Genomic DNA, 57,157 nt, shown 5'->3' with positions numbered 1-57,157 from the left:
TTCACATAATAGATATTTAGAAAAAATGGAAGATAGATTAACGAAATTCAATGAATTAATGAATACATTCAAGTCTGAAAACCAATTAGGGAAAAATCTATCCAATTTAATTGTAAATATTTAATAGACTTTATATAATACCGAAAAAGCTTTTTGTACCAAAGAAAAAGGAGAATGGATTGAAACATCTTCAAAAGAATACATTCATAAAGCTAACGCAATTAGTAGATCACTATTACGATTAGGAATAAAACCAAACGATAAAATTGCAGTAATTTCTAGTACAAATCGCACCGAATGGAATATTATTGATATTGGAATTCAGCAAATTGGAGCCCAAAATGTACCCATGTATCCTACTATTAGCAATCGCGAATCTGAATATATTTTTAACCACGCCGAAGTGAAATTGTGTTTTCTTTCAGATGAAAATTTGTTTCAAAAAGTAAATGAAATATGCAAAAATGTTCCTACATTACTCGACATTTATTCTTTTGATAAGGTAAATGGATGCAAAAATTGGCAAGAACTATTAGAGTTAGGTAAAGATGTATCCAATCAATCTGAAGTTGAACTTCTTAAAAATAATATAAAGCCTTCTGCATTGGCAACCATCATATATACATCTGGAACTACTGGAATTCCTAAAGGAGTGATGCTATCTCATCATAATTTAGTTACAAATATTCTTGCTGCTGTTCAATTTTTACCCGATTTCAAACCAAATTCAAAAACACTTAGTTTTTTGCCTGTTTGCCATATTTTGGAACGATGTGCAATTTATGTCTATCAGTATTTAGGACTTTCTGTTTATTATGGAGAAGGAATCGATAAAATTGGTGAGAACATTCAAGAGGTTAAACCAGAATTTATGACAGTTGTACCAAGACTAATTGAAAAAATGTATGATAAAATTTATACAAAAGGGTCTGGCATAGGTGGAATTAAACAATTGCTATTTTATTGGTCTATAAAACTAGGGGAATCTTATGAAATAAATACCCAAAAGTCATTATGGTATAGATGGCAACTCGGCATCGCAAGAAAACTAATTTTCAATAAATGGAAAGCGGCTTTGGGTGGCAACTTAAAATATATGATATGTGGTAGCGCTCCTTTGCAGCCAAAATTAATTAACATGTTTGGTGCTGCCGGAATAAAAATTATTGAAGGATACGGTTTGTCAGAATCTCCAATTGTTTCTGCAAACAATTATAAAATTAACAAAGTAAAAGTAGGAACTGTTGGAATTGCAGTTACTGGTATTTCAATTTCTATTGCTGACGATGGTGAAATTCTCGTACAGGGAAACAATGTTATGATGGGTTATTATAAAGATGTTGAAAAAACAAATGAAGTGATTAAAAACGGTTTTTTTCATACTGGCGATAAAGGAGAAATTGATGCTCAAGGATTTGTAAAAATTACAGGACGAAAAAAAGAAATTTTTAAAACTTCTGGGGGAAAATACATTGCACCTACTTTAATTGAAAGTAAACTAAAAGAATCTCGATTTATAGAGCAAGCCATGATCATTGGCGAAGGCGAAAAAATGCCAGCAGCACTAATTCAACCAAATTTTGATTTTTTAAAATCTTGGATTTTGAAAAAAAATCACAAAATTGAAGATAGCTTTGAAGCTATTTGTAATCATAAAAAAGTGATAAAACGAATCCAAAAAGAAATCGTTTTCGTAAATTCTAATTTCGGTAATTGGGAAAAAATAAAGCAATTCGAATTAACACCCGATGTTTGGTCGGTTGAGAATGGTTTATTAACCCCCACCATGAAAATGAAAAGAAGTGTTATTAAATTGAAATACAGTTATTTATATGATAAAATTTATCAATAAAAATTAAATTCTACACCTATAATAAGAGTTGTAAATTCATTTTAAATTTTATATTTTGCAAGCACCAACAAAACAAAATAAACATGTCAATAAAAATTAATAGATTATTTGATTTTGCTCATTTTCAATTAGAAAAATTTAATTTAGAAAAAGCATTTATTACTAAATATAACGGTACTTGGGTTTCAATGTCGTCCAAAGAATACATTGAAAAAGCAAATGCCATAAGCAGAGGTCTTTTAAAATTAGGCATCAAACCAGGAGATAAAATTGCGATAATTTCAACAACAAATAGAACGGAATGGAACGTTCTGGATATTGGGGTTATGCAAATTGGAGCCATAAATATTCCTATGTACCCTACCATTTCTAAAGATGAATATGAGTACATTTTCAATCATTCAGAAGTTAAACTATGTTTCTTGTCTGATGAAGTTCTTTTGGAAAAAGCTAGACACGCTCAAAAAAATGTTCCAACATTAAAAGAAATTTATTCTTTTGATAGCATTGAAGGGTGCAAAAATTGGGAAGAAGTAATTGATTTAGGAAAAGATACAAGTACACAAGGTGACGTTGAAAAATTGATGGATGCAGTACAACCATCTGATTTAGCAACTATTATTTACACTTCAGGTACTACGGGAACACCAAAAGGCGTAATGCTTTCTCATAACAATATAGTAACTAATGTTTTAGATAGTTACTCTCGTTTACCATTAAAAGATGGAGCAATGAGTGTATTAAGTTTTTTACCTGTTTGTCATATTTTTGAAAGAATGCTTCATTATTTATATCAATATGCTGGTATTTCAATCTATTTTGCTGAATCCATGGATAAAATTGGAGACAATTTAAAAGAAGTAAAACCATCTTTAATGTCTGTTGTACCTAGGTTATTAGAAAAAGTATATGAAGGAATTATTACAAAAGGTACTGCTTTAACTGGAATTAAAAAGATGTTGTTCTTTTGGGCAGTGGATTTGGGACTTAAATATGAACCCTATGGTCAAAATGGTTGGTGGTATGAACAAAAATTAAAAATAGCAAACAAACTTATATTTAGTAAATGGCGAGAAGCCTTAGGTGGAAAATTAGTAACAATGGTCTGTGGCTCTGCCCCTTTACAACCTCGTTTAGCTCGTATTTTTACTGCAGCTAAAATGGATATCATGGAAGGTTATGGGTTAACAGAAACGTCCCCTGTTGTGAGTGTAAATATGTACAAAGACAAAATGTTGAGATTTACTACTGTTGGTAGAGTAATTGCTAATGTTGAAGTTAAAATAGCTGAAGACGGAGAAATTTTAATTAAAGGCCCAAATGTAATGCAGGGTTATTATAAAGATCCTGAAAAAACAGCTGAAGTTATGTCTGGTGATTATTTTCATACAGGTGATAAAGGTGAAATTGATGCCGATGGTTTCTTAAAAATAACTGGTCGTAAAAAAGAAATTTTCAAAACATCAGGGGGTAAATATATTGTTCCCGCATTGTTAGAAAATGAAATGAAACAATCTCGATTTATAGAACAAATAGTGGTAATTGGTGAAGGTCAAAAAATGCCTGCTGCAATTATTCAACCAAATTTTGAATTTTTACGAGAATGGGCAAAACGCAAAGGAGAACCCGTTTTAAGTAATAATGCCGATTTAATTGAGAACCCTCGCATTATTAAACGTATTCAAAAGGAAATTAATAAGGGCAATAAGAATTTTTCACAATGGGAAACAATCAAGCGTTTTGAATTATCACCAGATGTTTGGGGTATCGATAATGGCTTATTAACACCTACTATGAAACCTAAACGAAATGAAATTATAAAAAAATATCAATACTTGTACGATAAAATTTATAAAATAACGACTTAATCTATTGAATATTAGGCCGAACTCAGAATATAATACTGATTGAATTTTTCAATTCATTCAGTATTTTTTATAAATTGGTTTTTATACTTTTGTAATCAAATAACAACAAATGGAACATTTTATAGTATCTGCCCGTAAGTATCGCCCTCAAACCTTTGAGGATGTGGTTGGGCAACAAGCTATTACAAATACACTTGAAAATGCTATAAAAAATAATCATTTAGCACAAGCTTTACTATTTACAGGACCAAGAGGTGTTGGTAAAACTACGTGCGCAAGAATTTTGGCAAAAAAAATCAACCAGAGCGCTACTACAAGTTTTGATGAAGATTTTGCTTTCAATATTTTTGAACTTGATGCTGCTTCTAACAACTCTGTGGATGATATTCGTAACCTGAACGATCAAGTTAGAATTCCGCCTCAAACAGGTAAATATAAAGTTTATATTATAGATGAGGTACACATGTTATCATCTTCTGCTTTTAATGCGTTTTTGAAAACATTAGAAGAACCACCGGCACATGCTATATTTATATTAGCAACTACCGAAAAACACAAAATTATACCAACCATTCTATCTCGTTGCCAAATTTTTGATTTTAAAAGAATTGGAGTTTTAGATACCAAAAATTATTTAGAAAAAATTGCAGTGCAAGAAAATGTAATTGCAGATGATGATGCATTGCATATTATTGCACAAAAAGCTGATGGAGCTTTAAGAGATGCTTTATCTATTTTTGACAGAGTTGTTAGTTTTTCTGGAGCAAATTTAACCAGACAAGCTGTTACCGAAAATTTAAACGTGTTGGATTATGATGAGTATTTTCAAACCACAGATTTTATACTTCAAAACAAAATTCCTGAGGTTTTAATTCATTTCAATTCAATTTTATCGAAAGGATTTGATGCACACCACTTTATTATTGGCTTAGCGGCTCATTTTAGAGATTTGTTAGTTGCAAAAGATAAAATAACTATTGAATTGTTAGAAGTTGGTGACAACGCTAAAAAGAAATATTTAGAACAGTCGAAAATAAGTGATTTACGTTTTCTTATTCAAGGTATAGAACTTGCCAATCAGTGTGATTTGAATTATAAATCAAGTAAAAATCAGCGATTACTGGTAGAATTAACCTTAATGCAATTAGCCTCTATCACTTTTGATGGAGAAAAAAAAAATAACAAACCATATATAATTGCCGCGCTTCATTTTAACGCTGGTACTATTTCTAAACCTTTTTTAGGTGCTCAAATTATTCCAAAAAAGATAGTTAAAATTGAAGAAAAGCCCATTTTTATAATTCCTGAAGTAGAAGAAGAACCTATTTCAAAAAGAGAAATTCCAACTATTACATTAGATACAGCAACTAGGAAACGATCAACACTTTCAATAAAAAGTCTTGAAATTAAAAATGAAATAGCAAATGCAGAAGTAGTATTTGAAGAAGTTGAGGGTTTACCTTCTGATGAATTTAGTGTAGTAGATGTTCAATTTTTTTGGAAAAAATACATCGAACTTTTAGAATCTAAAGGAAAAAAAAGTGTCGCTTCAATTATGAACGCCAACATTCCTACGGCAGACCAAAATAATATTATATTTGAATTACCAAATAATTTAATGAAAGCGCAATTAGATCGAGCTAAAACTCCTTTAATCAATTATTTACGCGAAAATTTAAATAATTTTAAAATAGACTTAAAGATTGAAGTTAATGAAGAAGAAACTAAAAAATATGCCTATACTCCCGAAGAAAAATATCAAAAGTTACTTGAAAAGAATAAACATATTGCATTGCTGCGTAGATCATTTGATTTAGAGATATAATAAAAAAAATATTTTATGTTAGGACTAAAATTACCTACAGATCCTCGATGGGTAAATATTGCAGAAAAAAATATTGATCAAATATTAATTGATCATGCACATTGTGAGCTAAAGGCGGCTGCCACTGCAAATTCATTAATTATGAGTTTCCCAGAATATCCTGATTTGGTAGATGAAATGATTTCGTTGGTAAAAGAAGAAATGAGTCATTTTAAAATGGTGCACGATAAATTACAAGCTCGAAATATTATATTGGGTAGAGATCGAAAAGACCTATATGTTCACGATTTGATCAAATTTTTTCCAAAAGGAGGCAGTAGAACTACACAATTAGTACATCGTTTATTATATGCTGCATTAATTGAAGCACGCAGTTGTGAACGGTTTAGATTGCTGTCAGAAAATATTGAAGATAAAGAATTATCAAAATTCTATAGAGACTTAATGGCTTCAGAAGCAAACCATTATGTATTATTTTTAAATTTTGCTCGTTCTTTTGGAGAGCGCATAGAAGTAGATAAAAAATGGAATGATTTATTAGAATTTGAAGCTGAATTAATGCAAAATTTAGGAACTAAAGGAACTGTACACGGATAATGTTTCAAATTTATTAAAAAATAGATACTGGCAGATTAAGAGTTTAAAGTATAATTAAATTAAATGTTTAGTAAAGAAGAATCGACAAAATTAAGACAGGAATTTTGGACAAGTTTTGGAAAATCTTTTCCAAGAAAATGGGTTTTGCACAATACTAAAATTAAAGATTTCAGTTTTAAATTTGTTGCAGAAAATAAAACAGCACTTGTTTGTTTAGACATAGAATCAAATGATAGCAACAAAAACAAATTGCTGTTTGATCAAATTTTAGAGGTAAAAGATATACTTATTGAAGATTATTTGCCCGATATTATTTTTGATGAAATTTACATGCTTGGTAATGGCAAAATTATTCATAGAATTTATGTAAAATTTAATGGAGACTTTAACATTCACAATAAAAATACCTGGCAAAATACTTTTATTTTTTTCAAAGAAGCAATGCATCAATTTGAAGATTTTTATGAATTTTATGAAGATTTTATTAAGCAAGCTATTTATAATTAGTTGTTAGTTTTTTGCTTTTAGTCTAAACTTTTCAACTTTCAACTCTTAAAAATAGTTTACTTTTGCACAATGAAAAGCATTCAAAATGATACAATTATTGCCCTAGCAACTTCTTCTGGAGTTGGAGCAATTGCTGTCATACGCTTGTCTGGAGAAAATTCCATTAAAATTGTGAATCAATTTTTTAAATCAAAATTAAGGAATAAAGATTTACAAAATGTTGCTTCGCACACCATTCATTTAGGACATATTATTGATAATAAACGAGTTATTGATGAGGTTTTGGTATCAATTTTTAAAAATCCTCGTTCTTATACCGGTGAAAATGTAGTTGAAATAAACTGTCATGGTTCTGTATATATTCAGCAAGAAATATTGCAATTATTCATTAAAAATGGAGTTAGAAATGCCAATCCTGGTGAATTTACGTTGCGTGCATTTTTAAATGGAAAAATGGATTTAACACAGGCTGAAGCTGTAGCGGATTTAATTTCATCAAATTCAGCAGCCTCACACCAAGTTGCATTGCAACAAATGCGAGGTGGTTTTAGTACAGAAATTCAACTATTAAGAACCCAATTATTAAATTTTGCCAGTTTAATTGAATTAGAACTCGATTTTGCTGAAGAAGATGTTGAATTTGCTGACCGAAATGAATTTAAAAATTTAGTTCAAAAAATTAGTGCAGTTTTAAAAAGATTAATTGATTCGTTTGCGGTTGGAAATGTATTAAAAAATGGAATTCCAGTTGCTATTGTTGGTGAACCAAATGTTGGTAAATCAACGCTGTTAAATGCCCTTTTAAACGAAGATAAAGCAATTGTTAGTCATATTGAAGGAACAACCAGAGATGCTATTGAAGACGAAATTTCGATAGATGGTGTAGCATACCGTTTTATTGATACTGCAGGAATAAGGGTTACAGAAGATTTTGTAGAAAGTATAGGAATAAAAAAGACATTTGAAAAAATTGAACAGGCGCAATTGGTAATTTACCTATTTGATTTGGAAAAAGTTAAAAACAAACAAATTTCATTGGAAAATATTTTAGCTGAAATAGAAAAAATTAGAGAAAAACATCCAACTAAACATATTTTAATAATAGCTAACAAAGTCGATTTAGTTTCAGAAGAAATTAAGTTGAACGTTGATAAAAAATTTAAAAAATTCAATCATTTATTTTTGTCTGCGAAACACAAAACAGGAGTTTCAGAATTAACCACTGCCCTCACCCATTTAGCCAATAAAGGCGCTCTAAGCAATAATGAAACTATTGTGAGTAATTCAAGACATTTTGAAGCTTTAAACAATGCTTATATTGCTTTAAAAGATGTTGAAAAAGGAATTGCAACTAATATTTCAACCGACTTATTTGCCGTAGATATTCGTCAGGCTCTTTTTCATTTAGGTGAAATAACTGGTGAAGTTACCACAGAAGATTTATTGGGAAATATTTTTGCTAATTTCTGCATCGGAAAGTAAATTACCTATCCACCTACTCTAATTATCTGTCATTCATATATTTATATACTCTTGTTTAGTGGTTATATGCCTTTTATTTTGTATATTTGTTGTCTATATGTTGCCTAACAGTGAAATTTGTTGCCCAATTCTGACAAAAAATATATTGGCGAAATAATGCACCATAGTGACCCATAGCACACCATACTTAAATAAATAGCACCATTATGAGTAGTAATATGCAAATTCCTAAAACCTGCCAATACTGCGGCAAGGCTTTTATAGCAAAAACAACAGTAACAAAATGTTGTTCTAGCGTCTGCGCTGGAAAAGCCTACAAAGCCAATAAACGCAGAGAGAAAGTTCAATCAACAATTGAACAAGATCTTAAAAGCGATAAAGTCCAGCAGCCTACTAATTCTATCAATCCAAATTCCTTGGCACTTAAAGACTATTTAAGCGTAAATGAAGCCTCTAAATTAATTGGAGTAAGTAGATGGACCATTCAACGAATGATTAAAAAAGGTCAATTAAATGCTGTCCCTTTTGGCAACAAGCACATTGTTAAACGCTCACAAATTGAAAGCTTATTTATTTAAAAAAATTATCGAATAAAATACTATAAATTGCTAATCCTTAAAAATTGCTAAATATGAAAGTAACACTCAGACAAAGATTAAAAAATAATAAAATTAATCTGTACCTCGACTATTATAACAATGGGAACCGTAAAATTGAATATTTAAAATTATCAATGCATCCCGACCCTAAAACAAAAGAAGAAAGAGATTTTAATAAAAAAACAAAAACCCTTGCGGAAACCATTTGCTCTCAACGACAAATAGAAATTCAAAACGGAAACTTTGGTTTTCCTGATTTAGAAAAATTAAAAGGAAATTTTCTAACCTACATTACAGCCTTAGCTGAAAAGAAAAACTCAAGTATGGGTAACTATGGTAACTGGAGTAGTATGCTTAAACATCTTAAAATATTTTGTCCTAAGGATACGAATTTTCAGGATATAGACAGACAATTTGTTGAAAATTTCAAAAACTATCTAGACAAAGAGGCAAAAACCAAAGGTGAAAGTTCATTATCTCAAAATTCCAAATATTCCTATTTTGGTAAATTTAAAGCGACACTTAAACAAGCGGTAAAAGATGGTATTTTAAAAGTGAACCCTTCTGAAGCTATCTCACATTTTAAACAGGGTGAACCTCAACGAGAATTTTTAACATTAGACGAATTACAATCAGTGGTAAATGTTGAATGTGAAATCCCTTTATTAAAAAAAGCATTTATCTTTTCTGCGCTTACTGGATTACGCTGGTCTGACATAGAAAAATTAGTCTGGTCAGAAGTACAGCATTCCAAAGAAATGGGTTACTACATTCGTTTCCGACAAAAGAAAACAAAAGGTGTAGAAACCTTGCCTATTTCCGAGCAAGCTTTCAAACTGTTGGGAGAACAAGGAGAACAAGCAAATAAAATATTCAAAGGGTTACATTACAGTGCCTGGTCTAATTTAAAATTGCAGCAATGGATTATGAGAGCAGGTATTTCAAAATCAATTTCTTTTCATTGTGCCCGTCACACCTACGCAACATTACAACTTACATTGGGTACAGATATTTACACGGTATCAAAATTATTGGGACATAAAGAATTAAAAACAACTCAAATTTATGCCAAAGTAATTGATGATAAAAAAAGAATTGCAGCAAACCGTATTAAATTAGATTTCTAATGAAACAACATATTTTTTCATCATTAATTTCTATTACTAAAGGCTTACATAGAGATTTAAAAACAGAACAAGAATACAGATCATTAAACCTAAATAACAAACAAAATCTACAATTTAAGGCTGCTCCAAATTTTGAGATAGTATTTAAAAGAGCCTTAAGTGAGAAAAAGAAATATTACAAAAGTATTATTGATATTGAAGCCAATTGTAAATTCAACGATTTAATAAATGGGTTTCCAAAAAATGCAGTTATTGAAGAAAATTTATTTAATTATAATTTATTTCATACTGAATATCATCAAAATTTAATCAATACTAATAACTACATAAATAAGCATTCATTAACAAGGAACAGTATAGATGAAGATAACGTCTTTATAATTCACTATTTAAAGGCTAATATGATTTGGATATATATTGAGTTACAAGATCGTTATTCCCAATACAGTAATGAAGAAATACTTTCAACAGAAGAAATTTACAAACATTACTTTAATGAAAATTTAACCGAATTAGAAATAATACCAGCTGAAAGAATTGTAGCGTCCATTAAACCAAAAAAAGAAATAATTAATTTTATTGCAATTCAAGATGATTTGTTGAAACATAGAACTCAAAAGGATAATATTTTACCCTATAATACTATTGTTCAAAATCCTAAAAGTATGGCAAGAGCTGAAGAGATGATGTTTGAAGCAGGGATAATTGACAAAGATTACAATTTTATGGACAACATAAAAGCAAAAAATAAATCTGTTTTAGGTGTTTTATATTTTCTATTTATAAATAAAGATTATTTTAACAAAGCTACATATAAACCTTTCAAAAAGATAAAAAACCCTGATATTGTTCGATTTCTTAATCATAGATACAATACCGATGCTCGAAAGCAATTTAAAACATTTGAAAAAAATGACAATGATAGAAATGAGCTAATTTCTAACGAATATATCTTAAAAAACTTACCAAATCAAATTCGGTAATGATATAAGTCAGTTCCAAAAATCATTTCCACTTCCATATGTAAAATGTTGTTACACAACTTTTTACAACACTCTCCATTTCCACTTTTCAACTTAGTTACTATTTGCTTTATCTATGCTAAGTCAATGATAATCATTGATACGTTTGGCCAAACGTTCATTTTCAATTTAATAATTAAATAAGATGGACGTAAACATCATCGAAAGATTAGACCGTATCGAAAAAATGCTGAAAATACAGCAAACGATACAAAAGCAAGTATTGAATTTCAATGAAACTTGCACGTATTTAGAATTATCACATTCGCACTTGTACAAATTAACAAGTACAGGAGCCATTCCTTATTACAAACCGAATGGCAAAAAACTCTATTTCCAAAGAGAGGAATTAGACCAATGGCTGCTGCGCAACCGTAATGACTCTCATTATGAAGTAGAACAACAGGCTGCAAATTATTTAATTTCTAAAGGAAGGATAAAGTTATGATAGAATTAGCAGACTTAATCCTGGCACTCTCTCTGGAAATTAAAGAATTAAAAGTTCGTCTGGAAATATTCAGACAATCGAGAGCTGAAAAATTGAAAGATACTTGGTTAGACAATCAGGACGTAATGCAAACATTGCACATCAGCACAAGAACATTACAAAGCTTTCGTGACAACGGAACATTGCCTTTCAGCAAGGTTGGCGGTACATTTTATTACAAAGTTTCTGACATAGAAGAAATCTTGCAAAACAATTATTACAATCATAATTTTAAGTGCAATGCTACTAAGTAAAGAAGCAATTCTTGATAAAACACATAGTGGACTTACAATTTACGCCTATGTGTTACATCAGTATTATCCTAATGAAACAGTCCTTACCCTTTCGGGTAGGGATTGCAGGATAACGAAAAATCCTTTTAATAAGGATAAGGAAACCTTATCAGTACGTATTGTAAATGAGATAGCAATTCATACGGATATTGAATTAGACACTTTTAAAGGGGATGTATTTGTTTTTGCGCAGCTTTATTTTAAAGCTGAAAATGAAACAGCATTATTGCATAAAATAAATAGTGCGCTAAACCTTAATTTGGAAGTGACTGAAGTCACTAAAAAAGATGATTTAAACTGGTTAAGTGAACCTGATAATGCTTGGGTTGCCTTATGCAGTTTTTACAAAGCGCCAATTCGCAATGTATATCCTTTTAAAACACTCAAATTAAGCGAAATACATTCTCTAATTAAAAGTGATGCCTATAAAGACATTACCATCAAATTGCGGGAATTTGCTGACCCAAAAGAAAAACGCATATACAAAGCAAACAACTTTGACTATGTTACTTTTTCCGGTGAATTTGAACGAAGAAATGAGGACAATTTAATCAGGCACTCTTCTTTAATAACCATTGATTTTGACCATTTAGAAAATATAAATGAAGTTAAAAATCAATTACTTCAAGATGAATACTTTGAAACTGAAATGTTATTTACCTCGCCTTCCGGTGATGGATTAAAATGGATAATCAAAATTGACCTTTCGCAAGCCACGCATCAAGTATTTTTTAAAGCAGTGGCAAATTATTTAAAAGAATCCTACAACCTTGAAGTGGACCAATCAGGAAAAGATATATCAAGAGCTTGCTTTTTGGCGTATGATCCTTTGGCCTTTCTTAACAAAAAACATAGCATCCAATGAAAAAGAAAATATTTAACCCAGGGGAATGGTTGGAAAATCCTAAAATAGAAGTTCCTAAAAAATCCATTCAAAAAACAGAAACTACCGTAAAAACGGTAGTTTCCAATGACATTGAATCCTTCATTTCAGCAATTGAACTAAATGCAATTGACATAACCTGCGGTTATGCAAATTGGCGTGATCTTGGCTTCGCCTTTGCCGATGAATACGGAGAAACAGGTCGTAATTATTTTCACAGTGTCAGCAAATACAATAGCAATTATGATGCAAAAGAATGTGATGAACAATATGACAAATGTTTAAAAGCAACCGGCTCGGGAATTACAATGGCAACTTTCTACTATTTGGCAAAACAGGCAGGCATCACAATTGCCAAAGAAGCGTACCAACAACAAGAGCTGCAAAGTGATCCGGAAACAAAAGAGCTTAAAAAACTCCCAACATTTCCAAAATCAATCATATCTCAATTGCCGCAATTTCTACAACAAGTTGTAGAACCAACAACAAGCAACGAAGAAAGCGATATAATGTTATTAGGCGCATTAACTACGTTAAGCGCCTGTTTTCCTAAATTATTTGGTATTTACGATGGCAAAAAAGTATTTGCCAATTTGTATTTATTTGTGACTGCCCCTGCTTCCGCAGGTAAAGGGCGATTAACACAATGTAAAAATTTGGTAACGCCTATTCATAAGGCTATGAGAGAACAAGCATCCGTATTAAAAAAACAATTCGATGCTGAAAATGCAGTCTACAATATGAATAAAGGTAAAAATGAAAATTTAGAAAAACCTAGCAAACCGCCTGAAAGAATGCTTTTCATTCCTGCCAACAACAGTACCACTGGAGTTTTTCAATTGCTTGCTGACAATGAGGGAAAAGGATTAATTTTTGAAACCGAAGGCGATACATTGTCTCAGGCATTCAAAAGTGATTACGGCAATTATAGTGATGGTTTTAGAAAAGCATTTCACCACGAAACAATAAGCTATTATCGAAGAACCGACAGAGAATATGTAGATATTGAAAATCCTTGTTTATCAACAGTACTTTCAGGAACGCCAAAACAAGTTTCGTCTTTAATCCCAAATGCTGAAAACGGCTTGTTTAGCCGCTTTATATTTTACTATATGAACATTACGCCGCTATGGAAAAATGTGTTTGAAATTCAAACTGAAAGCGGTTTGGATGAATATTACAATGCCTTAGGCCAAGTGTTTTTTGGTTTCTACAAAACCTTAAAAAACAACCCTCCTATTCAGGTTACATTTTCTGAAGGACAGCAAATTCAATTCAACGATTATTTTTCTAAAATTCAAACAAAATACCTCAACATTCAATCGGAAGATTATATCGCGACTGTGAGAAGAATGGGTTTAATAGCCTATCGCATCGCAATGTTATTCACAGCCTTGCGCATTATGGAAGATGGTGATGTAAACAAAATTAGACAATGTGAAGATGTAGATTTTAACAATGCAATAGCAATGGTTTCTGTATTAATTCAACACAGCAGTCAAGTTTTTAACGCATTGCCTGCCGATACCAAACTACCACAGCGCAGCAATAGAAAAGAACGCTTTTTAGATAGTTTGCCAAGTCAATTTTCAAATCAGGATTATTTAGACAGTGCAACAAAATTGAATATTCCTCACAAAACCGCAGAAGGATACATCACAAAATTTGTAAAAGCAGGTTTAATTCATAGAGACACAAAAGGCAAATACATAAATAATGCTATTGAGGGAATTAAGGAAACTACGGAAAGCAAGGCTTAAAAATTCCTTTAAAAAAAAGAAACCCACCTCAAAAATTGCTATAAAAGAGGTGGGAAATTGCTATGAAAAAGATAGTTTGCCGAGAGGCAAACTTAGACATCAAAGGTAACTCATTTATTAAATGCAAAGCAACGCTAAAAATAATTTTAACATAATTATAATAAAATCAACCCTCATTTCCTTAAATCCCTCAATGTTCTTAACTTGTTAATAACGCACTCCTTTCTTTTCTTTAGTTCTACTATTCTTTTTACTACTTTAGTAAAAAATTGAAAAAGAACCTGTGGAATCTCTATACACAGTATAATTTAAAATAAAAAATATCATCTCGAGAGGAGTCGAGAGAATATAAGCTATGGAATTACAACTCATTCAAAACAAAATTTACGAGATAAGAGGTCAAAGAATTATGCTCGATTTCGACCTTGCTGAAATGTACGAAACTGAAACTAAGAGATTAAAAGAAGCTGTCAGAAGAAATGTTGACAGATTCCCTGAAGATTTTATGTTTCAACTTTCTAAAGATGAATACGAAAATTTGAGGACGCAATCTGCGACCTCAAGTCACGGAGGTACTAGATATATGCCTTTCGCCTTTACCGAACAAGGCGTAGCAATGCTTTCAAGTGTACTAAATAGTAAAAAAGCCATACAAGTGAATATTGCAGTAATTAGAGCTTTTGTTGTTTTAAGACAACATTTAGCCGATTATAAAGACTTAAAAGAAAACATTGCAATACTTGAAAAGCAGATGAATATAAATTTTAAAGACATTAACCAAGCTTTAAATTATTTATTAGGCAAAGATCAAAATCTAATACAAAACCAACAATTAATTGACCAACAACTACTGGAACAACAAAATAGAAAATCTGTTGGTTTTAAAAAATAATTGAAAAGTAACAATGAACAAACAAGACTTAATCTCAAAAATAAAACAATTAGACGCTATTTCACAAGACGAACGTGCCTATTTAATTAACTTGGTAAACACCAAGAAAAAATACGGCTTGGTTTGGGAAAACAAACCTGAAGATGTGGAGGAACAATTAAGAGAAAATCTTCCTGTATTAAAAGAAATAAAAGAAAAAGCAATCCTTGCACCAGTTCCCCCTTTGGGTGCGGCGGAGGCTCCTAACCATATTTTAATTGAAGGCGACAACCTGCACGCATTAACAGCTCTAACTTTTACACACGAAGGTTTAATTGATGTGATTTACATTGATCCTCCATACAATACGGGTAACAAAGATTTTAAATATAACGATAGTTTTGTAGATAAAGAAGATAGTTACCGCCACAGCAAATGGCTTTCGTTTATGGATAAACGTTTGCGTATTGCAAAACGATTATTAAATGAAACTGGCGTTATTTTTATAAGTATTGATGAGAATGAAATTCATAATTTAAGACTTTTATTAGACGAAATATTTTTAGAAAAGAATTTCATAGAGCAGCTAATTTGGAATAAAAGAATTCCTAAAAATGATAAGGGAATTGGGAATGTTCACGAATATGTTTTATTATATGCTAAAAATTACACTACTCAACACCAATTTGTACAAAAAAAAGATGGTATAGAAGATGTAAATAATTTTGCAAAAACTTTAGCTAAAAAAAAGATTTCTATTGCAGAAGCAGAAAAAGAAATTAAAAAATTTTATAAAAAAAACAACTATGATCGCGGAATCACATTATATAATTCCTTTGATAAAGATTATCACTTATGGGGTAAAATAAATGTAAGTTGGCCAAATGCAAAAACTATTGGTCCACGATATGATGTTTTACATCCTAAGACAGGAAAACCAGCGAAAGTTCCAGAAAAAGGATGGCGATTTACAAAAGACACATTTGATAGAATGCTTGATTATAACAATGTTATTGAGCTACATGATGGCAGTTTTATATGTGGTAAAATTTGGTTTGCAAAAGATGAAAATACACAGCCAAGTACAATTAAATACCTAAATGAGGTTAATGAGTTTTTATTAAGGTCAATTATAAGTACTAAAAGTGATGGTGGTAATGAACTAATAGAAGTTCTAGGGAATGGCAAATTTGATTACCCAAAGCCTACTGATTTAATTGAAAGGTTAATTAACTCAATATCAAATCAAAGCTCTATTATTCTCGATTTCTTCGCAGGGTCAGGTACTACACTTCACGCAACAATGGCACTTAATGCAGAAGATGGAGGTAAACGCCAATGTATTTTAGTAACAAACAACGAGAATAATATATGTGAGGAAGTAACTTATGAACGCAATAAAAGAGTAATTGAGGGTTATACAAATGCGAAAGAGGTTGCGGTAGATGGCTTGAGAAATAATAATTTACGTTATTTTAAAAGTAAGTATGTTAGCAGAAATCAAACACTTAAAAATAAAAAAGAACTCACAAAGTTCGCAACGGAATTATTGTGCATAAAAGAAGATTGTTACCAAGAAATTCCTTCAAAAGAAAAATGGCATAAAATTTTTGCAAATAATAATTCACAATTTATAATAATTTATGATGATGTAATGATTGAAGAAAGCATAGCAATCATTAAGCAATTAAATGAAAATAAGCAAAATATAAATCCTATTAAAGTATATGTATTTAGTAATGGGCAATATCCTTACACAGAAGATTTTGAAGAAGTTTTAGATTTTGTTATCCTTTGTGCCTTACCTGATGCTATCTACAAAGCCTACCAAAATGTGTTGCCTAAAAAGAAACGAGAAATTATTCCGGTATTAGAGGAAGATATTATGGATGAAGAAAATATAAAATAGTTATTATATAAAATGAACAAACAAGACCTAATCTCAAAAATAAAACAACTTGACGGCATCTCTCAAGATGAGCGTGCATATCTAATAAATTTGATAAATACCAAAAAGGAATATGGTTTAGTTTGGGAAGACAAAATTGAAAAAGTAGAAGAAGAACTTCGCATAAAATTACCTGTATTAAAAGAAGATAAAAGTAAAACAATTTTTAAAGGTCGTGAATTTCCAAATCATATATTAATTGAAGGAGATAATCTTCATTCGTTAATGGTCCTTAATTTCACTCACGAAAAAAAGTTTGATGTTATTTATATCGACCCACCTTACAATACTGGAAATAAAGATTTCATATATAATGACCAATATGTTGATAAAGAAGATGGATATAGACATAGCAAGTGGCTTGCTTTTATGCATAAACGATTGAAAGCAGCTAAAAGTTTATTGTCTGAAAATGGAATAATTGCAATTAGTATTGGATATCAAGAAGTCCACAATCTTGTTCCTCTTTGTGAAGGTTTGTTTCAAAGTAAACAAGTGGTTTGTGTTACTGTTCAAACATCTGGTGGTAAACCATCAGGCGGGTTTAATTACCTTCAGGAATATATAATTTTTGTTACTCCGTATGACTTTAATCCTAATCCTTTAAAGTTTTCAGGTGGAACAAGTAGAAGTCCTTTTGAAGGATTAACTTTAAGTACTTTTGATAAAATTCAAAGACCAAATCAAGTTTATCCAATTTTCATAGACAAGAAAACAGGTGGATTATATGGAATAGGTAAATCATTAGCTAGTAGAGTTAAAGAAGGAATTTATAACGATGAACTTTCTAGTTTTAAATATGATTATAGTGAGGCTCCAGAAGGAACAGTTGCATTATGGCCAATTACTAGTAAGGGTAAAGATTGCGTTTGGCGACTTATTCCTAGCCGTTTGTTGAAAGATTGGGAAAAGGGGTATATTAAGATAAGTCTTAATGTATCTTCGGTAAACCCAAATCAATATAGTGTACAATATCTACCAGAAGGGGTTATTAAAAAAATAAAAAGTGGTGATTTAATTGTTGTTGGAACTGAAAATGAACTGCCAACTTTGATATTTGGAGAAAATAAAACTGTTGGTAGTGATATTCCAACAATTTGGACTGAAAAATCTTTTTTTACGACCAAAGGTTCTACTTTACTAAAAGAGATGTTTAAAGATGAAAAATTTCCTTACCCAAAACCTATTGATCTCATAAGTGAAATATTAAGAGCAACGAGCAAAAAAAACAGTTTAATTTTAGATTTCTTTGCCGGTACTGGAACAACGCTCCACGCAACCTTGGAATTGAATGATGAAGACGGTGGAAATCGCCAATGTATTATTGTAACCAATAACGAAAATAATATTTGCGAAGAAGTAACTTATGAGCGTATAAAACGAGTAATTAATGGCTATGTTAATACTAAAAATGAAGAAATTGATGGGTTAAAAAGTAATAATTTACTTTACTATAAAAATGAGTTTGTTAGTAGGAATAAAAGTTTAAAAGATAAAAAAGAATTAACCAAGTTTGCTACTGAATTATTATGCATCAAAGAAGATTGTTTTATTAACATTACTGATGAATATGTATCTAAAAATAGTTGGATATCGATATACAAGAACTCCACAAAACAATTCATTATGATTTATGATGATATGATGATTGAAGAGAGTATCGTAATTATTAAAAAATTGAATATCAATAAAAAAAATCAAAATCTTATTAAAGTTTATGTATTCAGCAATGGTCAATATCCTTATACTGAAGACTTTGAAGAAGTATTAAATTATATAACCCTATGTGCATTACCAGATGCTATATACAAGGCATACCAAAATGTGTTGCCTAAAAAGAAAAGAGAACTTATTCCAGTTTTAGACGATGAGATATTGGGTGAAAAAGAAAATTTGTTAAATCAAGAAACGCTTAAATAAAAAATGATACAATTAAAAAAATACCAAGACGAAGCAGTCAACGACCTTTCTCAAAAATTGTATAAGTTATTAAAACGACCAGGTGCAAGACAAAATTTAATTTTCAAAGCACCTACTGGTTCGGGTAAAACAGTGATGATGGCTTCGTTATTAAACAAGTTTTGCGAAGAATTACCAGAACGTTACGAGCTTGAAAAACGAAAAGCAGCTTTCATTTGGATTGCTCCAAACAAATTATACATACAAAGTTACAATGCCTTGAAAGGTTATTTTGCTGAGATGCGTTCAATAAAACCTATTTTCTTTGAGGATGTAATAGATAATGAATTGCAGCCAAATGAAGTGTTATTTGTCAATTGGGAAAGTATCAACAAAGAGAAAAATACAATGATTAGGGAAAATGAAACCAATAAAAATTTATACAGTTTCATTAACAAAGCAAAGCTAAACGACACGGAAATCATAGTAATTATCGATGAAGAGCATATGTTTGCCAATACTAAAACAGCCAAAAGAGCCAATGAAGTATTGCAAAAAATATATCCAAAAGTAGAAATTAGGGTTTCGGCTACACCAACCACGAACAGTGATTATACAACTTTTGTAGAGCGCCAAGATGTTATTGCTGAAGAAATGATAAAAGAAGGCATTATCTTAAATCCAGCATTGGATACGGTAAAACAAGAAGGTCGATCATTAGAAGAAATTTTATTGGAGCAAGCTTTAGAAAAAAGAGAAGAATTACGTCAAGCATATGAAAGTTTAGGAGTGAATATAAATCCACTTTTACTTATACAATTGCCTAACGATACAAGTGATAACAATACCGCTGATGATGAAAAATACATTGATGTGGTATTACAGAATTTGGAGGTAAAATATAACATTACAATCAATAACAATAAGCTGGCTGTTTGGTTATCTGGTAGAAAAGACAATGTTGAAGATATTGAAAAACCAAATAATATGGTCGAGGTTTTGTTATTCAAACAAGCCATTGCTTTAGGTTGGGATTGTCCAAGAGCAGGCGTTTTATTAATTTTCAGGGAATTAAAGAGTACTACGTTCACCATTCAAACCGTAGGCAGAATTTTACGTATGCCGGAACAAAAACATTATCCAAATTCGCTGCTGAACCAAGGGTATGTTTTTACGAATTTAAGTAAAAATCAGATCGAAATCGTTAAAGACGATATGAACTATATTACAATGAACAAAGCACGTAGAATAGAAAACTATATGCCAGTTCATTTGAATTCTACTTATATCAATACACGAATAGTTCGTAATCGTTTAGGAGCCGCCTTCAGAAAAGCATTATATGAAATTGCAGAATTAAATTGGGAATTAAAAAGAGAATTGGGTTCTGAAAACTATTTTGAAAGTAATAAAAAATTACTTCAAAAACGTTTTATAAATATTGAAGTCAATTCAATTGAAATTGTTATTCCAGAAAATGTACGATTGTCTGGAGAAGAGCAAATTGTTTTAGTTACAGAAAATGTTCGTTTTGCAAAAACGCCAAGTGAATTGGCAAGATTATTCAGAGATTTTTGTAGATCATTAACAGCACCCTATGCAACTGTAGATAGTACGCCAGTTTTGGAAGGGGCTATGAAATACTTTTTTGAAGACTATTTCGAAATTATAGAATACGATGCTATTAAAATAATGTTGTACGACCAAAATCAACCCATCTTCATTGAGTTAATAGAAAAAGCAAAAGAGCGCTATCAGGAAATGCAAGATCAAAAATCAAATAATGCCACTAAAGATGTTCAAAACTACCAATGGGAAGTTCCTATTGAAAGAATTTACAATGAATTATATGATGAGAAAGAATCAATACAAAGACACGCTTTAGAACCTTTTTATGAATACAAAAGAGCATCATTACCCGAAGTTAAGTTTGCAGCGTTTTTAGAGGAAAATAAAGACCATTTACATTGGTGGTACAAAAATGGAGAAAAAGCAAAAGAACATTTTGCAGTTCCCTATGTCGATTATTTAGGTAAACAAAGTCTATTTTATGTTGATTTTGTAATACTGAGTAAGGGTAATGTTACTAGTCTATTTGATACTAAAACGGCAGGCAGTGATCCTGCTAATGCACATCTTAAACACAATGCTTTAGTAGATTTTATTACAGTTAGAAATAGTAAAGGATTAAAAACTATTGGAGGAATATTAATTGGTAAAGAAGTAAATAGTTTAACAAATTGGTGGTATTGCAACAATAAAATTACCAATACAAAAGATTTAAAGGGTTGGGATATGTTCAATCCTATTGCACTATAAAAATTATATTATGAAAAACAAAGGCTTAGATACTACATTTCTTCATTATGGCATTCGCAAAGATGACATAGCATTAATTGAAAAACTTTGTGAAAAACATCAATTAGATTTTGATTGGGTAAAGGATTCGTTGATGAAAGAATTTCACGAGAAAAAAATTAGCAATGAGGACATTGATGATAAAACTGTAATAAAAATTATTGATAAGGCACTTCAAAAAATTAAATAGCTATGTTAATTAAAAGGATAAAAGCCAAAAATTTTAAAACTTATTTAGACTTAGATTTAGATATTAATGTTGAAAATGATAAACCAATTATCTTAATTGGTGGTGTTAATGGTGGTGGTAAAACAACATTTTTTGAAGCAATTTATGGTGCCTTGTATGGTTTAAATATCAATTCTGCAAAAACCTTTAGGGAATTACTAAATGCAGGGGCTGTTGGTAGAGTTGAAGCTAAAATTGAATTAGAATTGCATTTCTCAGGCAAAGTATTAAATCAAGAACAGGATTATATTTTAACCCGGGTATATATGCTAAACCCTGCCGGCTTGCCTGTTGAAGCAGTTAAACTTAATATGAATGGGGCAATATTTAATTATGGCACAGCAACTCCGGCAGCACAAAGAGTTGAACAAGAAGCACAAGTGAATAAGATTATTAAAGCAAATTTACCACAAGAATTAAGCAGGTATTTTTTATTCGATGCAATGGAAGCTGGAAATCTTTTAAAAGAAGACCAGTTGAATAGAGTTATTAAAGAAAATATTGAAAATGTTATGGGTTTCAATAAGTATATGCAATTGGCAAATGCAGCAGAAAGCCTATATCAAACAAAAACAGCCCAACGCCTGGAAGTAGAAAATGAAAAGAAAGAATATTTAGAACTGGTAGATAAAAAAAATGAACAAAAAGGAATACTCTCAAATCTAAAAGTAAATTTAGGAAATGTACTTAATTATTCAGTTCAAAATAAAGAATTATGTGATAATTTAAAAAGCGGTTTAAATGAAGAAACTACGATTAAAAACAAAATTGAACAAGCTAATAATCAAATTCTATATACCCTAAAAAAAGAAGAAGAGTTTCGTGATGAATTAACTGCCTTCTTAAAAGATATTGAAATAAACGTTTGTATTCCTAAAGTACAAGAAGCCTTAAAATCTGAAATACAATTAATTTCAAAGATTAAAGAAGAAGTGCTTCAAAATAACAACATAAATTTATCGGTTGAACAAATTGAATCTATAAGTAAATCAATAGCTAAATATTTGGAAGAAAATCACTTAATTCTAAATTCCTTAAATATTGATAATATAGTTGACTATGTTGTCAACACCTCAAAAAACGCAAACAATGATGATGTGTATGCTTTTTTGGAGCATTCAGACGTAAAGGCATTGGAAAGCTTATTAACGCTTAAAAGCATAAATGCTTTTCCAATGTTAGAACAACAAAAAGTTGAATTGGCTACGGCAATTCAACAAATCCCAGCGCAACAAACTTTTATAGAACAAATGAAAGCGCAAGTTTCTGGCAAAGATTATTCTATACTGAAGGCTTATGAAGAGAATGAAGCCAATATCAAAAAATATGAAGCTCAGATTAAAGAAGTAGACGCTGAAATTTTAAAAATTGATAAAAGAATACATCAATTCGATATTCAAATTAGTCAAGAACCCGACCCAAAATATGATACGCTTGGTAAATTAAAAGCGTTTTTTGAAGATGTAGCAAATCAATTGTTAATTGTAAAAAAACAACAAATTGAATTGAAAATGAAGCAGGATTTAAACATTATTCTTGCTGCATATAAAGATGTAATTGACAGAGTTGAATTATCTGAAAATTTATCAAATTTAACGTTCAAAATATTTCACAAATCTGGCAATGAAATATATTTGAATCATTTAAATACTGCCTCAAAACAAATTGTGATTCAAGTATTGTTAAAGTCCTTACACGAATTTGGTGATTATGACCCTCCTGTAATGATAGATACTGTAATGGGGGTTTTAAGCGAAGAAAGCAGAGCTGCAGTTTTAGAGCATTACTTCCCTCAATTATCACATCAAACCATTTTATTAAGTTCCGATAGTGAAATTAGAAAAGGTAATGAGTTTGAAAATATAGCGCCCTTTATATCTAAAACATACACGTTACATCGTGACATAGAGAATCAATCTACCAAAATTATTCCTGGTTATTTTGGTATTACAATTACTGATTAAATAAACGCTATGAGTACAATTAACATACAAAATATTAGACAAGCGGATGGCCTTAATGAAGCAATTGCCGATTTAAAAAGCCTTGTTGAAAATAGAGTAAATTCAAAATTTTATTCAGACAATAAACCAAATATCGGTTTAAGTAACAATAAAATAATGAGAATGTGTCTATTGGCCGGTTTATCAACTGAATCAAAGAGAACAATTAATGAAATTGATCATATTACCTTAGGCAGTAATAGAATATTTGAAACTCTTTTCACCTTGCACAATTTAAGCCCAATATTTTTTGCACTAATTAAATTGAGGTATCAAAATGTTAGCATCGATTGGGAAAATAACAGAGATAAAAGCAAAGTTGTAAATGCCGAGATTTTTAGAGGACAAAAATTATTAATGCAAGAAGGCGTCATTGAAGATTGGTTATTAAATACAGCAAGTACGGGTAACAATAAAAACAGTGGAAACATACCATTTCTAAACTTAAACATTGGTAGTTATGAAGATGATATACCTGCTTTATTAAATTTAAACGGTAAAGAAATTCCAAATACACAAATTTTAATAGCAGGAACTACTGGCTCAGGAAAATCAAACTTATTGGCTGTATTATTGAATGAAATACGCTCATTATCCGTAGATAGTAATTACCCCGTTAACTTTTTATTATTTGATTATAAAGGCGAGTTTTCAGATCCTGCCAACAATCATTGGTTAGCTTACTTTGAAACAGATAGCAGTGTTATTTTAGACCCTATATCTGCTCCGTTGCCTTTCAATCCATTTAAAAATTTTATAGGTAAAGCCCAAAATGAAATAAACTTATACTCGACTGAATTAGCAAATGCTTTGTGTGCAATCGACAATGCACGCATTAGTGCTAATATGAGCAATCGTTTATCGGAAGCCATTATAAATAGTTATAAAGTAACCCATAATAATGCCATAACCTTTGACTTAATTTTAAAAGAATATACCAAAGCACAACCAGAAAAAGATCGAGATAAAGATGACAGTATAAAATCCGTATTAAAACAATTAATAAGAACAAACCTTTTCTCAAATGAAGATAGAATAGATTTAATTAGAGACAGTTACATTGTAAAAATGGATGGCTTCCCAAAAGATGGCCCTATTGCCAAAGCAATAGTATACTTTATAGTTTCAAAGTTAAATTCAATTTATGAAACGCTTCCCAAACAAGTGGTAGATGATGAATGCGTTGAATTACGTCATTTCACAATAATTGATGAAGCACATTATATGTTAGGTTTTGACAATAAACCATTACGTGATTTAATTGCTACAGGAAGAAATAAAGGGTTGAGTATTATTTTAGCCACACAAAATATGGATAGTTATAAAAGTGACTATTTCGACTTTTATGCAAATGCACAATATCCTTTAATAATGAAGCAGCAATCAATAAATGACAGCGTCATTAAGGATTTATTTGGTGTAAGTGGCAGAGAATTTCAAGATATAAAAGAAGCTATATCCAATTTACAAAAGGGAGAGCTATTAATGAAAAACCCAACTGCAATGGCTTTAGGAATAGGTAAGAAATACAAAATAATAAAAGTTAGGCATTTAATTTAATATATATTTCAATAAAACTCTTTGCTAATAATTTACTATGGAAAACAAATTTACAAATTGGATAAAATGGGAAAACAGGAATGAGCTTGAAGGTATACGTTATATAGGTATATATTGTATTGCCGTTTCTGATAAATTACTGAATGAGTTTAATTTCATTCAAGATTTAGAATATATTGGAATGACAAATTCTAAAGGAGGTTTAAAAAGTCGTTTAAATCAATTTGATACAACAATTAAAAAGAAGAGAACCAATCACGGTGGTGCTGACAGATTCTTATATGAGTATGAAAACTATGAAATTATAAAAAATAATATCTATGTTGCAATACACTCTTTTGAATGTAATAATAAAATTCCTTCCCCAAATGATTTAAGAATTATGGGAGAAGTAGCAAAATGCGAATACGACTGTTGGGCTGCATATATTGAAAAATTCGGGAGATACCCTAAATTTAATGATAAAACAAATGCATCGAAATATAGTAAAATTCAAACCTAAAATATCTTGAAATTTTTAAAACAGCTCATTAAATAAAACTCGAAACTACTAAGTGAAACAAAAATTAAAAGAAAAAGATTTTAAAACCTATGAAAGAACACTTAAAATGCAACATCCTATCCTTTGATTGGCCAGAAAATAAACCTACGTTTTATTTTACACTAAATGATATTGAAGGAAGCCATCGAATACACAGTTCAAAATTAAGTGAAAATATTTTAAAAGCATTTCCAAAGGTAAACCCAAAGGAAACCGAATACATATATACAACATTTGATACACCTTCAACAAATGGCATTCCTATTCAAATAGCAATGTTCGGCCAAGAATTGTCTATTTACAAGCAATATTTAAAAAATAAGGTAAAACGGCACTTTTTAAACAAAGGATATGTAACAGATAAAAACTTTGTTGGTGATACACAAGTTTGGATACCCGGTAAAAACAATAACAATCCTCATTACCAATTACACTATAAATTTTCACTAAAAATTCAATTCGCACAAGTTACTGAGTATCCTGAATTAGTAGTTTCCTACGATGGTACATCTAAAATATTAAAAAAGTCAGTAGCTGAAATTGAAGATACCACCCTTATTAAAAAAACAATTATTGGTACTAAAATATACAACTATCAAATAAAAATAGATACCCCTGAAAAAGAAGATTTTTACAATAGTATCAATTTTAATGAAGCATACCCAATTTTCAATTTAAACTTAGCACGTGCATTAAATATTCCTTTAGAAGCACCTTCTCGCGAAAACCGTTATAAAAGATACCTCACAATTTTAAATGCTTTTAAAAACCGAGAATTGATTACCTCAGAGTTTAAACAAATAATACCTATCTATGATGATGAATTTATAGATGTTCCACTAAACAGAATCAACCACATAAAACAAGAGTTAGGCACGTTAGAATATGGCAATAAAAACACAGGTAAAGTTCCCAAATTTGATTTACCAAATTTCAAACCTTATCGCCGCCCTCCTAACCCTAACATTAAAATTTTCTTTATACATCACCAATCACACCAAGCAACTATTAAACTATTATACAATCATTTAAAAAATGGAACAGGGAGTAATTTTATAGGCATTGAAAATTTTTTAAATTTAAAAATAGAAGTAGCAAGTCATCATTTTATAGAATATAAAAATCTATCCAATCCAATTCCTGAAATTGAAGAAAAATTAGGAACCTTAACATTTGATGATAATGTACAATACGCCGCTTTTTTTATAAGTCCCGTAAGTAAATACACACAAGATCCCGAAGAAAAAATAATCTACTATCGTGTAAAAGAATTATTACTAAATGAAAACATTGTATCACAAGTAATAGACCACAACGACCTACATAAAAATATAAACAAGTACCAATGGCACTTAAATAACATCTCATTAGCATTACACGCTAAATTAGGTGGTGTACCTTGGAAATTAGCAGTAACAAGCCAAAAAGAATTAGTAATTGGTGTAGGTGCATTTACAAATAGAGATGAAAACAGACGCTATATAGCAAGTGCTTTTAGCTTTCAAAACAATGGACTATTTAGCCGTTTTGAGTACTTTACAAACAATGAATCTAAACTATTAGCTGGGAGTATTTGCAACGCTATTCGCAATTTTACCTCAGTTGCCGAAGCTGATAAAGTAGTGATACATTTCTATAAAGAAATGCGCTATGAAGAATTACAGCCAATTATACAGGGAATGAACGCTTTAAACCTTAATGTTCCTCTGTATATTTTAAATATCAATAAAACCGACAGTGAAGATATATTTGCCTACGATTTAAATTGGGACGGTAATTTAATGCCAAAAAGTGGTACTTACATTCGCATAGGATATAACAAATATCTATTATTCAACAATGCAAGATATGATTCAAATAACAAATACCCAGCATCTGAAGGCTACCACTTTCCTATCAAAATAAATATCAGTAGCCCTGATAAAAATGCTTTAGAAGATAATGAAGTTATTTTAAAACTATTAACGCAAGTCTATCAATTTAGCCGTTTGTATTGGAAATCAATGCGACAACAAAATGTTCCGGTAACTATAAAATATCCCGAAATGTTGGCACAAATAGCACCTCGTTTTAATGCGACTCCAAATGATACTTCAAATAATAAATTATGGTTTTTGTAATAATCTTTATTAAAAACAAGTTATACCAATAAAGCTATGGAAATGGATCTTAAAAATAAAGAGTTTTTAAAAGCACTCGAACTCATTGAACACACAAATCAATCATTTTTCTTAACAGGAAAAGCCGGTACTGGTAAGTCTACTTTTTTAAAATACATTGTAAAAAATATTGCTAAAAATTTTATGGTAGTTGCTCCAACAGGTATTGCTGCTGTAAATGTAGGTGGTGTAACAATACATTCCCTTTTTAATTTTCCAATAAGACCTTTACTTCCTAATGATAATGAAATAATAACTTTTCCGATAAATTCAGATAAAGGGCAATTAATTTTAGAAGCCGACACACTTATAATTGATGAAGTATCAATGGTAAGAGCTGACTTAATAGATGGTATTGATGCTTCATTGCGCAAAAATGGTGGGAATCCAAACCTGCCCTTTGGTGGTAAACAAGTTATTTTTGTTGGTGATATGTTTCAGTTAGAACCTATCGTTGTAGGCAAGGATGATAAAGCAATCATAGAGGAACATTATGGCACTGCATATTTTTTCAATGCGTGGGTATTTAAAGAATTTGAATTGCCTTCAATTGAACTAAAAACGGTATACCGTCAATCAAATCAATCTTTTATTGATTTGTTAGATAAAGTTAGAAATAAAACAATTACAAATGCCGAAATATCAGAAATTAACAAAAGAGTCTGTAAAGACACTACAACATTAGATAATGAATTTGTAATTAATCTTACCACTCGTAATGATGCTGCTAAAATAGTGAATGACAACCAACTAAAGAAATTAGTATCAAAGCAATACACCTTCCAAGCAGAAATTTATAATGAGTTTGAAGAAAAAAAATTCCCTACCGATGAATATTTATGCTTAAAAGAAGGAACGCAGGTTATTTTTATAAAAAACGATAGAGAAGAAAGATGGTACAATGGCACAATAGCTAAAATACACGAGCTTTCAGAGGATGAAATATATGTACAATTAGAAAATGGAGAAATTCATTTAATTGCACAAGTAGAATGGGAAAACACTAGTTATTCATACAATAGAGGACAACGAAAAATTGAACAGAAAATTTTGGGTGTTTTTAAACAATATCCTTTAAAATTAGCTTGGGCAATTACCATCCATAAAAGTCAAGGATTAACATTTGATAAATTAATGGTAGATTTTGGCACTGGTACTTTTGCAAGTGGCCAGGCGTATGTAGCATTAAGCAGAGTAAAATCTTTAGAAGGATTATATTTAAAAAATAAACTAACTTTAAATGATATTAAAATAGCCCCAGAAATAATACAATTTGCAGAAACATTTAACAATCCAATTATTATAGACACGCTCCTAAAACTTCCAACCAAAAATGAAGTACACCTAGTAAAAGAAATCTTTCAAAAAAATCTAACCCTTTTTATTGATTTAATATCTAGGCATTACCCTCTATCTGAACAATTACTTGCTAAGTATAAGGATAATTTTTCTTGGGATTTGCTAAGTGGTAATGAAAACTTATTAATAACAAAAGAATTAATTTATAGATACAAAGACAAATGGGATTGGAAGAATGATTTTACAAAAAATAAGAATATTCCTTGGTCACTCGATGTTATTGAAATATATGGAAAATATATTGGTTGGGAATTTTTAAGTAATAACAAGAATCTTCCTTGGTCAGAAGATTTAATAGATAAATATGAAGATAAATGGGATTGGAGATGTTTGAGTTCAAATAGTCATCTACCCTGGTCAAAATTTTTCTTTGACAAATATTTAAATAAATGGGTTTGGGAATCTCTTAGCACAAATAGTAATCTTCCTTGGTCAGAAGATTTAATAGATAAATATAATGATAAATGGGTTTGGGATGTTTTATCTTATAACAGGAGTTTACCTTGGTCAGAATCTTTTATTGAAAAATTTAGTGATAAATGGGATTGGTATTTTTTAAATAAATTTATAATTACGTCATATTCTAAAGATTTTAAAGAAAGAAACAAACATAAATGGAGCTGGAATGGTTCAATAGTTTCTCCTTGTTCTGAGACACTAATTAAGAAATATGTAAACAGAGATTTATGGTATTTCTTGAGTAGTAATGAAAATCTTCCTTGGAGTTTAGATTTTATAGAAGCTTTCAAAAAAAATTGGAATTGGGCTCAATTAAGTAAAAACAAAAGCCTTCCCTGGTCAGAAGAATTAATTGAAAGATACTTGAAAAAGTGGGATTGGAAGTTATTAAGTAAAAATGAAAGCCTCCCTTGGTCATTAGAATTAATTGAACGATACATACAAAATTTAGATTTTAAAATTTTAAGTGAAAATGAAAATATTCCTTGGTCTCTTGAATTAATTAAAAAATATTGGGGTAAATGGGATAAGGAGTCTTTAGCTAGGAATAGAAGTCTTCCTTGGTCATTAGAATTTATGAAAAATGTTGATTTTAGCTATGTTCCTTGGTTTTTTTTAAGTGCTAATACAGGTATCCCTTTAACTCTTAATTTAATTGCATATTATGCTGAAAGATGGTCATTATGCTCTGATTCATTTTGGGATGTTTTAGGTCCATATCTAGACGACAATTTAGTAGAAGAAGTTTTTGAAATGATGGATAACAAATTAAATGAAAAAGAATTAAACTGGAATCCAATCGTTCCCTAAAATTCAAAATAAACTTATGAAAAAAGCACAATTACTCTTAATATTTTTTATCAGCACAGTTGTATATTCCCAAGGATTTACGGGTGCAAATTGGTTCGTATATCCGCACAAAACAGTTCCGTTTTTTACAATTACCAAAACCGAAGTGCTTAAGTTTCAAAACCTAACATTTAATGTTAAATGGGATGGTAAATTAAGTTATTCCGAAAACTTAGGTTATAATTATGGTGGTATTGGTGAGTTAAAAATATACTATAAAAACAGACTTTTACAAACAATAAATAATATAGAGGATGAAACAGCATTGGGTACAATTTATTTGTACCTCTATGATTTTAATATGGATGGTTTTTTAGACTTTTCCATAAGAAGTGAATGTGGCAAATCCTGTTATTACCAATACTACTTATATAACTCCTTCAAAAATCAATTCCAACATCAAGTAGAATGGGATAGTATCAGAATATCTCAGTTAAATAAAAAAACAAAACAACTATTAACGGAACCTGAGGGAACTGCTACTGAAGGCCAAAGTTATATTTATAAAATTGAAGACCATAAATTAACGTTACTTAAAGTAATTCCGTATGGTTTGCATAATTAATCTCAAGTATTTAATAATCATCATTTTTAAGAATGAAAAGCACATAAAAAAAGCAAGAATTGAAAGAGTGCCTTTTATTCTTTTAAAACAAGTTTGCAAATAATCTCAAAAGAAAACTATGACTACAATTTTAAATGAATTTAATGGGTCAATTGAAAGAATTAGAAATAACTTTTACTTTAGCTTTTTAGCACTTAATTTTGTAAATCAGCGGCCATTTCGAGATGAAGTTATATTACCTGTAAACTTAACAGAAAATATAATGACTGCTATTTCTCTCAATTCATTTGATTTAGATGGAGTTAATGAATACGGTAATTCCATTCGTAGGCATTTTTTGAACGATTTGGTTATAAGGTGTTCGCAATCCGCTTCATTTTGTTCCATAAAATATATCTGCAAGGGCATTTAATGTAAAAGTAAAAGTGGCTTGTAAAGTTAGTTATTTATTAAAACCCTAATCCCGGTAACCAACCCTTGCATATACCACAAATAGCACTACTGCGGTGACACATCCTCGTTTAGTGCTATTTGTTTATTTTACTTCACACATTACACGCATTTCTCACGCACAGCTACTTTTGTACCCAAACCCTTTAAGGTTTTGCTGCGCAAGGCTTTTATTTGGGTACAACCGCTGTTTCATAATTTGGCTCGCCTGCTGCTCGCTCGGGCTAAAAAAGGGTGTCACAGTTTTTGAAAGCCCCATTTTGCATATGAAATAACCGTTGCAAGTAATTATTCAATCTCAACAAACCATTAATTTTTAGTTACCAACCAACCGATTAACTTCAAATTTCACAACGGATTATCACATATTGCAAACGCTCACAAGAGCAAAGTATTCCGTTCATTGTTCCTCGTTATGGCGCTCCGCAAATTGTAATTCAAACAATAATTTTCTATCCAATTAACCAACCGCTAATATCACAATCCAACAACCAAAGCGGAGCACACACCACTCGTCACGCTTCACTTCATAAATTGCCCTTGCCTATCCGTCGCCTCAAAAACACCGCCACCCTTGCGTGTACCACGTAGGCGTGGGACGCACTTATGCCGTTGGCAACGTGCTCAACCCACACCACCCTCGCTCAACTTCGCTGGCGGCTCGCTAAAATGCTCCTCATTTTTAGCTGCGCTATGTTTAGAATTAAATAAGCGAATTTTTGTATTTTAGTATAAACTCTAAACCATTGATTATGATTACTAAAACAATTCAAATACAAGAATTTACTATCGATGAATTAGCCGATGCAGTAGCTGATAAACTATTGTCAAAAATTGAAGTGTATCTAAAAGAATATGCAACAAAAAATGATGATACTTTATTGTCTCGGGAAGAAACAATTGACTTTTTAAAAGTTGATTCCTCTACCCTTTGGAATTGGTCTAGAAAAGGCAAATTAATTCCTTACAAAATCGGCAGCCGTGTATACTACAAGAAACTTGAAATTCTTGAATATTTAGAAAATCATCGACCTCGCTATGTGAAAAATTACTAATAAACATTGCATATAAAAAAATAAAAAAAGTAAGTAAAATTATTTGGCTACCATCATCCGATGCTTTTGGCTATAAAGTTCAAGCCCTACGGGTTTTTAAAAAAATCTCCACCCTATTTTAATTTCCTTCCTAAAAAACATTTCAGCAGGGTTGTATTTTTTCAAAAAAACTTGACAGCCATCCAACGCCAACAAGTAAACTACTTTCTTTTTTTCTTTTTTCTTTTAAAAATGATTTGTGAGCGCAGCGAATCATAATTTTAATTGCGTTACTATGCCAACTTTTGAAATCAAAACTCACCAGATCGGAAGAACTTACACAAAACCGCACTTTTTCATTCTGAATAAAGGCCTGAACAGCGGCAAACCAATGCCGGAACCCTGCCCGAATTGCTTTGTGATCATAACCAATTCCGATGAAGTCCGGGAATCACTTTTTTACCTGTGTTTATCCCTTAAAATTGGCAGGTATTTCAGTAACTATTTAAAAGGAAGTGTGATTCCATTTATTTGCATAATGGATACAAAAAAAGTAATTTATAATGCTTTGCAAAATAATGAGCAACTTCAATGGAAACAGAAGATTGAAAAATTAAAGAAAATAGATGCTTTTGAGCAGAATATTAAAATGCAATTGAAGTTAATAACTGATTTAAAAGTTGCTTTACTGACATTTTAACAGTAAAAAAAGATTCTGTAAAAAACATTAAATTATTTGAAGTGCAAAATGATGCAAAACCCTGAAACAAAATCCATTACAATAGATTTGCATAATAGTTGCCTTATATTACATAAGATTGGAAAAGCTTCAGGCCAAAGCCGTACCAAATCCAAATAATTTTTATTTAATTTAATATATAATAGTAATGGGTAAAATAGGTCAAGGAATCCTTGGAGGTTTATCAGGTAAAGTAGGAAATATTATTGGCGGAAGCTGGAAAGGTATTGATTACATTAGGATCAAACCAACAAGTGTAGCGAATCCAAGAACTGAAGGTCAAGTGAACCAAAGAAACAAGTTCACAGCAACCTTAGAATTTTTGCAACCAAACAAAGATTTTGTCAATGTTGGTTATAAGAGTTTTGCAATTAAACAAACAGCGTTTAATGCTGCAATGTCTTATGTTTTAAATAATGCCATAATTGGAGTATCTCCTGATTTTTCAGTTGATTATTCCTCTGCTCTATTGAGCAAAGGAATTTTATCAAAAGCTTTAAACCCTACAGCTGATTTATCAACAGCCGGACAGGTTTCTTTTAGTTGGGGTGATAATTCCACAGAGAATAATGCAAAACCAACAGACAGAGCAATGCTATTGGTTTACAACCCAATAAAAAATGAATCAACATATCAATTAGCAGGAGCTGATAGAATAGCCGGAACCGATGTTCTGACTATTCCTAATACTTATGCAGGTGACACTGTTGAACTTTTTATGGCGTTTGTTGCACTAGATGGTAAAGTTTCTAACAGTAGCTATATTGGCTCTGAAATAGCCAATTAACGCATCATTAGTTTTTTTTATAAGAAGCTGTCTCACAACTAGAGACGGTTTATTTATACTTTTATTTGGAAGTTTTATTAGTTTTTTGTATATTTAATCATTGATATACAGATACTTAACTATGAATTTCAGACATTACAACCAACAACAAACGATACTTTTACCTTATTCGTTTGACGATTTAATTCCAGAGAAACATCCCGTTCGAGTAGTTGACCAAGTTGTTGAGTCTCTCAACATTCAGCCGCTTTTAAAAGCTTACAGCAAAGAAGGCAATCCAGGTTATCATCCAAAGATGTTGCTCAAAGTGATGCTGTACGCTTATATGACTAATGTGTATTCTTCACGTAAAATAGAACTTGCACTTCGTGAGAACATCAACTTTATGTGGTTAACCTCTATGACTATTGTTGATCACAATACCATCAATCGATTTAGAAGCAACAAACTTAAAGACTGTTTTAAGGAAATCTTCAAACAAGTGGTGTTGATGTTGGCCTCAGAAGGCTTAATCACTTTGAAACAAATCTATACCGACGGGACAAAAATAGAAGCACAAGCAGGTCGCTACACTTTTGTTTGGGGCAAAAGCATCAAAACCAACAAAGCTAAAATGCTAACTCAGTTAGAGGAATTATGGAACTATGCACAAAGCATAGGTAATGAAGACGGGACTAATCCGGAACCAACCGAGTTTAAGGAAATCAGCAAAGAAGTAATCGAGAAAACAGTAGCCAAAATAGATGCCAAGCTCTCTGGAAACGAAAAAGCCAGTTCCAAGGCAAAGGCCAAACTTCGTTATATCAAGAATAATTTTGTTAAGAATTTAGAAAAATACCTAGAGCAAGAAGCTGTTTTAGGGGAGAGAAACAGTTATAGCAAAACCGATACGGAAGCTACTTTTATGCGTATGAAGGAAGACCATATGAAGAACGGGCAGCTCAAACCAGCTTACAATACTCAAATATCAACCGAGAATCAAATCATAGTTCATTATACCATCCACCAAAATCCAACCGACACCAAAACTTTAAAACCTCATTTAGAAAATTTTGAACAAACCTTTGGAGAAGAGGCGCTTCAAGAATTAGAAGAAATAACAGCCGATGCTGGTTATGGCAGTGAAGAGAACTACGATTATCTAGAACAGAAAGATCTTACAGCTTACGTGAAATACAATACTTTTGATAAAGAGCAAGACAAAAATTACCAAAAAAAGCACAAGGCATTTAGCAAAGAAAATCTTTATTATAATCAACAAGAAGATTATTATGTGTGCCCAATGGGACAAAAAATGCACAAAACACATCAAAGCCAAAAAACTACAGAAGCAGGATATAAGCAAATGGTATCAAACTACCAAGCCAAAAACTGCGAGGGTTGTCCACTGCGAGGGCAATGTTTTAAAGCCAAAGGAAATAGATGCATAGAGAGAAATCACAACCTTGAAAGGCACAAACAAAGAACAAGAGAATTATTGCTAAGTGAAACAGGAATACAAAAAAGAAAACAACGCTCTGCCGATGTAGAACCTGTATTTGCTCAACTCAAACACAATAACCATTTTAGACGATTTTCTTTAAAAGGATTAGAAAAAGTTGAATTAGAGTTTGGTTTAATGGCATTAGGACACAATTTAAGAAAGAAAATTGCTTCTTAAGGACAATTTTTGCCTTATTCATAAAAATAAAAAATATCCGAAATTGAATAGAAATAAAAAAACCGTCTCAAAATTTAATATTGAGACGGCTTCCTTTTTTTATACTTATTAAAAGCTAAATGGAACAAAAACAGCAATAAACTTTTATTTTGTTCCACAAATTTTTAACCGCTCATATTCTAATCCTGTACCATCACAAGCCGACGAAGTTCCAATAAATTTATTATTTCTAATAATTAAATATTCTTCTAATTCTGATGTGCAATTTTCAATAATAGCACTTTCCGATTGATAGTTAGACATAATAAATTTTTCTTCTGATATATTTTCATAAGTATAAGTCCCTGATATGTTAATTAATACATTATTTCGCTCGCGTGATTTTAAAAAAGTTCCATCTAAATTCAATACATAAAACTCTTGCCACTCCATATTACCTCCTGTAGTTTCAGAGTTTGGAACACTACCTGTCATTTTTGTTAATTGCCATATTTGAGAATATTCTTCAGACTCCGTTTCATCATTATTTGAACAGCTTAGGAGTAAAATACTGCATAAAAGAATAAATACAATTTTTTTCATTGGTAATAATTTAGAAGTTTTGCAATTTTTAAGAAATTAAAATTTTACTTGTTAGATTTGTAAAACCTCTGCCTACCATCTATTTTTTATGTGGTAAGCATTGAGATTTTACAATTGTAGTAATTAAATTTATTAACCTATAATCAATACGTATAAAACAAGTAAATAGCTACAGTTGCACAAAAAATTAGTTTCTTTTCATGCTAAAATTGTAACGTATAAAAATTCCTGCACTTGAAAAATCAACCTTTTCTTGGGTAACAGGAATCAACGAATATTTAAAATAAGGTTCAATAATAATTGATTGATATTGTTTTTTAATAGGAAATTCAACGCCAAACGAAACATTTAAAATACTCGCGAAATTAAAATTATTTGATGCCGTTGGTGTTATTACTTTTTTATCGCTTTTAACTAAATTATATTGAATTATGTTGTTTCCAAAGGAATCTTGCGAAATGTTTTCTGTTCTATTAGTAACAATATAGTTTGCCTCAATATTTTCTTTAAAATAGGATGTAGATGAAAATCCTGCTGAAATAAACACATCCTTTTTAACTATCGAAAAATTATATTTTAGTGCAATAGGAATTTCAATTCCCTTAATAATTGCGTCTTTTGATTCTAATTGGTTATTAAAATTATTTGTTAGGTTAACATTACTTAACGCATCTCCATAATAACTAGGATACGTATTTAAATTAAGCTTTTGGTTGGTATATAAAACACCTGTAGAAATATCAAAATTTTTGGAAATTGGAAATTCAACCGAAACACCACCTGCAAATCCAATAGTTGAATTTTCATTTTCTTGATTATAATTCAAAATCGGTGACAAATTAACACCCAATTTTATAGATTTTTTCTCAGCCTCTTCGCTTGTGCTTTCCTCTTCCAATGAAGCTACTAACTCCTTTTTAATTTGTTTTTGATTCTTCTCATTTATTTTGTTAGAATTTATAACTATATCATCGTTATTTAATATCACATTTTCAGAATCAACATTATTATTATTTAATTTTTCTTTTGTTTGCAATAATTCATTCGAAGCAATTGCATTTTTAATTTTTAATGAATCTGATAAAATAATCACATCGTTGTTTTTACTATTTTGTCTATTTTCAGGAATATGATTTTCAATTGACGTAATATATATTTTAGGCTGTGCGTTTGATTTTGATATATACCTTTTAAAAATAGTTACTGTATCTCTTGAATCATCGGTATTTAAACTATCTGTCTTATTTTTAGTGATGTATGTATTATTATCAATTAAAGTATCAGTTCTCAATAAGTTATTTTTATCATCAATAATTACTTTCGGATTACTTGGATTTTTTGAATCTGAACTATCAAATAAAAACTTACCTAAACTTCCTGCAACTAAAAACAGCAACAATATTCCTGCAAATCTCCAGAAAAAAATAACTTTTCTATGTTGCTTTTTCTTTTTTGCAACAAGCATCTTCCAATGCTCAGGATTGTACGGAACAACGCTTTTTTCAAACACTTCCTTAATCTTGTTACTTAATATTTTATCAAAATTATCTTCCATAAATTTCTTTAAAATTTTCGCAAATTAAAACTCTTAACTTTTTTTTAGCTCTTGTTAAAAAAACTCTTGATGCACTTTCACTAATACCAATTTTACTTGATATTTCAAGGTGATTATAACCCTGGATTTCATATAAATTAAACACCAATCGATGAGTTTCAGGCAGAAAGTCTAATAATTTTATAATATCTTCAACAGTTAAATCATTTATAGTATCTGTATCGGTTTCTAAATATTCTGCCTTTTCAATTTCTAAATGATTGCTATGTTTGGAGTTTTTTCTATAATTATCAATAGCGGTATTTATTAAAATTCTTCTTAACCAATTTTTAAAAGGTATCGAATTGTTATACTCTTTTTTTTGTATTGAAGAAAAGGCCTTTAGAAAACTATCATTTAAAATACTAACAGCATCATGGTCTGAATAGGTATATAATCTGCAAATACTTAATGCATACCCATAAAAATGCTTGTACAGCTTTTCTTGGTACATTTCATTGCCCTTTTTACACTCAGTTAAGAGTTTTTCAATATAGGTATCAATACTTATTCCTTCTTCCAAATTAACTAAATTAGCCGATGCTTAGTGTAAATTTTTAGTTTATCCCCTTAATTCCTATATCAGGGGTTTCACTTGAGTTAAAGGTACTGAAAATAGTATAAGCACATTTATCTTTATAAGTTATATCACCCACCAATTCTTTTAAGTTCACAATAATTGTTTCAGTAATTAAAGCTTTGCAAGTATCATTATTCCCTCTATGAATTATGAGTAGATTCATATAACAAGGGTTATTTGTATAAACCAATCCATCCCAAATAATTTCAAAAGAATGTTGCTTACATCCGCCACTATATGACACGTTTAATTGTAAAATATCTCCTTTTCTTTCACCTTTGTTTATTCTAAATGCGTCACCTTCACTTATGTTTTTTTTACGACTGCTATTAATCTTGTCAAATGTTTCTTTATTTATTCTCAAAACAGTACTCGAAACATCTGAAAAAGAAGCATTTAAAGTATTTACATTATCACTTTTACTACAAGAAATAACAACTAAAGCTATACTAAAAATTTGTAAAAGAATACTACCGATTTTTTTCATAGTGAATTATATTTCAATTTTAATTATTCCTGTTGAAGTAGATTCTGAATATTCATAATTCAAAATTTTAAACTCTTTAACTTCAAAATAAGTGCAACAATCACCCGATATTTTATCCATATCAACATTAATAATCACAGAAACATCTGGACTTAATTTAATTGTATATACACTAGGCTCTAAAACCCATCCAATTGAATTGAGAGACAAAACAGTTTGATTCTGATATTTAATTATTTTAAAATTTGTAGTTTCATTTTTTAGATTGGTAACAGCTAAATCATTAACATTAAATGTTCCATTTTCAAATAAATCTTGAGAAGAATCTTCATCTACAAATACAAAATTAAACTCTCTTGGTGGAGTAAAACAATCGCCACAATCACTACTAATGTCACAGGAAGTTAATCCTATTATTAAAACAAAAAGAATAAATTTAGTTTTCATATAATCATATATTTTTATTGAAGGTTTGTCGGTTTGTACTAAATTTGATTTGAACATAAATTATATACATGTTGGCGGTAGTTATTCCTTGGTCAATTTATATTTATAAAACCCTACATTGTTTTTATTCCCTGAAATAATTAATTCATTTCCATTCGTTGAATAATCATATTCTCCACTTAAGATTAAATTCCAATCAAAATGTGCTAACCATATATTTATATCATTAAATACAATTTTAGAGGTTCCTTTTTCATAAGTTCCGTTTCCACCTGAAGGATAAAAATCATTATTATTCCCATTCCCAGTACTTTTATAAATGTTTTTACCGCTAAATGTAACGGTTACAGCATTCGTAAAAGTTGTTCCATCTGGGTATTCTACAGTAAATATTCCAGTGTAGTTTCCGTTTAAATTTTGACTTGTTTCATCATCATTGCTAATACAAGCAAGAGTAGTTATTAAAAATCCAATTAAAATTAAAATTTTTAGTTTCATAATTTTCCTATTTAGTTTTAATGTAAGTATCCATTTTATAAGGTATTACGTCTAGTTTTTATTCAATCCTTACAAATCCACTTCCAATTCCGTCGTGATTATTGTCGGAAATATCCAATCTAATATTTTCAAAAGTCTTTATTATTCCTTTCATTACAATTCCTGTGTACTGATGGTTTTCAGGAAATTGTATAAATCTTTCCAATTCTCCCGAGTAAATTGACTTTTTTATAATTAGCTCATAAAATCCATTTGAGATTTCATTCCCATTTTCAGTTATTGAATACGTATAATTTTCCATTAAACTCAGATGAATTATTTTTCCAGTTAATTCTGGTGTTTCATGAATATGAAATGCAATTCCACCATCAGTATTTGTCCAATTCCATTTTCCAACCAAATCAGAATTGTCAATTTTGGTATTATCGTCAGAACTACAGGAAATAATTTCCATTGTTAAAATAAAAAGGCAAATCAGTTTTTTCATATTTCTATTTTTTTTAATATTTATAAATTTTATAAGGTGTTTAGCACGTTTCTTATTTATTCAAAAATTATCAATTTGTCAGTTTTTGGAATTTTTACAATGTGAAAAGGTTGAGTCATTATAGCAGTAGCGCCGCCGCCTAAAATATTTTCAATTGTTACAATTACTTTGTTCTCGTTTTTGGTAATTTTTATAATATCAATTGAATGCCCTCCATTTCCATATACTTTATCAAAAACCGCAATTACAATAAAATTCGCAAAATCAATATCGGTTTCTGTAAATTCATCACTTACATCATTCACAGTATTCATTTTATCAATCAATTCATTCCAAGAGTTTAATTCTGAAATTACTAATTTTTGCTTAGTAATGTTTTCTGCTCCATTTCCGTAAAGATTATTTTGTCCAATAAGTGTGAATTTAACTAAGTTCAATTCATCATCATTTTTATTACAACTTGTTAATCCAATAATCATTGTGATAATTAAAATCGTTATTTTTGTTTTCATAACAAAATTATTTAAAAGATTCATTTTTTTTTCCGTAAAGTGATTATTGTCTTTGCATTATATTTTTTGTGACTTAAATATCTTAGATTTTTCGGTTATAGCAAATCGATTGTTGAATGTTTGTCGGTTGCACTAGTTCGATTTTAAGCATAAATTTTATGAGGTGTTGGCTACAGTTTTATTCAATCAATAAATTTACAATTATGAAATCGGTCTCATTTGATTTAAATTTTAATTCATAATTTCCGGGGATTTGAGTTATAAATTCATAATTCACTTTTCTTATCGGCAAATTGTCAGTACACATGCATCCCTCATATCGTGCTTTTACCACAATAATTTTCACGTTTCCGTTTCGTGTTTCAATAAATTCTCCAAATTCTCCACATCCATTGTTTACTTGAAAATTCACTTCTATATTAATAATTTCATTTATAACTCCATTGGAAGGTGAATCAACAGAGGTCACATATGCTAATTTATTCTCGATACAATCATTTTTATCATTATCGTCAGAACAAGATATGTTGATAGATAACAAAATACTCAAGAATATAAGATACTTTTTCATAAATATTTTATTTAAAATAATTTTCAATCGTAATAGTCGCCAACGGTTTTTTACTTTTACAATCAATACGCATAAACAAGCTTAAACGCTACACTTCTATTTCATTTTATTATTAATTCATCTAATAAAAAAAACCTCCATAAAATTATTTATGAAGGTTTTTTATTTGATAGATTTTGGATAGCTGTAAACTAAAATTTAATTTTCTTTATTTAAAAAAGAAAGTACATTTTTTTCAATTCTATCCAGAATATTGCTCACATCCGATTTTACAAATTTTTCACCAGTAATTTTTTCATACAATTCAATATACCTTTCTGAAATTTCTATAATTTTTTCTTCACTCATTTCTGGAATAGTTTGACCTTTCAAACCTTGAAAACCATTAGCAATTAGCCACTGGCGCACAAATTCTTTCGATAATTGTTTTTGATCTTCTCCTTTAAGTTGTCTTTCCAAATAACCATCAGCATAAAAATAACGAGAAGAATCTGGCGTATGAATTTCATCAATTAATACAATTTTACCATCTTTTGTTTTACCAAATTCATACTTTGTGTCAACTAAAATTAAACCACGTTCAGCAGAAATTTCAGTTCCTTTTTTAAATAAAGCTTTTGTATATTGCTCCAAAACATTATAATCTTCTTTTGATACAATTCCTTTTAATAAAATATTTTCTTTTGAAATATCTTCATCATGTGCTCCGCCATCTGCCTTGGTCGAAGGTGTTATAATTGGCTCAGGAAACTTATCATTTTCTTTCATTCCTTCTGGCATAGTAACACCACAAAGTACTCTTTTACCCAGTTTATATTCTCGTGCAGCATGTCCCGATAAATAGCCTCTTATGACCATTTCAACTTTAAAAGGGGTGCACATATGTCCAATAGCAACATTTGAATCAGGAATAGCTATAATCCAATTAGGAACAATATCTTTAGTAGCTTCCATCATTTTTGAAGCTATCTGATTTAAAATTTGCCCCTTAAAAGGAATTTGTTTTGGCATAATTACATCAAATGCCGAAAGTCTGTCCGAAGCAATCATCACCAAAATAGTATCATTTATATTGTAAACTTCTCGAACTTTCCCCTTGTAGACCGATTTTTGATTTGGAAAATTGAATGATGTATTGTTTATAGTATTGTTCATTTTTAATAGTTGGTCTTTAGTTATTTGTTGTTAGTTTTTGTTTAAAATTGGCCTACAAAAAATAAATTATAATTATTCATTTCCTACTTCAAAAGTAGTATAGGCTTTGATAATTTCTTTAACCAATCGGTGCCTTACCACATCGTTTTCATCAAAATAAACAAAAGAAATTCCATCAATATCTTTTAAAGTAAGCATTGCTTCTTTTAAACCCGAAATTTGCCTTCTTGGCAAATCAATTTGACCAGGATCTCCATTAATTATAAATTTTGCATTTTTTCCCATTCGGGTTAAAAACATTTTCATTTGATTATGGGTAGTATTTTGGGCTTCATCTAAAATAACAAAAGCATTATCTAAGGTTCTGCCCCTCATAAAAGCCAAAGGTGCAATTTGAATAATTCCTTTTTCTATATGAGATTCTAACCGTTCAGAAGGAATCATATCGCGCAAGGCATCATACAATGGTTGCATATATGGATCTAATTTTTCTTTCAAATCTCCAGGTAAAAATCCTAAATTTTCACCTGCTTCAACCGCTGGTCGGGTTAAAATAATACGTTTTACTTCTTTTTCTTTTAATGCTCTAACAGCCAATGCTACAGCGGTATATGTTTTACCCGTTCCCGCAGGCCCTATGGCAAAAAGCATATCGTTCTTCTCCATTTTGTCAACCATTTTTCTTTGGTTCACATTTTGAGCTTTAATAAGTCTACCATTTACACCATGCACTATAACGCCATCTGCTATTTTTGAACTTCTTTGTTCATTCCCATTCGACATTAAAATTTGCTCAATGGTGTTTTCATCTAATTTGTTATATTTATTAAAATGAGTAATAAGCATTTCAATTCGTTTTTCAAATTCATCTAAAATTTCTGGTTCACCAAATGCTTTCAAATTTATACCTCGAGCTACAATTTTGAGTTTTGGATAAAACTTACGTAAAAGTTCCACATTTGAATTTTGCATACCAAACAAATCGTTTGGATTTATTTCTATGAGTTCAATGTTTCGTTCGTTCAAATGAGAAAGTTGTTAGTTTAATTAAATTTTTGGTTTCAATTCTAAAGAATTAATTAGTAGCTTTGCATAACAAATGTACTAAATTACCTAGTAAAATAATTAGTTCTTTTATAACAAGTTTTAAACATTTTATTAAAAAGTACATGAGTTAATTAAGAAAAAAATCGCTTCCTTTTTTATGGCAATTATCACCTTGACTACTGATTTTGGAATAAAAGACCACTTTGTTGGAGCTGTTAAAGGCGCTATTTATTCTGAGCTACCCGATGCCAGAATTGTTGATATTTCTCATTTAATTTCACCCTTTAACATCACCGAAACCGCATATATTTTAAAAAATTCTTACAAAAGTTTTCCCGAAGGAAGTATACATATTATTGGTGTTGACGCAGAATTAACAGAGGAAAACAACCACTTGGCTATTAAATTAGACAATCACTTTTTTATTTGCCCCAATAATGGAGTTATTTCATTACTTACCACCGATATAAAACCTGAAAAAATTGTTGAAATAAATATTCATAATAGAATTGAATCTAGTTTCCCTGTGTTAGACGTATTTGTAAAAGTTGCTTGCCATATAGCTCGTGGTGGAAGCTTAGACGTTATTGGAAAGCCATTAACAAGCCTCAAAAATTTAACTGAAGTTCAACCAACAATTCCTTCCGATGGCAATTCTATTTTTGGTTCTATAATATATGTAGATAATTATGGTAATTCTATAAGTAATATTCATAAAAAATTATTCACAGAAATTGGAAAAGGACGATCTTTTGAAATAATTGCTAAATCTCATAAATTCAGTAAAATAAATACAAAATATAGTGATATTATAGACTTTTCATTACCAAAAGATCAACGACAAAAAGATGGAACAAAATTAGCCATTTTTAATTCTGCAAATTTTTTAGAAATTTCTATTTATAAAAGCAATTTAGAAACTGTAGGTGGTGCTTCTTCACTTTTAGGTTTAAATTATCGAGACAATATAATTGTGAAATTTATATAATACTCTGTTAAAAAATATGTTTATAAGAATTGTAAAAATGACCTTTGATAGCTCAAAAACAGAACTATTTATAGCGAATTTTAATCAACATAAAAATGAAATTAGAAATTTTGACGGATGCCATTTATTAGAATTGTATAGAGACAAGGATAATACATCCATATTTTTTACTTACAGTTATTGGGAATCTGAAAATCATTTAGAAACATACAGAAACTCTGAGCTTTTTAAAAAAGTTTGGTCAATTACAAAAGAAATGTTTACATCAAAAGCAGAAGCTTGGAGTGTTGATACTATTGAAAGATTAGACTAATATAAAATTTAAAGAGTAAAGACAAAAGAGTAAAGATTGAATATTAAACAGTGTTAATTGAACAATTTAACAAGTAAACTAAAAAAATGATAGCCATATTAAAAAAGGAATTGAATTCATTTTTCTCATCGCCAATTGGTTATTTGGTAGTTGGAGTTTATCTTATAATTAATGGTTTGTTTTTATGGTTTTTTAAAGGTGATTTTAATATACTTCATGCTGGTTTCTCAGATCTGAATAGTTACTTTTTTTTAGCCCCATGGATTTTTATTTTTTTAATTCCAGCAATAACAATGCGAAGTTTTTCAGATGAACTTAGCACTGGAACCATTGAAATTTTAAAAACCAAACCATTAACTTCTTGGCAGCTAGTTTTAGGAAAATTTTATGGCTCCTTAATTCTGGTGATTTTGGCGTTAATCCCAACTCTCATATACGTTTATTCTATTTATCAATTAGGCAATCCAATTGGAAATATTGAATTTGGAACAACCATTGGATCTTTTCTTGGATTGGTATTTTTAGCGAGTAGTTATACTGCAATTGGCATATTTTGTTCCTCCACTTCAAAAAATCAAATTGTTTCTTTTATAATAGCTGTTTGTATTACCTTTTTCTTTTATTTTGGTTTTGAGTCTATTGCTACCTTATTTTCATCAGGAGCTACTACTTTTTTTATTCAAAATTTGGGAATGAGCGAACATTATAACAGCATTAGTAAGGGAGTTGTAGACACACGCGACCTAATTTATTTTGCTTCGGTAACGTTTTTCTTTTTAGCCTTAACAAATTATTCTATTCAAAATGAAAAATAATACTTCAAAAATTGGATATTTAATTGTAGGGTTATTGCTCTTAAATTATGTTGGAACTCATTTTTATAAACGATTTGATCTTACAAATGACAAAAGATACACCTTATCAGAATCGTCATTAAAAATTATTAATGAAGTAAAAGAGCCCATTCTTATAAAGGTATATTTGGAAGGAGATTTTCCTGCAGAATTTAAACGACTTCAAATAGAAACAAAACTTCATTTAGAAGAATTAAAATCAAAAAATAAACAAATTCGATATCAATTTATTAATCCAACCGATATAGAGGAAAGTCTTATTGAAAAAGGTATTGAACCAAGTAATTTACAAATTCAAGAAGATGGTAAAATTTCTGAATTGGTTATTTTTCCTTGGGCTGAAGTAATTTATAAAGATAAAACAGAATTTATTCCGCTTTTAAAAGATGTATTTTCAAAAACTCAAGAAGAACAATTAACAAGTTCTATTCAAAGTCTAGAATATTCTTTTTCAAACGCCATTCATAAAATAACTTCACTAAAATCAAAAAAAATTGCGGTTTTAAGAGGAAACGGGCAATTGAGTGATATTTATGTTGCAGATTTTTTACGAAAACTAGGTGAATATTATTACTTAGCTCCTTTCACATTAGATTCTGTAGCAACTAACCCTCAAAAAACATTAAATGAACTTTCTAATTTCGATTTAGTAATATGTGCAAAACCTACTCAAAAATTTAGTGAGGAAGAAAAATATACCTTAGATCAATATACGATGAGAGGTGGTAAATCTTTATGGTTAATTGATAATATTCAGGCAGAGTTGGATAGTTTAATGGATACAGGAGAAACATTAGCATATCCAAGAGAATTAAATTTAACAGATTTATTTTTTAATTATGGAATAAGAATAAATTCAAATTTAGTACGTGATTTATATGCTACTTCCATCCCATTAGCAACTGGAAATGTTGGAAATCAGACTCAGTTCAACACGTTTTTATGGAGTTATTTTCCATTAATAGTTTCAAAAAATAATCATCCAATTAACAATAATATAGAAGCGGTTTCATTAAAATTTACAAGTACTATTGATACGTTAACCAATGAAATTTCAAAAACCATTTTATTAAAAAGTTCACCGCTTTCAAAGCCAGTGGGAACACCCAGTATCGTATCTTTAAAATCTATAACAGAAGAACAAGATCCTGCCTCTTTTGCCAACGGTAATCAAAACGTAGGAGTTTTATTAGAAGGTAACTTTAAATCTGCCTATGAAGGAAGAATTAAACCTTTTAAAATTGAACAAAATAAAGATAAGAGCATTTCTACACAACTTATTGTAATTGCAGATGGAGATATTATTGCAAATGCCATATCTAAAGGTGTACCGTTACCTTTAGGAATAGATAAATGGACAAATCAACAGTATGGAAATAAAGATTTTTTATTAAACAGTGTCAATTATTTATTAGATGATAATGGATTAATAAATATTAGATCTAAAACAGTTAAAATCAATTTTTTAGACAAGGAAAAAACGTATCAACAAGCATTTAAATGGCAAGCAATTAATATACTGGTACCATTATTAATTTTAGTCGTTTTTGGAGTCCTTTTTACGTTCATTAAAAAGAAAAAATATCAATAAAAATTTGATTTTCTTCATCTTAAAGAATTGTTAAAATTATCGCTTTAGACCCTTAAAGCTAGGTTTAAATACTATATTTGTTACTTAACCTAAATCAAAACACATTCAACCATGATTAAAAAAATATCACTTTTAGTAGTGCTAGTTGGACTAATTTCAACGAGTTATGCACAAATTAAAACTCCACAACCTTCACCATCTTCAAAAATTGTTCAGATGGTTGGTTTAACCGAAGTTACCCTTGAATATTCTAGACCAAGTATGAGAGGCAGAACTGTTTTTGGAGACCTCGTATCTTACGGAAGTGTTTGGAGAACTGGAGCAAATGCAAATACCAAAATTACTTTTGGAGACAATGTGACCGTTGGAGGTACAGAATTAAAAAAAGGAACTTATGCAGTTTACACTATTCCTGGAGAAAAAACTTGGGAAATAATTTTTTATAGTGATGCAAGTAATTGGGGAAATCCACAATCTTGGGATGAAAGTAAAGTAGCTGCAAAAGCAACTGTTGAAGTAATGGTATTGCCGATGAAAATTGAAACTTTCACTATGACATTCGATGATTTAGAAACTGGATCTGGAGTTTTAGGTATTCTTTGGGAAAATGCATACGTAGGTGTAAAATTTAACGTTCCTACCGATCAAATTGCTAGTAAAAGTATTGAAGTAGCAATGGCAGGACCTTCAAAAAACGATTATTTCCAATCAGCAACGTATTATCATACTGAGGGAAAGGATCTTAAAAAAGCATTGGAATGGATTAAAAAAGCAACTGAAGGTGAAGATCCAGCATTTTGGTATTTACGAAGAATGAGTTTAATTCAGGCAGATATGGGAGATAAAGTTGGAGCAATTGCAACGGCCAAAAAATCTATGGCTGGAGCTGAAAAAGCGAAGAATGCCGATTATGTTAAAATGAATAAAGATTCGATAGAACAATGGTCAAAAAAATAAGTATGAAAAAATATAATTTAGCGTTTTTGTTATTATTTGTTGCAACATTAACATTTGCACAGGTTAGTCCAAGAAAACAAGTTGAAGGCAAAATTGGTGAGGTTACCGTATCTGTCGATTATGGATCACCTAGTGTAAAAGGAAGATTTATTTGGGGAAATTTGGTGAAGTACAATGCTGTTTGGAGAGCTGGAGCCAATGAAAATACAACAATTTCATTCGATGCCCCAGTAAAAATTGATGATGTAACAGTTGCCGCAGGCAAGTATGGCTTTTTTGTTATTGCTTCAGAAAAAGAAGAATGGACCCTTATTTTAAGTAGTAAAAACGACGCTTGGGGTTCAAGTGGATATTCAGAAGCAAATGATGTGGTGCGCATAAAAGTATCTCCTACTTTTAAAGCGGAAGTTCAAGAAGAACTTGTATTTAAAGTAAAGGAAAATGGAATTAAACTTGCTTGGGATAAAGCCAGTATACTGTTACCAATAAATTAATACAAAATAAATAAATTAAAAAGAAGCCGTCTCAATATTAAATTTTGAGGCGGCTTCGCTTTTTTTTCCTTTTTAAATCTGCAATTACCAATACCCAACATCAACCCAATTATTAAATTTAACGTGAGTTCGATATAAGTAAGAATAAATACTATCTGAATATCCTTTATTTATGCTATTTCGAAGGAGGAACGACTGTGGCAATCTGTTTATGGATAATCAAATTACCACATTTTACTTAAAAAAGTAAAATTCGCAATGATGACAAGGTCAAGAGTTTATTTTTCAATGGTTCTTTTGTCATGCCGAGTCGTCGAGGCATCACACAGTTGATAAACGTAATGTGATTCCTCCTTTGGTCGGAATGACACTATTTTTAAACTCCTAATTTTTTATGTAACACAATACTTACATCATTCGGAAGTGAAATTCCACAAATTTTCGAAGTATCTTTTAGCTTCGCATTTCTTATTATTAGATATGTTTTGAATTAATTGTTTGAATGATAATAGCAATACCCATAACTAAGGCGCAACCAAATAAATTAAGCCATAAATACGGCATCCAATCAAATTTATAACCAATAATAACAATTATTTGCGTAATTAGTGCAGCCATAAAAGTTGCATTACTTTTTACATATTTTATAAAAAATGCCAATAAGAAAATTCCTAGAATATTTCCATAAAAAATAGATCCAATTATATTTACAAGTTGAATTAAGTTATCGAATAAACTTGCAACACTTGCTACCGAAATTGCTATAATTCCCCAACCTAACGTAAACCATTTTGAAGCTTTTACATAATGAGCTTCAGTTTTTTCATCTTTCATATTACGTTTGTATAAATCAATTGCTGTTGTACTTGCTAACGCATTTAACTCTGAAGAAGTGCTTGACATTGCAGCGGATAAAATAACTGCCAATAACAACCCAATTAAGCCTTTTGGCAAATTGTGTAAAATAAAATGTATAAAAACATAATCCTTATCATTGGTCTCTACATCAACATTTGCTTTTTTAATAATTGTTTTAGCCTCTTCCCTATTATTAATTTCCAGCAGATTTAATGCAGCAATCTCTTGTTTCAATTGTTCTTTTTTGGAACCAGATTCTAAACTATAACTATAAATAACTTGTTTTTTCTGGTTTTCAATTTCAATATGTTTATTTTCTAAAAGGTTATATTCATCGTTATATTCAGAATTTTTAACACTTTCATTTGCTAGTGGATTAAAATTTAACGGTGAAGCATTGAATTGATAAAAAACAAAAACCATAACACCTACCAACAAAATAAAAAACTGCATTGGAACTTTTAACAAACCATTAAAAATAAGGCCAAGTTGCATTTCTTTTACTGATTTGCCAGATAAATAACGTTGCACTTGACTTTGATCAGTTCCAAAATAAGAAAGTGCCAAAAAAGTACCTCCAATAATCCCACTCCAAAATGTATATCGATTATCTAAATCAAAAGAAAAATCTAAAATTTCCATTTTCCCACTTGCACCAGCAATTTCCAACGCATTTGAAAAATTTATTCCATCAGGTAAATAACTTAAAATAATAAAGAATGCGATAAACATTCCAGTAAAAATAACAGCCATTTGATGCTTATGAGTAACACTTACAGCCTTTGTGCCACCAGAAACCGTGTAAATAATTACCAACACACCAATTATTACATTCAATGTATTTAAATCCCACCCTAATACTGACGATAAAATAATTGCTGGCGCGAAAATGGTAATCCCTGCTGCCAAACCACGTTGAACCAAAAATAAAATGGCTGCCAAACTCCTTGTTTTTAGGTCGAAACGTGATTCTAAAAATTCGTAGGCCGTATATACTTTTAACTTAAAATAAATTGGAATAAACACAATGCAAATAATTACCATTGCAATTGGCAATCCAAAATAAAATTGCACAAATCCCATTCCACTGTGATAAGCTTGACCTGGTGTAGATAAAAAGGTGATTGCGCTAGCCTGAGTTGCCATTACTGATAAACCAATGGTCCACCATTTAGATTCTGATCCACCTTTTAAATACTCATTTACATTTTTACTTCCACGTGTTTTATAAACACCATAAAAAACAATAAATAATAAAGTTCCACTAAGTACAATCCAGTCTAATAGTGCCATTATTTATGTAAAACTTAGCGTTAATAAATAAAATATTACAATATAAAATGCATTCAAAACTAAAACCCAAGTATATTCCTTTTTCCAAGTATATTTTTGTTTATTCATTCTTAATTTTTAAGTAGTTTTTCATTGTTATTTTTACCTATAGAAATCATATTTGCAAATAATCTATATGCTCCAGACACACCCGCAGGTAATTCTCTAAAAAAACTTAATCCAGTATAAATATAATATCCTTTACCATATTTAGCAACCAATAAACTACCCCTTTTCTCAGACTCACCTTGATCATTTAATGTTAAAACTGACTCAAAATTAGCATCCCATTCATCTGGAAAATAAAGACCTCTTTCTTGAACCCAACCTTCAAAATCGGTTATTGAAATTTTATTTGGTACGTTTAAAATCTCATGAGATGGATTATTTAAAATAACTTCAGAATCCTCTTCGGTTACTCTATCTCGAGACAATTTTAAAGAATATGGTGCCAAAGCATCTACTTTTAACCTAGAATTGGTATGATACTGCACAATTAAATTTCCTCCATTGGCAACAAAATTATGTAAATGCTTTTGGTAAAATGTTGCCTTGTCGCTAGTATTATACGTTCTAATACCAACAATTATTGCATCAAAATTTGCTATTTTTTCAGGGGTAATTTCATCTTCATTTAATTCTACTACAGTATAACCTATTTGTCTTAGACTCGTTGGTACCGCATCTCCGGCACCCTGTATATATCCAATTAACTGACCTTTCCTTCGAATATTTAAACGAACTATTTTAGCTTCTGAAGGCATAACGACTGATTGGAAAGGGATATGTTCGTAATTAATTTCAACCAATTTATTTGAAAATTTTTCCAAACCAATAGACACTTCAGGTTTTATAATTCCTTCCGATTTCATAGTTGTTGGTGTCATTAAAAAATCAACCCATTTCTCCTCTCCTTTTTTTGTAAGTTCAAAAGATATTGATGTAGGACTAATTTTCCAATTTGTAGGAATTTTTAAAGAAATTAGTCCTTGAATATTGTCTTTTAATGCTTTCAATTTAACTTTTACAATTTGAGCAGAATTATCGGCAAAAATATAAACTTCTTCATTAAAGGATGCCGAAATTTGTGGCAATACCTCAAATGGTTTATAGATTTCTCCTTTTACGGGGTCGTTATATTTATAAATTACTTCTTTCGTAAATGGAATTTGGGTTGCCAAGATTTCAATAATAAAATTTACACTCATTTGTTTTGGTGTTTCGGCCAATCCAATAAGTTCTGAGTCACGAACATTATACATTCCAATTGTCCCCTTTTCAATTAACCAATAAGGAGCCGTTTTTTTTGCGTTGTTCGGAATAGTAGTTTCAATAGAAGTTTTATATGATTCATTATTTTTTAATAAAACATCATTTCTATCTTCTAAAATAAATGGATAAACAGAAAATCCTTTCAAATTAATAGGCACATCACTCCTATTTATAGCTTCTATTTTTAATAAATTAGTTGAATTAATAGTTGTTGAAGAATTATCAGCCACAACTTCCAAATAAAGTCCAGTGCAGGCAGCAATTATATTTTTTATTTCTTCCAATTTAATTTTCTTCCAATGTTCATCTTTTAAATTTTCTATTAAAGAATATGCTTTAACCAATTTTGGAATGCTCGCTGACGGATTTAAAAAATTAAATTCTTTTTGAACTTGTTGAAGCAATACCCCAATTGCATTTCCACCATCTACTCTATTCCAGGTTGTGTCAATTCCATAAAAAGGATTTTTATTTATAGGAAACTCTCCTTTTAAAAATTCTAAATATTCTGTTTCTGAACCACGAGAACCAGTACTTCCAAAACCTTGTGATTGGTGTTGGCTTCTACTTAAAGATGCAATTTCTCCATTCGAAAGCCCTTTTTGTTTATAAAAAGTTCCTATTTCTAATTCCAATAAATTAGTTTTATCTGCTTTATCAAAATTTTCTTGACTCCCATAAAACCACCACGATGTGTTAAAAAATAATCTTTTTGGTTTCCAAATAGATTCATTTTTTAAAAGTGTCTTATAATTTTTATCACCCGCCAAATCAAATGCTTCCAAACTTAGCATAGCGGAAGCGGTATGATGGCCGTGTGTTGAACCTGCTGTACTATGGTTAAATCTATTTACAATTACATCGGGTTTAAATTTTCTAATTACCGTAACAACATCGCTAAGAACCTCATTTTTACTCCAAATTTTCAACGTTTCATCTGGATGTTTTGAATAACCGAAGTCATTTGCTCTTGTAAAAAACTGCTCACCACCATCTTTTTTTCTTGCAGCAAGTAATTCTTGCGTTCTAATTACACCCAAAAATTCGCTAATTTCAGGACCAATTAAATTTTGCCCACCATCACCTCTGGTGATACTTAAATACGCTGTTCTTGCCTTTACATCATTAGCAAAATAAGAAATAAGCCTGGTATTTTCATCATCTGGGTGTGCTGCAATATATAATACACTCCCTAAAAAATTTAATTTTTCAATAGCATCATATATTTCTCCTGCAGTCGGTTTTTTAGGAGCTTGGGCAAAATTAAAATTTAAAAAAAATGTAAATAATAACGTAAATGCTATTCGTCTTTTCATTCAGTAGTATTTTATATGAAGTGAAACAAATATAAAATTTATATTTTTTTTAAGAATTTTATGACCATTAATTAACATAATTATAACTTTTTAAAACAAAGGCATTCCTATTTTGAACAATTTACTTTTTTGTTATTAATTACTTTTATACTTTTAAAAAAATCTTTTTTAAAACAACATATTTAGAATATATTTGTAAATTATTCAATATAAAATAATCATAAATAAAACGAGCATGTTAATTTCTTTCTTTCAAACGGAAAAGATTAGAACCGAAGAACATGTGACCTTTAAAAATAAAAAACATTCACATGAAATTTATTGTATCAAGTAGTCAATTATTAAAACAGCTGCAAGTTTTGGGCGGTGTTATTAACAATAGCAATACCTTACCAATTTTAGATAATTTTTTATTTGAATTAAATGAAAATGAATTAAAAATATTGGCTAGTGATTTAGAAACTACAATGAGTACTACTATTGAAGTTGAATCTAATTCTGTGGGTTCAGTAGCGGTTTCTGCACGGTTGTTATTAGACACTTTAAAAACATTCCCAAATCAGCCTTTAACTTTTAAAACTGAAGAAAACAATACCATTGAAATAAGTTCAAACCAAGGAAAATATGATATGGCTTATTTTGATGGAAATGAATTCCCTAAAGCTATTACAATTGAATCGCCTAGCAGTACTGTTTTATCCGGAGATGTATTGGCAACTGCTATTTCGAAAACAATTTTCGCTGCAGGAAATGATGATTTAAGACCTGTAATGAGTGGGGTGTTTTTTCAATTTACTACAGAAAGTTTAACCTTTGTTGCTACCGATGCTCATAAATTGGTAAAATATGTGAGAACAGATGTTTCGGCAAATGAAACGGCGGAATTTATCATGCCAAAAAAACCATTAAATTTATTGAAGGGTATTTTAGGAGGTTCAAACAGCGATGTTATTATTGAATATAATGATTCTAATGCAAAATTTACATTTGATAATGTAGTGTTAGTTTGCAGATTAATTGATGGTAAATATCCAAATTATGAAGCGGTAATTCCAAAAGAAAACCCTAATAAATTAACGGTTGATAGAGGAACTTTTTTAAATTCTGTAAAACGTGTTTCTATATTTTCAAGTAAAACAACGCATCAAATTCGTTTAAAAATGGCTGGAACTGAACTAAATATTTCAGCTGAAGACATTGATTATTCAAATAAAGCAGAAGAACGTTTAATTTGTGATTATCAAGGAGACGATATGCAAATTGGATTTAATTCTCGTTTTTTAACTGAAATGTTGAGCAACTTAAATTCAAATGAAATTTTAATTGAAATGAGCTTACCAAACAGAGCTGGAATATTAACTCCAATTGATGGTGTTGAAGAAGGCGAATACATTACAATGCTTGTGATGCCTGTGATGTTAAATCATTAATATTTTTTAAAATAACAAATATGAAGACCACAACTTTCAGTTGTGGTTTTTTGTTTTATATTAGTTAAAGAATTAAAAAGACCTTTTATCCATACAATGACTAGGGATAGAATTATATTTATTATACGTATCGAGTTAGCCAAAATACGACCGCTGAAAAAATGCATGATAAACAAATCATAATATTTTATCATTTAACAAAGTTATGATAAGAAAATGCGATTATCTTATCATAATGAATTATCTTTGTAAAGAAAATTAATATTTCTATACATAATGGAATCTGAAAACTTAAAAAAGTTACCTCTTAAACAAGATATTGAGACTAAAAAAGTTCTTAAGAAATTAGCTTCAGCTCATAGAGCATTAGCCGAGTTAAAAGGAATTGTTTCAAGCATTCCGGATGAAAATATTTTGATTAATACTTTAGGCCTTCAAGAGGCTAAAGACAGCTCAGCAATTGAAAATATTATAACAACTCACGATGACATATTTAAAGCCGAATTGAATCTTGACGGTTTCAAATCATTAAATGCCAAAGAAGTTCAAAATTATATCTCCGCACTAAAAAAAGGATTTGGCTTAATTACAAAAAATAAAATTTTAACTAATAATGATATAATTTCAATACAATCTGAGTTAGAGAAGAATAATGCCGGATTTAGAAAAGTTTCTGGGACAGCTCTGAAAAATTCAACAACTGGAGAAATTGTATACACACCACCACAAGATTATGATACAATTCTAGATTTAATGACTAATCTAGAACAATACATCAACGATGAAAGTATGTCTGAGTTTGACACATTAGTCAAAATGGCCATAATTCATTACCAATTTGAGAGTATTCATCCTTTTTATGACGGAAACGGAAGAACTGGGCGAATTATTAATGTTTTATATTTAGTAATGAACGATTTACTAAATTTACCTATTCTGTATTTAAGTCGTTACATTATTGAGCACAAAGCAGATTATTATAAACTTTTACAAGAAGTTAGAGAAACTGACAATTGGGAAAATTGGGTACTCTATATGTTAGATGGCGTTGAGCAAATTGCAAAAGAAACAATTGTACTCATTGGAAAAATTAGAGATTTAATATACGAATACAAAAACTTGTTGAGAAACAATTACAAATTTTATAGTCAAGACTTATTAAACAATTTATTCAAACATCCATATACAAAAATCGAATTTATTGAGAACGATTTAGGGGTTTCGAGAATTACGGCTTCAAAATATCTAAATCAATTAGCTAAAGACAAAGTGCTTAAAAAAGAAAAATTAGGAACAGGAAATTATTATATTAATGAGAAATTAATTAAAATTCTAACTCTTAAAGAATAAGTACTTTGGCTAACACCTCATAAAATTTATGCTTAAATTTGAACTAGTATAACCGATAAACATTCAACAAACGATTTGCTACACCGGAAAAATCTCCGATTTTTAAGTCGCACAAATCTTATAAAAACTCGTAAGCAATATTAACTGAACCTAAACCTTTTTTAATATATGAAAAGCACATATTTAATTGCTAAGCGTTTTAGAGAGATTATTTTGAATGGAACTTGGGTTGCAAATACAAATTATAAAGCCCAATTGTCTAATTTAAATTGGAAAATTGCAACTACTAAATTTGACTCTTTTAACACAATTGCAGTTTTAGCACAACATATTCACTATTACTTGAACGGAATAAAAAATGTTTTCGAAGGTGGAACTCTCGATATTAGAGATAAATATAGTTTTGATTTTACTCCTATTCAATCTCAGATTGAATGGGAAACTTTTTTGAATAAATTTTGGAATGACGCAGAAGAATTGGCTTCCCTAATTGAACAAATACCTAACAAAAAATTAAAACAAGTATTCGTGGACGAAAAATATGGAACATATCAACGAAACATAGATGGAATGATTGAACATAGCTACTATCATTTAGGTCAAATCGTATTGATTAGTAAAATTTTATTAAACACAAAATAAAAAACACTACCTAAAAGTTATATAAAAT

Annotated in this window: 50 protein-coding genes and 1 pseudogene; 38 read left to right on the top strand and 13 right to left on the bottom strand. The window is 30.1% G+C overall.

The genetic code is table 11. The features are described from left to right. Nucleotides 1-133 precede the first annotated feature (133 nt). From Q8S45_RS12165 to Q8S45_RS12025, 29 genes and pseudogenes are all read left to right on the top strand, one after another. Nucleotides 134-1,852 (top strand): annotated as a pseudogene (locus Q8S45_RS12165) (long-chain fatty acid--CoA ligase); the annotation flags it as partial. 83 nt (nt 1,853-1,935) lie between these two features. Then, nucleotides 1,936-3,720 carry a long-chain fatty acid--CoA ligase gene (locus Q8S45_RS12160; protein WP_305605202.1) on the top strand — a complete coding sequence of 595 codons (1,785 nt, stop codon included), beginning with the start codon at nt 1,936-1,938 and terminating at the stop codon, nt 3,718-3,720. Between the two features lie 109 nt (nt 3,721-3,829). Next, nucleotides 3,830-5,545, top strand: a complete 1,716-nt coding sequence (dnaX, locus tag Q8S45_RS12155; protein WP_305605199.1) for a DNA polymerase III subunit gamma/tau — start codon at nt 3,830-3,832, stop codon at nt 5,543-5,545. Nucleotides 5,546-5,560: 15 nt separating this feature from the next. Next, nucleotides 5,561-6,142: a tRNA-(ms[2]io[6]A)-hydroxylase gene (locus Q8S45_RS12150; protein WP_305605197.1), complete on the top strand. Its 582-nt coding sequence runs from the start codon at nt 5,561-5,563 to the stop codon at nt 6,140-6,142. A gap of 63 nt (nt 6,143-6,205) precedes the next feature. Beyond that, nucleotides 6,206-6,649, top strand: a complete 444-nt coding sequence (locus Q8S45_RS12145; RefSeq protein WP_305605194.1) for a DUF4268 domain-containing protein — start codon at nt 6,206-6,208, stop codon at nt 6,647-6,649. Nucleotides 6,650-6,718: 69 nt separating this feature from the next. Further along, nucleotides 6,719-8,131: a tRNA uridine-5-carboxymethylaminomethyl(34) synthesis GTPase MnmE gene (gene mnmE / locus Q8S45_RS12140; protein ID WP_305605191.1), complete on the top strand. Its 1,413-nt coding sequence runs from the start codon at nt 6,719-6,721 to the stop codon at nt 8,129-8,131. Nucleotides 8,132-8,337: 206 nt separating this feature from the next. Next, nucleotides 8,338-8,709, top strand: a complete 372-nt coding sequence (locus tag Q8S45_RS12135) for a helix-turn-helix domain-containing protein (RefSeq protein ID WP_305605188.1) — start codon at nt 8,338-8,340, stop codon at nt 8,707-8,709. Nucleotides 8,710-8,762: 53 nt separating this feature from the next. Next, nucleotides 8,763-9,857, top strand: coding sequence for a site-specific integrase (locus tag Q8S45_RS12130; RefSeq protein WP_305605185.1), 1,095 nt, complete (start codon nt 8,763-8,765; stop codon nt 9,855-9,857). Continuing rightward, nucleotides 9,857-10,840: a DUF6617 family protein gene (locus Q8S45_RS12125; RefSeq protein WP_305605182.1), complete on the top strand. Its 984-nt coding sequence runs from the start codon at nt 9,857-9,859 to the stop codon at nt 10,838-10,840. The genes Q8S45_RS12130 and Q8S45_RS12125 overlap by 1 nt, the downstream gene beginning before the upstream one ends. 184 nt (nt 10,841-11,024) lie before the next feature. Beyond that, complete coding sequence (locus tag Q8S45_RS12120; RefSeq protein ID WP_305605180.1) at nt 11,025-11,327, top strand: helix-turn-helix domain-containing protein; 303 nt, start codon at nt 11,025-11,027, stop codon at nt 11,325-11,327. Next, nucleotides 11,324-11,620, top strand: a complete 297-nt coding sequence (locus Q8S45_RS12115; RefSeq protein ID WP_305605177.1) for a helix-turn-helix domain-containing protein — start codon at nt 11,324-11,326, stop codon at nt 11,618-11,620. The genes Q8S45_RS12120 and Q8S45_RS12115 overlap by 4 nt, the downstream gene beginning before the upstream one ends. Further along, nucleotides 11,607-12,524: a BT4734/BF3469 family protein gene (locus Q8S45_RS12110; protein WP_305605174.1), complete on the top strand. Its 918-nt coding sequence runs from the start codon at nt 11,607-11,609 to the stop codon at nt 12,522-12,524. The genes Q8S45_RS12115 and Q8S45_RS12110 overlap by 14 nt, the downstream gene beginning before the upstream one ends. After that, nucleotides 12,521-14,302, top strand: coding sequence for a DUF3987 domain-containing protein (locus Q8S45_RS12105; protein ID WP_305605172.1), 1,782 nt, complete (start codon nt 12,521-12,523; stop codon nt 14,300-14,302). Before Q8S45_RS12110 ends, Q8S45_RS12105 begins: the two co-directional genes overlap by 4 nt. Before the next feature lie 355 nt (nt 14,303-14,657). Further along, nucleotides 14,658-15,194, top strand: coding sequence for an ORF6N domain-containing protein (locus Q8S45_RS12100; RefSeq protein WP_305605169.1), 537 nt, complete (start codon nt 14,658-14,660; stop codon nt 15,192-15,194). A 13-nt stretch (nt 15,195-15,207) separates the two neighbouring features. Then, nucleotides 15,208-17,082 carry a site-specific DNA-methyltransferase gene (locus tag Q8S45_RS12095; protein ID WP_305605166.1) on the top strand — a complete coding sequence of 625 codons (1,875 nt, stop codon included), beginning with the start codon at nt 15,208-15,210 and terminating at the stop codon, nt 17,080-17,082. A 12-nt stretch (nt 17,083-17,094) separates the two neighbouring features. Continuing rightward, a complete protein-coding gene (locus tag Q8S45_RS12090) occupies nt 17,095-19,041 on the top strand; it encodes a site-specific DNA-methyltransferase (RefSeq protein WP_305605164.1) in 1,947 nt (648 codons plus the stop codon). 3 nt (nt 19,042-19,044) lie between these two features. Further along, the gene (locus Q8S45_RS12085) at nt 19,045-21,339 is read left to right on the top strand and encodes a DEAD/DEAH box helicase (RefSeq protein WP_305605161.1); all 2,295 of its coding nucleotides are present in this window, start codon (nt 19,045-19,047) and stop codon (nt 21,337-21,339) included. A gap of 10 nt (nt 21,340-21,349) precedes the next feature. Then, nucleotides 21,350-21,568 carry a DNA modification system-associated small protein gene (locus Q8S45_RS12080; RefSeq protein WP_305605159.1) on the top strand — a complete coding sequence of 73 codons (219 nt, stop codon included), beginning with the start codon at nt 21,350-21,352 and terminating at the stop codon, nt 21,566-21,568. A gap of 2 nt (nt 21,569-21,570) precedes the next feature. Continuing rightward, a complete protein-coding gene (locus Q8S45_RS12075) occupies nt 21,571-23,571 on the top strand; it encodes an AAA family ATPase (protein ID WP_305605156.1) in 2,001 nt (666 codons plus the stop codon). 9 nt (nt 23,572-23,580) lie between these two features. Further along, nucleotides 23,581-25,170 carry an ATP-binding protein gene (locus Q8S45_RS12070; protein WP_305605154.1) on the top strand — a complete coding sequence of 530 codons (1,590 nt, stop codon included), beginning with the start codon at nt 23,581-23,583 and terminating at the stop codon, nt 25,168-25,170. A 37-nt stretch (nt 25,171-25,207) separates the two neighbouring features. Then, nucleotides 25,208-25,672: a hypothetical protein gene (locus Q8S45_RS12065; RefSeq protein WP_305605151.1), complete on the top strand. Its 465-nt coding sequence runs from the start codon at nt 25,208-25,210 to the stop codon at nt 25,670-25,672. 89 nt (nt 25,673-25,761) lie between these two features. Further along, nucleotides 25,762-27,831, top strand: a complete 2,070-nt coding sequence (locus tag Q8S45_RS12060; RefSeq protein WP_305605148.1) for a Piwi domain-containing protein — start codon at nt 25,762-25,764, stop codon at nt 27,829-27,831. Between the two features lie 36 nt (nt 27,832-27,867). Next, nucleotides 27,868-30,498, top strand: a complete 2,631-nt coding sequence (locus Q8S45_RS12055; protein ID WP_305605145.1) for an ATP-dependent RecD-like DNA helicase — start codon at nt 27,868-27,870, stop codon at nt 30,496-30,498. Nucleotides 30,499-30,514: 16 nt separating this feature from the next. Beyond that, nucleotides 30,515-31,102 (top strand): hypothetical protein, encoded by a 588-nt coding sequence (locus tag Q8S45_RS12050; protein ID WP_305605142.1) that lies wholly within the window; start codon nt 30,515-30,517, stop codon nt 31,100-31,102. A gap of 118 nt (nt 31,103-31,220) precedes the next feature. Further along, nucleotides 31,221-31,514 carry a hypothetical protein gene (locus tag Q8S45_RS12045; RefSeq protein WP_305605139.1) on the top strand — a complete coding sequence of 98 codons (294 nt, stop codon included), beginning with the start codon at nt 31,221-31,223 and terminating at the stop codon, nt 31,512-31,514. A 790-nt stretch (nt 31,515-32,304) separates the two neighbouring features. Next, nucleotides 32,305-32,607 (top strand): helix-turn-helix domain-containing protein, encoded by a 303-nt coding sequence (locus tag Q8S45_RS12040; RefSeq protein WP_305605136.1) that lies wholly within the window; start codon nt 32,305-32,307, stop codon nt 32,605-32,607. A 274-nt stretch (nt 32,608-32,881) separates the two neighbouring features. Further along, complete coding sequence (locus Q8S45_RS12035; RefSeq protein WP_305605133.1) at nt 32,882-33,286, top strand: hypothetical protein; 405 nt, start codon at nt 32,882-32,884, stop codon at nt 33,284-33,286. 187 nt (nt 33,287-33,473) lie between these two features. Further along, nucleotides 33,474-34,112, top strand: coding sequence for a DUF6266 family protein (locus Q8S45_RS12030; protein WP_305605130.1), 639 nt, complete (start codon nt 33,474-33,476; stop codon nt 34,110-34,112). 121 nt (nt 34,113-34,233) lie between these two features. Then, a complete protein-coding gene (locus Q8S45_RS12025; RefSeq protein ID WP_305605127.1) occupies nt 34,234-35,772 on the top strand; it encodes an IS1182 family transposase in 1,539 nt (512 codons plus the stop codon). A 144-nt stretch (nt 35,773-35,916) separates the two neighbouring features. Here the strand turns inward: Q8S45_RS12025 and Q8S45_RS12020 are convergent, their stop codons facing one another. The 11 genes from Q8S45_RS12020 to Q8S45_RS11970 form a co-directional block, all read right to left on the bottom strand. Continuing rightward, nucleotides 35,917-36,354: a hypothetical protein gene (locus tag Q8S45_RS12020; protein ID WP_305605124.1), complete on the bottom strand. Its 438-nt coding sequence runs from the start codon at nt 36,352-36,354 to the stop codon at nt 35,917-35,919. Nucleotides 36,355-36,541: 187 nt separating this feature from the next. After that, on the bottom strand, nt 36,542-37,909 hold the full coding sequence (locus tag Q8S45_RS12015) for an outer membrane beta-barrel protein (protein WP_305605121.1): 1,368 nt from the start codon (nt 37,907-37,909) through the stop codon (nt 36,542-36,544). Continuing rightward, a complete protein-coding gene (locus tag Q8S45_RS12010; protein WP_305605118.1) occupies nt 37,899-38,471 on the bottom strand; it encodes an RNA polymerase sigma factor in 573 nt (190 codons plus the stop codon). Before Q8S45_RS12010 ends, Q8S45_RS12015 begins: the two co-directional genes overlap by 11 nt. 34 nt (nt 38,472-38,505) lie before the next feature. Continuing rightward, a complete protein-coding gene (locus Q8S45_RS12005; RefSeq protein ID WP_305605116.1) occupies nt 38,506-39,015 on the bottom strand; it encodes a hypothetical protein in 510 nt (169 codons plus the stop codon). Between the two features lie 6 nt (nt 39,016-39,021). Next, nucleotides 39,022-39,462 (bottom strand): hypothetical protein, encoded by a 441-nt coding sequence (locus Q8S45_RS12000; RefSeq protein ID WP_305605113.1) that lies wholly within the window; start codon nt 39,460-39,462, stop codon nt 39,022-39,024. Between the two features lie 81 nt (nt 39,463-39,543). Continuing rightward, nucleotides 39,544-39,960: a hypothetical protein gene (locus Q8S45_RS11995; protein ID WP_305605110.1), complete on the bottom strand. Its 417-nt coding sequence runs from the start codon at nt 39,958-39,960 to the stop codon at nt 39,544-39,546. Nucleotides 39,961-40,018: 58 nt separating this feature from the next. Further along, on the bottom strand, nt 40,019-40,414 hold the full coding sequence (locus Q8S45_RS11990; protein ID WP_305605108.1) for a hypothetical protein: 396 nt from the start codon (nt 40,412-40,414) through the stop codon (nt 40,019-40,021). A gap of 89 nt (nt 40,415-40,503) precedes the next feature. Beyond that, complete coding sequence (locus tag Q8S45_RS11985; protein WP_305605105.1) at nt 40,504-40,959, bottom strand: protease complex subunit PrcB family protein; 456 nt, start codon at nt 40,957-40,959, stop codon at nt 40,504-40,506. Nucleotides 40,960-41,137: 178 nt separating this feature from the next. Then, on the bottom strand, nt 41,138-41,530 hold the full coding sequence (locus Q8S45_RS11980) for a hypothetical protein (protein WP_305605103.1): 393 nt from the start codon (nt 41,528-41,530) through the stop codon (nt 41,138-41,140). Nucleotides 41,531-41,728: 198 nt separating this feature from the next. Continuing rightward, nucleotides 41,729-42,685, bottom strand: a complete 957-nt coding sequence (locus tag Q8S45_RS11975; protein ID WP_305605100.1) for a phosphoribosylaminoimidazolesuccinocarboxamide synthase — start codon at nt 42,683-42,685, stop codon at nt 41,729-41,731. Between the two features lie 72 nt (nt 42,686-42,757). Then, nucleotides 42,758-43,711, bottom strand: coding sequence for a PhoH family protein (locus tag Q8S45_RS11970; RefSeq protein WP_305605097.1), 954 nt, complete (start codon nt 43,709-43,711; stop codon nt 42,758-42,760). A 178-nt stretch (nt 43,712-43,889) separates the two neighbouring features. Here Q8S45_RS11970 and Q8S45_RS11965 point away from each other — a divergent pair, with 178 nt between their 5' ends. The 6 genes from Q8S45_RS11965 to Q8S45_RS11940 all read left to right on the top strand — a co-directional run bounded on the left by Q8S45_RS11965 (nt 43,890) and on the right by Q8S45_RS11940 (nt 48,929). Next, nucleotides 43,890-44,720 carry an S-adenosyl-l-methionine hydroxide adenosyltransferase family protein gene (locus Q8S45_RS11965; protein ID WP_305605086.1) on the top strand — a complete coding sequence of 277 codons (831 nt, stop codon included), beginning with the start codon at nt 43,890-43,892 and terminating at the stop codon, nt 44,718-44,720. Between the two features lie 16 nt (nt 44,721-44,736). Beyond that, nucleotides 44,737-45,033 (top strand): putative quinol monooxygenase, encoded by a 297-nt coding sequence (locus tag Q8S45_RS11960; protein ID WP_305605083.1) that lies wholly within the window; start codon nt 44,737-44,739, stop codon nt 45,031-45,033. Nucleotides 45,034-45,119: 86 nt separating this feature from the next. After that, a complete protein-coding gene (gene gldF / locus Q8S45_RS11955) occupies nt 45,120-45,848 on the top strand; it encodes a gliding motility-associated ABC transporter permease subunit GldF (protein ID WP_305605080.1) in 729 nt (242 codons plus the stop codon). Beyond that, the gene (gene gldG, locus Q8S45_RS11950) at nt 45,838-47,478 is read left to right on the top strand and encodes a gliding motility-associated ABC transporter substrate-binding protein GldG (RefSeq protein ID WP_305605077.1); all 1,641 of its coding nucleotides are present in this window, start codon (nt 45,838-45,840) and stop codon (nt 47,476-47,478) included. Before gldF ends, gldG begins: the two co-directional genes overlap by 11 nt. Nucleotides 47,479-47,589: 111 nt before the next feature. After that, nucleotides 47,590-48,435, top strand: coding sequence for a DUF2911 domain-containing protein (locus tag Q8S45_RS11945; RefSeq protein WP_371133021.1), 846 nt, complete (start codon nt 47,590-47,592; stop codon nt 48,433-48,435). 2 nt (nt 48,436-48,437) lie between these two features. Next, nucleotides 48,438-48,929: a DUF2911 domain-containing protein gene (locus Q8S45_RS11940; protein ID WP_305605075.1), complete on the top strand. Its 492-nt coding sequence runs from the start codon at nt 48,438-48,440 to the stop codon at nt 48,927-48,929. Nucleotides 48,930-49,403: 474 nt separating this feature from the next. Here Q8S45_RS11940 and Q8S45_RS11935 read toward each other — a convergent pair whose 3' ends face one another. Both Q8S45_RS11935 and Q8S45_RS11930 read right to left on the bottom strand, forming a co-directional pair. After that, nucleotides 49,404-51,080 (bottom strand): sodium:solute symporter, encoded by a 1,677-nt coding sequence (locus Q8S45_RS11935; protein WP_305605072.1) that lies wholly within the window; start codon nt 51,078-51,080, stop codon nt 49,404-49,406. Nucleotides 51,081-51,190: 110 nt separating this feature from the next. Continuing rightward, complete coding sequence (locus Q8S45_RS11930) at nt 51,191-53,707, bottom strand: PIG-L family deacetylase (RefSeq protein WP_305605069.1); 2,517 nt, start codon at nt 53,705-53,707, stop codon at nt 51,191-51,193. A 311-nt stretch (nt 53,708-54,018) separates the two neighbouring features. On the opposite strand from Q8S45_RS11930, the gene dnaN reads away from it, so the two are divergent. The 3 genes from dnaN to Q8S45_RS11915 all read left to right on the top strand — a co-directional run bounded on the left by dnaN (nt 54,019) and on the right by Q8S45_RS11915 (nt 57,129). Beyond that, nucleotides 54,019-55,137 (top strand): DNA polymerase III subunit beta, encoded by a 1,119-nt coding sequence (dnaN, locus tag Q8S45_RS11925; protein WP_305605065.1) that lies wholly within the window; start codon nt 54,019-54,021, stop codon nt 55,135-55,137. A gap of 276 nt (nt 55,138-55,413) precedes the next feature. Beyond that, a complete protein-coding gene (locus Q8S45_RS11920) occupies nt 55,414-56,487 on the top strand; it encodes a Fic family protein (RefSeq protein ID WP_305605062.1) in 1,074 nt (357 codons plus the stop codon). Nucleotides 56,488-56,655: 168 nt separating this feature from the next. Next, nucleotides 56,656-57,129 (top strand): DUF1572 family protein, encoded by a 474-nt coding sequence (locus Q8S45_RS11915; RefSeq protein ID WP_305605059.1) that lies wholly within the window; start codon nt 56,656-56,658, stop codon nt 57,127-57,129. Nucleotides 57,130-57,157 lie beyond the last annotated feature (28 nt).

The organism is Lutibacter sp. (assembly GCF_030692605.1).
Taxonomy (GTDB): Bacteria; Bacteroidota; Bacteroidia; order Flavobacteriales; family Flavobacteriaceae; genus Lutibacter.
The sequence above is the reverse complement of the archived record's forward strand: the minus strand, read 5'-3'. Positions and strand labels throughout refer to the sequence as shown.

Coding starts and splice junctions, on each gene's coding strand:
- Q8S45_RS11965 (WP_305605086.1), top strand. CDS start 43,890: ATGGCAATTATCACCTTGACTACTGATTTTGGAATAAAAGACCACTTT.
- mnmE (WP_305605191.1), top strand. CDS start 6,719: ATGAAAAGCATTCAAAATGATACAATTATTGCCCTAGCAACTTCTTCT.
- Q8S45_RS12075 (WP_305605156.1), top strand. CDS start 21,571: ATGTTAATTAAAAGGATAAAAGCCAAAAATTTTAAAACTTATTTAGAC.
- Q8S45_RS11920 (WP_305605062.1), top strand. CDS start 55,414: ATGGAATCTGAAAACTTAAAAAAGTTACCTCTTAAACAAGATATTGAG.
- Q8S45_RS12105 (WP_305605172.1), top strand. CDS start 12,521: ATGAAAAAGAAAATATTTAACCCAGGGGAATGGTTGGAAAATCCTAAA.
- Q8S45_RS12005 (WP_305605116.1), bottom strand. CDS start 39,015: ATGAAAAAAATCGGTAGTATTCTTTTACAAATTTTTAGTATAGCTTTA.
- gldF (WP_305605080.1), top strand. CDS start 45,120: ATGATAGCCATATTAAAAAAGGAATTGAATTCATTTTTCTCATCGCCA.
- Q8S45_RS12150 (WP_305605197.1), top strand. CDS start 5,561: ATGTTAGGACTAAAATTACCTACAGATCCTCGATGGGTAAATATTGCA.
- Q8S45_RS12120 (WP_305605180.1), top strand. CDS start 11,025: ATGGACGTAAACATCATCGAAAGATTAGACCGTATCGAAAAAATGCTG.
- Q8S45_RS12100 (WP_305605169.1), top strand. CDS start 14,658: ATGGAATTACAACTCATTCAAAACAAAATTTACGAGATAAGAGGTCAA.
- dnaX (WP_305605199.1), top strand. CDS start 3,830: ATGGAACATTTTATAGTATCTGCCCGTAAGTATCGCCCTCAAACCTTT.
- Q8S45_RS12020 (WP_305605124.1), bottom strand. CDS start 36,354: ATGAAAAAAATTGTATTTATTCTTTTATGCAGTATTTTACTCCTAAGC.
- Q8S45_RS12015 (WP_305605121.1), bottom strand. CDS start 37,909: ATGGAAGATAATTTTGATAAAATATTAAGTAACAAGATTAAGGAAGTG.
- Q8S45_RS12095 (WP_305605166.1), top strand. CDS start 15,208: ATGAACAAACAAGACTTAATCTCAAAAATAAAACAATTAGACGCTATT.
- Q8S45_RS12050 (WP_305605142.1), top strand. CDS start 30,515: ATGAAAAAAGCACAATTACTCTTAATATTTTTTATCAGCACAGTTGTA.
- Q8S45_RS11935 (WP_305605072.1), bottom strand. CDS start 51,080: ATGGCACTATTAGACTGGATTGTACTTAGTGGAACTTTATTATTTATT.
- Q8S45_RS12045 (WP_305605139.1), top strand. CDS start 31,221: ATGACTACAATTTTAAATGAATTTAATGGGTCAATTGAAAGAATTAGA.
- Q8S45_RS11930 (WP_305605069.1), bottom strand. CDS start 53,707: ATGAAAAGACGAATAGCATTTACGTTATTATTTACATTTTTTTTAAAT.
- Q8S45_RS12085 (WP_305605161.1), top strand. CDS start 19,045: ATGATACAATTAAAAAAATACCAAGACGAAGCAGTCAACGACCTTTCT.
- dnaN (WP_305605065.1), top strand. CDS start 54,019: ATGAAATTTATTGTATCAAGTAGTCAATTATTAAAACAGCTGCAAGTT.
- Q8S45_RS12070 (WP_305605154.1), top strand. CDS start 23,581: ATGAGTACAATTAACATACAAAATATTAGACAAGCGGATGGCCTTAAT.
- Q8S45_RS12115 (WP_305605177.1), top strand. CDS start 11,324: ATGATAGAATTAGCAGACTTAATCCTGGCACTCTCTCTGGAAATTAAA.
- Q8S45_RS11960 (WP_305605083.1), top strand. CDS start 44,737: ATGTTTATAAGAATTGTAAAAATGACCTTTGATAGCTCAAAAACAGAA.
- Q8S45_RS12040 (WP_305605136.1), top strand. CDS start 32,305: ATGATTACTAAAACAATTCAAATACAAGAATTTACTATCGATGAATTA.
- Q8S45_RS11915 (WP_305605059.1), top strand. CDS start 56,656: ATGAAAAGCACATATTTAATTGCTAAGCGTTTTAGAGAGATTATTTTG.
- Q8S45_RS12125 (WP_305605182.1), top strand. CDS start 9,857: ATGAAACAACATATTTTTTCATCATTAATTTCTATTACTAAAGGCTTA.
- Q8S45_RS12130 (WP_305605185.1), top strand. CDS start 8,763: ATGAAAGTAACACTCAGACAAAGATTAAAAAATAATAAAATTAATCTG.
- Q8S45_RS12025 (WP_305605127.1), top strand. CDS start 34,234: ATGAATTTCAGACATTACAACCAACAACAAACGATACTTTTACCTTAT.
- Q8S45_RS12080 (WP_305605159.1), top strand. CDS start 21,350: ATGAAAAACAAAGGCTTAGATACTACATTTCTTCATTATGGCATTCGC.
- Q8S45_RS12035 (WP_305605133.1), top strand. CDS start 32,882: ATGCCAACTTTTGAAATCAAAACTCACCAGATCGGAAGAACTTACACA.
- Q8S45_RS11995 (WP_305605110.1), bottom strand. CDS start 39,960: ATGAAACTAAAAATTTTAATTTTAATTGGATTTTTAATAACTACTCTT.
- Q8S45_RS12055 (WP_305605145.1), top strand. CDS start 27,868: ATGGAAATGGATCTTAAAAATAAAGAGTTTTTAAAAGCACTCGAACTC.
- Q8S45_RS12135 (WP_305605188.1), top strand. CDS start 8,338: ATGAGTAGTAATATGCAAATTCCTAAAACCTGCCAATACTGCGGCAAG.
- Q8S45_RS12110 (WP_305605174.1), top strand. CDS start 11,607: ATGCTACTAAGTAAAGAAGCAATTCTTGATAAAACACATAGTGGACTT.
- Q8S45_RS12065 (WP_305605151.1), top strand. CDS start 25,208: ATGGAAAACAAATTTACAAATTGGATAAAATGGGAAAACAGGAATGAG.
- Q8S45_RS12145 (WP_305605194.1), top strand. CDS start 6,206: ATGTTTAGTAAAGAAGAATCGACAAAATTAAGACAGGAATTTTGGACA.
- Q8S45_RS11985 (WP_305605105.1), bottom strand. CDS start 40,959: ATGAAAACAAAAATAACGATTTTAATTATCACAATGATTATTGGATTA.
- Q8S45_RS11940 (WP_305605075.1), top strand. CDS start 48,438: ATGAAAAAATATAATTTAGCGTTTTTGTTATTATTTGTTGCAACATTA.
- Q8S45_RS11975 (WP_305605100.1), bottom strand. CDS start 42,685: ATGAACAATACTATAAACAATACATCATTCAATTTTCCAAATCAAAAA.
- Q8S45_RS12030 (WP_305605130.1), top strand. CDS start 33,474: ATGGGTAAAATAGGTCAAGGAATCCTTGGAGGTTTATCAGGTAAAGTA.
- Q8S45_RS12090 (WP_305605164.1), top strand. CDS start 17,095: ATGAACAAACAAGACCTAATCTCAAAAATAAAACAACTTGACGGCATC.
- Q8S45_RS12160 (WP_305605202.1), top strand. CDS start 1,936: ATGTCAATAAAAATTAATAGATTATTTGATTTTGCTCATTTTCAATTA.
- gldG (WP_305605077.1), top strand. CDS start 45,838: ATGAAAAATAATACTTCAAAAATTGGATATTTAATTGTAGGGTTATTG.
- Q8S45_RS11945 (WP_371133021.1), top strand. CDS start 47,590: ATGATTAAAAAAATATCACTTTTAGTAGTGCTAGTTGGACTAATTTCA.
- Q8S45_RS11990 (WP_305605108.1), bottom strand. CDS start 40,414: ATGGAAATTATTTCCTGTAGTTCTGACGATAATACCAAAATTGACAAT.
- Q8S45_RS12060 (WP_305605148.1), top strand. CDS start 25,762: ATGAAAGAACACTTAAAATGCAACATCCTATCCTTTGATTGGCCAGAA.
- Q8S45_RS12000 (WP_305605113.1), bottom strand. CDS start 39,462: ATGAAAACTAAATTTATTCTTTTTGTTTTAATAATAGGATTAACTTCC.
- Q8S45_RS11980 (WP_305605103.1), bottom strand. CDS start 41,530: ATGAAAAAGTATCTTATATTCTTGAGTATTTTGTTATCTATCAACATA.